The sequence below is a fragment of the Actinokineospora sp. NBRC 105648 genome (genome assembly GCF_030269645.1).
GTDB lineage: Bacteria > Actinomycetota > Actinomycetes > Mycobacteriales > Pseudonocardiaceae > Actinokineospora.
In genome coordinates this window covers 57,672-114,113 of record NZ_BSTR01000002.1, presented here as the reverse complement: position 1 = coordinate 114,113, position 56,442 = coordinate 57,672, and the positions used below count along the sequence as shown (strand labels likewise).

At 71.0% G+C, this 56,442-nt stretch carries 53 protein-coding genes, 1 tRNA gene and 3 pseudogenes (2 of these 57 running past the window's edge); 37 read left to right on the top strand and 20 right to left on the bottom strand.

Translation table 11 applies throughout. The annotated features are described in order from the left end of the window. The 5 genes from QSK30_RS01745 to QSK30_RS01725 form a co-directional block, all read right to left on the bottom strand. A protein-coding gene (locus tag QSK30_RS01745; protein WP_285498954.1) for an ABC transporter ATP-binding protein crosses the window boundary here: on the bottom strand, window positions 1-500 show its 5' portion. It extends 214 nt beyond the left edge of the window; only the first 500 of its 714 coding nucleotides appear in the window; its start codon is at window positions 498-500; the stop codon falls past the left edge of the window. Further along, on the bottom strand, window positions 497-1,387 hold the full coding sequence (locus tag QSK30_RS01740) for an ABC transporter ATP-binding protein (protein ID WP_285498953.1): 891 nt from the start codon (window positions 1,385-1,387) through the stop codon (window positions 497-499). Before QSK30_RS01740 ends, QSK30_RS01745 begins: the two co-directional genes overlap by 4 nt. Beyond that, window positions 1,384-3,123: a branched-chain amino acid ABC transporter permease gene (locus tag QSK30_RS01735; protein WP_285498952.1), complete on the bottom strand. Its 1,740-nt coding sequence runs from the start codon at window positions 3,121-3,123 to the stop codon at window positions 1,384-1,386. The genes QSK30_RS01740 and QSK30_RS01735 overlap by 4 nt, the downstream gene beginning before the upstream one ends. Continuing rightward, window positions 3,120-4,049, bottom strand: a complete 930-nt coding sequence (locus tag QSK30_RS01730) for a branched-chain amino acid ABC transporter permease (RefSeq protein ID WP_285498951.1) — start codon at window positions 4,047-4,049, stop codon at window positions 3,120-3,122. Before QSK30_RS01730 ends, QSK30_RS01735 begins: the two co-directional genes overlap by 4 nt. A 77-nt stretch (window positions 4,050-4,126) precedes the next feature. Next, window positions 4,127-5,359 carry a branched-chain amino acid ABC transporter substrate-binding protein gene (locus QSK30_RS01725; protein ID WP_285498950.1) on the bottom strand — a complete coding sequence of 411 codons (1,233 nt, stop codon included), beginning with the start codon at window positions 5,357-5,359 and terminating at the stop codon, window positions 4,127-4,129. A gap of 263 nt (window positions 5,360-5,622) precedes the next feature. Between QSK30_RS01725 and QSK30_RS01720 the strand changes: the two genes are divergently transcribed. Further along, entirely contained in the window at window positions 5,623-7,401 is a 1,779-nt protein-coding gene (locus QSK30_RS01720; RefSeq protein WP_285498949.1) for an amino acid adenylation domain-containing protein, read from the top strand. 723 nt (window positions 7,402-8,124) lie between these two features. Here the strand turns inward: QSK30_RS01720 and QSK30_RS01715 are convergent. Further along, window positions 8,125-8,724, bottom strand: coding sequence for an ANTAR domain-containing response regulator (locus tag QSK30_RS01715; protein ID WP_285498948.1), 600 nt, complete (start codon window positions 8,722-8,724; stop codon window positions 8,125-8,127). 162 nt (window positions 8,725-8,886) lie between these two features. Here QSK30_RS01715 and QSK30_RS01710 point away from each other — a divergent pair. Further along, a tRNA-Leu gene (locus QSK30_RS01710) sits at window positions 8,887-8,960 on the top strand. A 101-nt stretch (window positions 8,961-9,061) separates the two neighbouring features. Here QSK30_RS01710 and QSK30_RS01705 read toward each other — a convergent pair. Together QSK30_RS01705 and QSK30_RS01700 are read right to left on the bottom strand one after the other, a co-directional pair. Then, window positions 9,062-9,679, bottom strand: coding sequence for a hypothetical protein (locus tag QSK30_RS01705; protein ID WP_285498947.1), 618 nt, complete (start codon window positions 9,677-9,679; stop codon window positions 9,062-9,064). 515 nt (window positions 9,680-10,194) lie between these two features. After that, entirely contained in the window at window positions 10,195-10,509 is a 315-nt protein-coding gene (locus tag QSK30_RS01700; protein WP_285498946.1) for a hypothetical protein, read from the bottom strand. Window positions 10,510-10,860: 351 nt separating this feature from the next. Here QSK30_RS01700 and QSK30_RS01695 point away from each other — a divergent pair, with 351 nt between their 5' ends. Both QSK30_RS01695 and QSK30_RS01690 read left to right on the top strand, forming a co-directional pair. Next, on the top strand, window positions 10,861-11,367 hold the full coding sequence (locus tag QSK30_RS01695) for an RICIN domain-containing protein (RefSeq protein WP_285498945.1): 507 nt from the start codon (window positions 10,861-10,863) through the stop codon (window positions 11,365-11,367). Between the two features lie 899 nt (window positions 11,368-12,266). Further along, window positions 12,267-12,506, top strand: a complete 240-nt coding sequence (locus QSK30_RS01690) for a hypothetical protein (RefSeq protein ID WP_285498944.1) — start codon at window positions 12,267-12,269, stop codon at window positions 12,504-12,506. 1,068 nt (window positions 12,507-13,574) lie between these two features. Here QSK30_RS01690 and QSK30_RS01685 read toward each other — a convergent pair. Further along, entirely contained in the window at window positions 13,575-13,865 is a 291-nt protein-coding gene (locus QSK30_RS01685) for a hypothetical protein (protein WP_285498943.1), read from the bottom strand. A gap of 479 nt (window positions 13,866-14,344) precedes the next feature. Here QSK30_RS01685 and QSK30_RS01680 point away from each other — a divergent pair, with 479 nt between their 5' ends. Then, window positions 14,345-14,548 (top strand): aromatic acid exporter family protein, encoded by a 204-nt coding sequence (locus QSK30_RS01680; RefSeq protein WP_285498942.1) that lies wholly within the window; start codon window positions 14,345-14,347, stop codon window positions 14,546-14,548. A 39-nt stretch (window positions 14,549-14,587) separates the two neighbouring features. Here the strand turns inward: QSK30_RS01680 and QSK30_RS01675 are convergent, their stop codons facing one another. The 3 genes from QSK30_RS01675 to QSK30_RS01665 all read right to left on the bottom strand — a co-directional run bounded on the left by QSK30_RS01675 (window position 14,588) and on the right by QSK30_RS01665 (window position 17,619). Next, the gene (locus QSK30_RS01675; protein WP_285498941.1) at window positions 14,588-14,986 is read right to left on the bottom strand and encodes an ATP-binding protein; all 399 of its coding nucleotides are present in this window, start codon (window positions 14,984-14,986) and stop codon (window positions 14,588-14,590) included. Window positions 14,987-15,457: 471 nt separating this feature from the next. Beyond that, entirely contained in the window at window positions 15,458-15,673 is a 216-nt protein-coding gene (locus tag QSK30_RS01670) for a hypothetical protein (RefSeq protein WP_285498940.1), read from the bottom strand. A gap of 386 nt (window positions 15,674-16,059) precedes the next feature. After that, window positions 16,060-17,619, bottom strand: coding sequence for an RICIN domain-containing protein (locus QSK30_RS01665; protein WP_285498939.1), 1,560 nt, complete (start codon window positions 17,617-17,619; stop codon window positions 16,060-16,062). A gap of 849 nt (window positions 17,620-18,468) precedes the next feature. Here QSK30_RS01665 and QSK30_RS01660 point away from each other — a divergent pair. Continuing rightward, window positions 18,469-19,035 carry a hypothetical protein gene (locus tag QSK30_RS01660; RefSeq protein WP_285498938.1) on the top strand — a complete coding sequence of 189 codons (567 nt, stop codon included), beginning with the start codon at window positions 18,469-18,471 and terminating at the stop codon, window positions 19,033-19,035. A gap of 381 nt (window positions 19,036-19,416) precedes the next feature. Here QSK30_RS01660 and QSK30_RS37115 read toward each other — a convergent pair. Further along, window positions 19,417-20,378 (bottom strand): annotated as a pseudogene (locus tag QSK30_RS37115) (IS30 family transposase); the annotation flags it as partial. 48 nt (window positions 20,379-20,426) lie between these two features. Beyond that, window positions 20,427-21,317 (bottom strand): helix-turn-helix domain-containing GNAT family N-acetyltransferase, encoded by an 891-nt coding sequence (locus QSK30_RS01650; protein WP_502871777.1) that lies wholly within the window; start codon window positions 21,315-21,317, stop codon window positions 20,427-20,429. A 62-nt stretch (window positions 21,318-21,379) separates the two neighbouring features. Here QSK30_RS01650 and QSK30_RS01645 point away from each other — a divergent pair, with 62 nt between their 5' ends. Continuing rightward, window positions 21,380-22,747, top strand: coding sequence for an NAD(P)-binding domain-containing protein (locus QSK30_RS01645; protein WP_285498936.1), 1,368 nt, complete (start codon window positions 21,380-21,382; stop codon window positions 22,745-22,747). Here the strand turns inward: QSK30_RS01645 and QSK30_RS01640 are convergent. Then, window positions 22,735-22,941, bottom strand: a pseudogene (locus QSK30_RS01640) (integrase core domain-containing protein); the annotation flags it as partial. The gene QSK30_RS01645 and the pseudogene QSK30_RS01640 sit on opposite strands and share 13 nt — an antisense overlap. Here QSK30_RS01640 and QSK30_RS01635 point away from each other — a divergent pair. From QSK30_RS01635 to QSK30_RS01550, 18 genes and pseudogenes are all read left to right on the top strand, one after another. Beyond that, window positions 22,928-23,316, top strand: a pseudogene (locus QSK30_RS01635) (MFS transporter); the annotation flags it as partial. The pseudogenes QSK30_RS01640 and QSK30_RS01635 sit on opposite strands and share 14 nt — an antisense overlap. 350 nt (window positions 23,317-23,666) lie before the next feature. Then, window positions 23,667-24,866 carry a glycosyltransferase gene (locus tag QSK30_RS01630; protein ID WP_285498935.1) on the top strand — a complete coding sequence of 400 codons (1,200 nt, stop codon included), beginning with the start codon at window positions 23,667-23,669 and terminating at the stop codon, window positions 24,864-24,866. After that, window positions 24,863-26,152 carry an oligosaccharide flippase family protein gene (locus QSK30_RS01625; RefSeq protein ID WP_285498934.1) on the top strand — a complete coding sequence of 430 codons (1,290 nt, stop codon included), beginning with the start codon at window positions 24,863-24,865 and terminating at the stop codon, window positions 26,150-26,152. The genes QSK30_RS01630 and QSK30_RS01625 overlap by 4 nt, the downstream gene beginning before the upstream one ends. Continuing rightward, complete coding sequence (locus QSK30_RS01620) at window positions 26,149-26,955, top strand: dolichyl-phosphate beta-glucosyltransferase (protein WP_285498933.1); 807 nt, start codon at window positions 26,149-26,151, stop codon at window positions 26,953-26,955. The genes QSK30_RS01625 and QSK30_RS01620 overlap by 4 nt, the downstream gene beginning before the upstream one ends. A 36-nt stretch (window positions 26,956-26,991) precedes the next feature. Continuing rightward, window positions 26,992-27,315, top strand: coding sequence for an STAS domain-containing protein (locus QSK30_RS01615; protein ID WP_285498932.1), 324 nt, complete (start codon window positions 26,992-26,994; stop codon window positions 27,313-27,315). Beyond that, a complete protein-coding gene (locus QSK30_RS01610; protein ID WP_285498931.1) occupies window positions 27,312-28,709 on the top strand; it encodes a PP2C family protein-serine/threonine phosphatase in 1,398 nt (465 codons plus the stop codon). Before QSK30_RS01615 ends, QSK30_RS01610 begins: the two co-directional genes overlap by 4 nt. Further along, complete coding sequence (locus QSK30_RS01605; protein WP_285498930.1) at window positions 28,706-29,137, top strand: ATP-binding protein; 432 nt, start codon at window positions 28,706-28,708, stop codon at window positions 29,135-29,137. Before QSK30_RS01610 ends, QSK30_RS01605 begins: the two co-directional genes overlap by 4 nt. Beyond that, on the top strand, window positions 29,124-29,498 hold the full coding sequence (locus QSK30_RS01600; protein ID WP_285498929.1) for an STAS domain-containing protein: 375 nt from the start codon (window positions 29,124-29,126) through the stop codon (window positions 29,496-29,498). Before QSK30_RS01605 ends, QSK30_RS01600 begins: the two co-directional genes overlap by 14 nt. Next, window positions 29,498-29,869, top strand: coding sequence for a response regulator (locus tag QSK30_RS01595; RefSeq protein ID WP_285498928.1), 372 nt, complete (start codon window positions 29,498-29,500; stop codon window positions 29,867-29,869). Before QSK30_RS01600 ends, QSK30_RS01595 begins: the two co-directional genes overlap by 1 nt. Before the next feature lie 59 nt (window positions 29,870-29,928). Next, window positions 29,929-32,430: a hybrid sensor histidine kinase/response regulator gene (locus QSK30_RS01590; RefSeq protein WP_285499346.1), complete on the top strand. Its 2,502-nt coding sequence runs from the start codon at window positions 29,929-29,931 to the stop codon at window positions 32,428-32,430. Next, window positions 32,411-35,752, top strand: coding sequence for a hypothetical protein (locus QSK30_RS01585; protein WP_285498927.1), 3,342 nt, complete (start codon window positions 32,411-32,413; stop codon window positions 35,750-35,752). Before QSK30_RS01590 ends, QSK30_RS01585 begins: the two co-directional genes overlap by 20 nt. After that, window positions 35,749-36,972, top strand: coding sequence for a polysaccharide pyruvyl transferase family protein (locus tag QSK30_RS01580; RefSeq protein ID WP_285498926.1), 1,224 nt, complete (start codon window positions 35,749-35,751; stop codon window positions 36,970-36,972). The genes QSK30_RS01585 and QSK30_RS01580 overlap by 4 nt, the downstream gene beginning before the upstream one ends. A 211-nt stretch (window positions 36,973-37,183) precedes the next feature. Next, window positions 37,184-37,753, top strand: a complete 570-nt coding sequence (locus tag QSK30_RS01575) for a DUF2231 domain-containing protein (protein WP_285498925.1) — start codon at window positions 37,184-37,186, stop codon at window positions 37,751-37,753. Between the two features lie 79 nt (window positions 37,754-37,832). After that, window positions 37,833-38,522: a response regulator transcription factor gene (locus QSK30_RS01570; RefSeq protein ID WP_285498924.1), complete on the top strand. Its 690-nt coding sequence runs from the start codon at window positions 37,833-37,835 to the stop codon at window positions 38,520-38,522. Beyond that, window positions 38,519-39,874, top strand: a complete 1,356-nt coding sequence (locus tag QSK30_RS01565) for a HAMP domain-containing sensor histidine kinase (protein ID WP_285498923.1) — start codon at window positions 38,519-38,521, stop codon at window positions 39,872-39,874. The genes QSK30_RS01570 and QSK30_RS01565 overlap by 4 nt, the downstream gene beginning before the upstream one ends. Before the next feature lie 64 nt (window positions 39,875-39,938). Next, window positions 39,939-41,330, top strand: coding sequence for a ferredoxin reductase family protein (locus QSK30_RS01560; protein ID WP_285498922.1), 1,392 nt, complete (start codon window positions 39,939-39,941; stop codon window positions 41,328-41,330). Between the two features lie 14 nt (window positions 41,331-41,344). Next, window positions 41,345-41,824: an FMN-binding protein gene (locus QSK30_RS01555; protein ID WP_285498921.1), complete on the top strand. Its 480-nt coding sequence runs from the start codon at window positions 41,345-41,347 to the stop codon at window positions 41,822-41,824. Continuing rightward, on the top strand, window positions 41,821-42,534 hold the full coding sequence (locus QSK30_RS01550) for an FAD:protein FMN transferase (RefSeq protein WP_285498920.1): 714 nt from the start codon (window positions 41,821-41,823) through the stop codon (window positions 42,532-42,534). The genes QSK30_RS01555 and QSK30_RS01550 overlap by 4 nt, the downstream gene beginning before the upstream one ends. A 9-nt stretch (window positions 42,535-42,543) precedes the next feature. Here the strand turns inward: QSK30_RS01550 and QSK30_RS37110 are convergent, their stop codons facing one another. Further along, window positions 42,544-42,813: an ATP-binding cassette domain-containing protein gene (locus QSK30_RS37110; RefSeq protein WP_502871776.1), complete on the bottom strand. Its 270-nt coding sequence runs from the start codon at window positions 42,811-42,813 to the stop codon at window positions 42,544-42,546. 72 nt (window positions 42,814-42,885) lie between these two features. Next, a complete protein-coding gene (locus tag QSK30_RS01540; RefSeq protein ID WP_285498919.1) occupies window positions 42,886-43,392 on the bottom strand; it encodes a flavodoxin domain-containing protein in 507 nt (168 codons plus the stop codon). Window positions 43,393-43,522: 130 nt separating this feature from the next. Between QSK30_RS01540 and QSK30_RS01535 the strand changes: the two genes are divergently transcribed. From QSK30_RS01535 to QSK30_RS01510, 6 genes are all read left to right on the top strand, one after another. After that, a complete protein-coding gene (locus QSK30_RS01535) occupies window positions 43,523-44,266 on the top strand; it encodes an SDR family NAD(P)-dependent oxidoreductase (RefSeq protein WP_285498918.1) in 744 nt (247 codons plus the stop codon). 385 nt (window positions 44,267-44,651) lie between these two features. Continuing rightward, window positions 44,652-46,988 (top strand): phosphoketolase family protein, encoded by a 2,337-nt coding sequence (locus tag QSK30_RS01530; RefSeq protein ID WP_285498917.1) that lies wholly within the window; start codon window positions 44,652-44,654, stop codon window positions 46,986-46,988. Then, complete coding sequence (locus QSK30_RS01525; RefSeq protein ID WP_285498916.1) at window positions 46,976-48,082, top strand: acetate/propionate family kinase; 1,107 nt, start codon at window positions 46,976-46,978, stop codon at window positions 48,080-48,082. The genes QSK30_RS01530 and QSK30_RS01525 overlap by 13 nt, the downstream gene beginning before the upstream one ends. After that, the gene (locus tag QSK30_RS01520; protein ID WP_285498915.1) at window positions 48,079-48,504 is read left to right on the top strand and encodes a universal stress protein; all 426 of its coding nucleotides are present in this window, start codon (window positions 48,079-48,081) and stop codon (window positions 48,502-48,504) included. The genes QSK30_RS01525 and QSK30_RS01520 overlap by 4 nt, the downstream gene beginning before the upstream one ends. Then, window positions 48,501-48,710 carry a hypothetical protein gene (locus tag QSK30_RS01515; protein WP_285498914.1) on the top strand — a complete coding sequence of 70 codons (210 nt, stop codon included), beginning with the start codon at window positions 48,501-48,503 and terminating at the stop codon, window positions 48,708-48,710. The genes QSK30_RS01520 and QSK30_RS01515 overlap by 4 nt, the downstream gene beginning before the upstream one ends. Beyond that, the gene (locus tag QSK30_RS01510) at window positions 48,707-49,081 is read left to right on the top strand and encodes a CBS domain-containing protein (RefSeq protein WP_285498913.1); all 375 of its coding nucleotides are present in this window, start codon (window positions 48,707-48,709) and stop codon (window positions 49,079-49,081) included. Before QSK30_RS01515 ends, QSK30_RS01510 begins: the two co-directional genes overlap by 4 nt. Before the next feature lie 75 nt (window positions 49,082-49,156). Here QSK30_RS01510 and QSK30_RS01505 read toward each other — a convergent pair whose 3' ends face one another. Both QSK30_RS01505 and QSK30_RS36730 read right to left on the bottom strand, forming a co-directional pair. Further along, window positions 49,157-49,600, bottom strand: coding sequence for a universal stress protein (locus tag QSK30_RS01505; RefSeq protein ID WP_285498912.1), 444 nt, complete (start codon window positions 49,598-49,600; stop codon window positions 49,157-49,159). Window positions 49,601-49,816: 216 nt separating this feature from the next. Continuing rightward, complete coding sequence (locus QSK30_RS36730) at window positions 49,817-50,194, bottom strand: hypothetical protein (RefSeq protein WP_352231537.1); 378 nt, start codon at window positions 50,192-50,194, stop codon at window positions 49,817-49,819. A gap of 311 nt (window positions 50,195-50,505) precedes the next feature. Here QSK30_RS36730 and QSK30_RS01495 point away from each other — a divergent pair, with 311 nt between their 5' ends. Genes QSK30_RS01495 through QSK30_RS01485 form a run of 3 tightly spaced genes read left to right on the top strand, consistent with a single transcriptional unit; the run spans window position 50,506 to window position 53,377 of the window. After that, window positions 50,506-51,498, top strand: coding sequence for an Acg family FMN-binding oxidoreductase (locus QSK30_RS01495; RefSeq protein WP_285498911.1), 993 nt, complete (start codon window positions 50,506-50,508; stop codon window positions 51,496-51,498). Further along, window positions 51,495-52,487 (top strand): Acg family FMN-binding oxidoreductase, encoded by a 993-nt coding sequence (locus QSK30_RS01490; protein WP_285498910.1) that lies wholly within the window; start codon window positions 51,495-51,497, stop codon window positions 52,485-52,487. The genes QSK30_RS01495 and QSK30_RS01490 overlap by 4 nt, the downstream gene beginning before the upstream one ends. Beyond that, window positions 52,484-53,377, top strand: coding sequence for a universal stress protein (locus QSK30_RS01485; RefSeq protein ID WP_285498909.1), 894 nt, complete (start codon window positions 52,484-52,486; stop codon window positions 53,375-53,377). Before QSK30_RS01490 ends, QSK30_RS01485 begins: the two co-directional genes overlap by 4 nt. A 69-nt stretch (window positions 53,378-53,446) precedes the next feature. On the opposite strand, the gene QSK30_RS01480 is transcribed toward QSK30_RS01485, so the two are convergent. Beyond that, window positions 53,447-54,148: a CBS domain-containing protein gene (locus QSK30_RS01480; protein ID WP_285498908.1), complete on the bottom strand. Its 702-nt coding sequence runs from the start codon at window positions 54,146-54,148 to the stop codon at window positions 53,447-53,449. 175 nt (window positions 54,149-54,323) lie between these two features. Between QSK30_RS01480 and QSK30_RS01475 the strand changes: the two genes are divergently transcribed. The 3 genes in view from QSK30_RS01475 to QSK30_RS01465 are tightly spaced (each overlapping or abutting the next) and all read left to right on the top strand, a layout consistent with a single transcriptional unit that may run on beyond the window. Next, window positions 54,324-54,935, top strand: a complete 612-nt coding sequence (locus QSK30_RS01475) for a CBS domain-containing protein (RefSeq protein WP_285498907.1) — start codon at window positions 54,324-54,326, stop codon at window positions 54,933-54,935. Then, window positions 54,932-55,801, top strand: a complete 870-nt coding sequence (locus tag QSK30_RS01470; RefSeq protein ID WP_285498906.1) for a universal stress protein — start codon at window positions 54,932-54,934, stop codon at window positions 55,799-55,801. The genes QSK30_RS01475 and QSK30_RS01470 overlap by 4 nt, the downstream gene beginning before the upstream one ends. Further along, a protein-coding gene (locus tag QSK30_RS01465; RefSeq protein WP_285498905.1) for a bifunctional acetate--CoA ligase family protein/GNAT family N-acetyltransferase crosses the window boundary here: on the top strand, window positions 55,791-56,442 show its beginning. The gene runs 1,961 nt beyond the window's last position; only the first 652 of its 2,613 coding nucleotides appear in the window; it begins with the start codon at window positions 55,791-55,793; its stop codon lies off the right edge, out of view. The genes QSK30_RS01470 and QSK30_RS01465 overlap by 11 nt, the downstream gene beginning before the upstream one ends.

Sequence of the window (56,442 nt, the reverse complement as noted above, 5' to 3'; positions counted from 1 at the left end):
AGGCCCATCGAGGGCTCGTCGAGCATGAGCAGCCGCGGCTTGGACATCATCGCCCGGCCGATGGCCAGCATCTGCTGCTCACCGCCGGAGAACAGGCCCGCCTTCTGCTGCTTGCGCTGGCCCAGCACCGGGAACAGCTCGTAGACCCGCTCCATGTCCTTGGCCACCCCCTCGTCCTTGCGGACGTAGGCGCCCAGCTGCAGGTTCTCCTCGACCGTCATCCGGCCGAAGAGCCTGCGGCCCTCGGGGCAGTGCGCGACCCCGCGCTCGAGGATGCTGTGCGCGGCCAGGTCGCCGATCGGCTTGCCCTCGAACAGGATCCGGCCGGACTTGGGCCGGATCAGGCCCGAGATGGTGCGCAGCGTGGTGGTCTTGCCCGCGCCGTTGCTGCCGATCAGGCTGACGATCTGGCCCTGCTCCACGGCGAAGGACACATCGCGCACCGCCTCGATCGCGCCGTAGGCCACGCTGAGGTTCTGCACCTCCAGCAGTGCGGTCACCGGTTGCCTCCCTCACTGCCGCCGTCGCGCTCGCGGACCGGCGGGATCACCATCGTCGACTCCGCCGCCGAGGGCCTGCCCGCCTCCTCGGCATACTGCCGGACCTCGGCCTCGACCTCGTCCGGCGGCTTGCCCAGGTAGGCCTCGATGACCCGCGGGTCGCCGCGGACCACCTCGGGGGCGCCCTCGACCAGCAGCTGGCCCTGCACCAGGACCGAGACGTGGTCGCACAGCGAGAAGATGAACTTCGTGTCGTGCTCGATGACCACCACGGCCACGCCGGTCTCGCGGATCGCGAAGATCAGCTGCCGGGCCGCCTCGGTCTCCTGCGGGTTCATCCCCGCGGTCGGCTCGTCGAGCAGCAGCACCGCCGGGTCGGTCGCCAGCGCGCGGGCGATCTCCAGGCGGCGCTGGTCGCCGTAGGGCAGGTTGCGGGCCAACTCGTCGTCCAGACCGGTCAGGCCGACGAAGTCCAGCAGCTCCAGGCTGCGCGCGCGCGCGTCCGCCTCGCCCTTGCGGTAGGCGGGCCCGTGGAACAGCGAGGCCAGCGGCCCCTGCTTCATCCGCGAGTGCCGTCCCACCATGACGTTCTCCAGCGCGGTCATGCTGGGGAACAGGCGGATGTTCTGGAACGTGCGGGCGATCCCGGCGACGGTGACCGCCGCCGGGTCGCTGGGCAGCGTGCGCCCGCGCAGGGTGACCGTGCCCCTGGTCGGGGTGTAGAGCCCGGTGAGGCAGTTGAAGAACGTGGTCTTGCCCGCGCCGTTGGGCCCGATCAGCCCGAGGATCTGGCCCTCGTGCAGCTGGAGGCTGACCTCGGAGAGCGCGGTCAGGCCACCGAAGACCATCGAGACGTTGCTGGCGGAGAGCACCGGGGTGGCGGTCATCGGGCCACCGCCGTGCTGCCGCCGGGGGTGTCGTGCACGTTGAGCTCCTCGATCGGCACGCCTTCCGCGCCCTCGTCGGCCAACTCGGCCCGGCGGTGCCGGTCGGGCACCAGGCCCTGCGGCCGGAACCGCATGATCAGGATCAGCGCCAGGCCGAACAGCATCAGCCGGTAGTCGGAGAACTCGCGCAGCTTCTCCGGCAGCACCAGCAGCAGCGCCGCGCCCAGGACCGCGCCCGGGATCGACCCCATGCCACCGAGGATGACCGCGGCGAGCAGGGTCACCGACTCGATGAACTGAAAGCTGTCGTAGGCCACGGTGGAGGTCTTGTGCGCGAACACCGCGCCCGCCAGGCCCGCCAGCGTCGCGCCGATCAGGAAGGCGAGGATCTTGGCCTGCCCGGTCTTGATGCCCATCGCCCGCGCGGCGTCCTCGTCCTCGCGGATGGCGATCCAGGCCCGGCCGATGCGCGCGTTCTTCAGGTTCGCGAACACCACCATCACCAGGGCCACCAGGACGATGATGAGGACGTAGTAGAGCACCCCCGAGGGCAGCTCGAGGCTGCCGATGGTGAGCGACTTGTCGAACGACTGGCCGAACCAGTTGATCGGCGGCACGTTCGGGATGGCGTTGGCGCCGCCGGTCAGACCGCCGATGTTGTTCTGCGCGGCCTTCTTGAAGATCTCACCGAAGGCGAGGGTGACGATCGCCAGGTAGTCACCGCGCACGCGCAGCGTCGGCGAGCCGACGATGGCGCCGAAGATGCCCGCCACCACCGCGGCGATGATCGCCGCGAGCACGAAGGGCAGCTCGACGCCGAAGGCGGCGGCCGCGGCACCGGAGAAGTTCGCCGCGACGAACGCGCCGATGCCCAGGAAGGCCACGTACCCGAGGTCGAGCAGGCCCGCCAGGCCCACCACGATGTTCAGGCCGATCGCGGTCGCGGCGTAGATGCCGATGTTGGCCGCGGTGGTCATCCAGTAGTCGGTGCCCGCCTCGGTGAACGGCAGGGCCAGCGCGCAGAGCACGAGCACCGCGACGCTGAACACCTTGTGCTGGTCGGAGAGCTTGGAGATCCAGCCGGTGAGGCCGACCCCGTGCAGCGCGCCGAGCGCACCGGCCAGGAAACCCAGCAGGGACAGGAAGATCGGGCCCGCGTACGGGTTGCCGACACCGCCCTGGCCGCCCGCGTTGAGCATCATCGCCACGAGCAGCAGCAGCACCACGAAGGAGACCAGCAGCACCAGGTAGGCCACCGGGGTGGCCACCTTGGCGCGCCAGACGTGCACGTGCTCGATGCCACCGGCGATCCCGGCCAGGATGGCCAGCACACCGGCGACGACGCAGGCGAAACCGCCGAAGGCGATCGCGCCGTCGGCGGCGGTGACCGCGCCGAGCCCGCCACCCTCGACCGCGGCGAAGACCGTGTTGATGACGCCGACGGCGACCAGGCCCCAGCCCAGGGCCCGCAGGACGCGGTGCCGGGCCGGGACGGGCGCCAGGGCCACCACGACGACGACCACGCCCAGGATCAGCGTGTGCAGGCGGTAGCCCTCCAGCTGGAACGGCGCGTCGAAGAACTGCAGCGACGCCGCTGCCGGGTAGTTGTCACCGCCGTACTGCGCGAACTTGTAGGTCACCCAGGGCAGCAGCGCGGCGATGACGGCGAGCACGCCGCCGCCGACCGCCAGCGGCCGGGCCAGCCCGGGCTTGAGGACGTCCTTCAGCTGGCTCATGCGCGCACCCTTTCCGGCTCGCCGAACAGACCCTGCGGCCGGAAGACCAGCACCACGATCAGCAGGATGAAGATCCACACCAGGTCGTAGGACGTGCCACCGGGCAGGTACTGGCCCGCCAGCGACTTGATCAGGCCGATCGCGAAGCCGCCGATGACCGCGCCCTTGATCGAGCCGACGCCGCCGAGCACGGCCGCGGTGAAGGCGAAGATGCCGTAGAGGAAGCCGACCTCGGTGTCCACATTGGTGTAGTGGATGCCGTAGAGCACGCCCGCGATGCCCGCGAGCGCGGCACCGATGGCGAAGGTCAGCACGATCGTGCGGTTGGGGTTGACCCCCATCAGCCGGGCGGTGTCCGGGTCCTGCGCGGTGGCGCGCATGGCCCGGCCCATCCGGGAGCGGGAGATGTAGGTCTGCAGGACCACCGCGCCGATCAGCGACACGGCGATCATGAGCAGCGCGGTGGAGCCGATGGTGATCCGACCACCGAACGCCTCGACGCTGAACTGCTTGTCGACGAACGCGCGCGGGTAGGGCACCGGGGCGGTGGCCCCTGGGTACCAAAGGCGCACGGCCTCCTTGAGCACGACCGACACACCGAGCGCGGTGATCAGCGGGGCCAGCCTCGGCGCGTTGCGCAGCGGGCGGTAGGCGAACCGCTCCATGATCACCGCCAGCACCACGGCGACCAGGGCCCCACCGACCGCCATCAGCGGCAGTGCGAGGTACCAGTCGCTCTTCCAGCTGTCCGGCAGGACGTAGGAATAGGTGGCGAGCGAGGCGAAGCCGCCCACCATGAAGACCTCGCCGTGGGCGAAGTTGATCAGCTGGATGATGCCGTACACCATCGTGTAGCCCAGCGCGATGAGGGCGATCGCTGCGCCCAGCACAAGACCGTTAATCAGCTGCTGTAGCAGCGTGGCCACGTCTACCTCCAAGAGTGGCGGGGGCAGGCTGGTGCGCCTACCCCCGCCACGTCCGTCCTATGGACCGAAGTACTCGGTCAGCCGCTGTAGGTGCCGGTCTCGTCGGCGACCCACTTGCCACCGGAGACCTTGTAGACGGTCAGCAGCTTGTTGGTGCTGTCGCCGTACTCGTCGAACTTGATCTCACCGGTCGCGCCCTGGCCGGAGTAGGCCTGGACGTTCTTGATGAGGTCGGCCCGCTTCGAGTCGCTCCAGTCGCCGCCCTCGACGGTCTTGGCCAGCGCGCCGATGATGGAGTTCGCGGCGTCGTAGGAGAAGGCGCCGTACGCGCTGAAGTCGTCCTTGAATGCCTTGGCCTTGTAGGCGTCGACGAACGCCTTGGCGGTGTCCAGGGTCTCGGTCGGGGCACCCACCGAGGTGGCGAGGTCACCCTCCTTGCCACCCAGCTCGATGAACTTCGGGTCGTAGATGCCGTCGCCGCCCATGACCGGGATGTTGAGCCCGGCGTCCTTCATCTGCTTGGACAGCGGACCCGCCTGCGGGTACTCGCCGCCGTAGTACACCGCGTCCGGCTGCGAGCCGGTGATGGTGCCGATGACGGTGGAGAAGTCGGTGTCGCGCTCGCCGACCTTGGCGGTGGCGGCGATCTTCGCGCCGTCCTTCTCGGCCTGCTTCTTGAACTCCGCCGCGAGGCCCTCACCGTAGGTCTTGCCGTCGGTGATGATCGCGATGTTCTTCTTGCCCGCCTTGCCGACCAGGTACTTGGCCGCGTAGGGGCCCTGGTTGTCGTCGGTGGCGCAGACGCGGAAGTAGTTGTCGAACTGCCGCTTGGGGGCGGTGCCGTAGTCGGCGCCGCGGGTCAGCGACGGGTTCGTGTTCGCAGGCGAGACCTGAACGATGCTCTTGTTCTTCAGGATCGGCTGCACGCTCTGCGCGACCGACGAGTTGAGCGTGCCCACCACGCCGACCACGTTGGCGTTGGAGGACAGGCGGGTCGCCGCCTGGGCGCCGACCTGCGCGGTGGCCTGGTCGTCCTCGGTCTGGACCGCGAGCTTGTAGCCCTTGACGGCGCACTTCTCGTTCGCCTGGTCGGCCGCGAGCTGAGCGGAGTTCTTGATGCCCAGGCCCAACGCGGACAGACCGCCCGACTGCGGCGCGATGACGCCGATGATCAGGGTGCCCTTGCTCTGGTCGCAGGATCCGCCGTTCCCCGAGGTGGCACCACCCGATTCGGTCTTGTTGGTGCCACATGCTGCGAGCAACAACGCACCGGCGACCAGGACCGCGGCCTTCACCGTCTGGTTTCGCACGTGATGTCCCTTCTCCGCTTACGTCCGGACGATGCGTGTAAGCACGCCGAACCTCGCCCTCATACCTGTTGGAGGGTTGCGCCGGAACGTAGTGACCGAATGCGATGGAGTCACGCACCTGGGGCCCTCGTGACCAGACTGCAACGAAAGTGAGCGGGTGTGTTCGCACTCCGGACATCGGGTGCGGAATCGGAAGGCGCGCGGGGTCTCGACTTCACAACGAGTTGTCACCTTGAGTCACGGGTGCGCCTAGGGTTTCGTGAGTGCGCCACCACAAAAGAGTGCTGGCCTGGGTGTTGGGCGCCGTCCTGCTGGGACTGGCGGTCGCGGTGCTGCGGGTGTCAGATGACGCACCGCAGTCGGCGGAGCCGTTACCTCCCCCGGTTTCCCGCCCGGAACGGGTGATCCGCTACGCCGCGCCCGACGTCGTGGCACCGCGGCCGGGCGCCGCGCCCAGTACTCCGCGTGACATCGCCGCAGCGGGCTCGCCGGGGCGGGCGAGGGTGTCGTGGGCGGCGGTGGACCGGGCGGCGGGCTACGAGGTCCGCTGGGACGGCGGCCGCAGGCTGGTGGCAACGGCGGACACCGAGATCAGCGGCCTGACCGACGGGCGCGCCTACCGGGTGGAGGTCCGCGCGGTCGACGCCTACGGGCGGACGTCCGAACCGGTAGCGGTGTCGGTGGTCCCGGGCCCGGGCGACACGTCGTGGCGGGCAGGCCTGACCGGTTTGCTCGACGACTTCCCGAACAACACGATCGAGTCGTCCTGGCACCTCTCCGGCTACCGGGGGTGCGTGGACCTCGGCGCGCGGTCACCCGGTGAGGTGGGACTGCCGATCGACCTGGGGTGTGGGTCCGACGAGGCCGTACTCCGCGCCCGCCAACCGATGCGACTGCCGGAGGACTCCACACAGGACGGTCGGGTCGCGGTGTCGACCGACGCGGCGGGACCGGGCGGGCGGCTGACGCTGGAACTGGTCCCGGGCCCGGCCGACCGGCTGAGCCCCACTCCCCCGCCGGGCGCGGTGCGAGCGGTGCTGGACGACGCGGGGGCACGGATCACCGGGGACAGGACCGTGACAGCACCCGCCCCCATTCGCGGCGCGGGTTCGTTGCACCTGGTGGAACTGAGGGTGACCCGCGATGGGGTGACCCTGCTGCAGGACGGTCGGGTGGTGGTGTCGGCACCGGGCGGGCCGAGGTGGCGGGAAGCGTCGGTGCTGATCGGGATGCGCGGACCGGAGGGGCGACGTTCCCGCGTGCACCTGGCGGCGGCGGGCTTCAGCGGACCACGCACCGCGGCGCCGCGAGTCGTGGAGTCCCCCGTCAACCTGGCGACCCGACAGGTGCTGGAGCCGTCGGCCGTGGCCCCCTCGGCAGGGATCGTGCGACGCCCCCTGACAGGCGCCACAGCGGCTCGGGTGGTGATCACGATGGCCACCTCCCCCGGCATGGACCTCGAGGCGGTGCGGGTGCAGTTGGGGACGGACCTCCTCGTGGCCCGACAGGCGGTACCCGGCGCGGTGGGAGTCGTGACGGTGCTGGCTGACATACCAGCCGGGCTGTTGGGGCCATCGGGGCCCGAGTCGCTGACCCCGTTCGTGGTGCGGGCACCGGGAGCGGGCGCGGGGGCGCTCGTGCAGGAGAGCTACCTGGAGATCACGTCTGGGGGCGCGGTCGACGTGCGGCCGTCGGGGGCGGCACGAACGCGGCCGGAGGCGGACGCACTACCGGTGGCGACAACGTCTCTTAGCGACTCAAGTGGAGCGCCCCGACTTACGGCGGGCGCGCGGTTAGTACTAACGGTGACGTTGAACGGCACGGCGGCGCAGTGGGATACGGGCGGATTGGAGGGGGTGCAGGGATTCCAAGTGTGGCTGGACGGCAGGTTGGCGGCGGGCCTACCGACAGCAGGGGCGGCAGGCGGGCGATACACCTTCGGACTCGGCGCGCTGCCGATGGGACCGCACGCGGCGGAGACACGGGTGTTCGGGGTGGCGGGCAGCCAGTCATCGACCCTGACCCCGTTCACAATCGAGTAGGGATCCCACGGGCCGGTCGTTCGCGTCACGCACGCGGTTGTCGGCGCGCAGGAGCTGTCAACGCGGTGCGTCGCACAGGTGTTGCCATCTGCGCGTTGTCGTCCGCACAGGTCGACACGCACGTGCAGTCGCGCAAGAGTGTTGCGGTCTGCCCATTCTTGCCCGCGCGGGTCGCCACGCAGGTGCGATACATGCGTGGCGACCCGCAAGTACCGTCGGCGCACTCGTCGAGCAAAGGGTCGCCACTCCCGCACTGATGTCCGCACAAGACGACGCGCACGCCCTCACCACTACGCGTCCCCCGAACGAGCCGCGACCCGCACGTCTCGTCCACGCGAGTCGACACGAAAGTGCCCTCCGCGCAGGACGTCACGCAGATGCCGTCCTGGCGTGAAGACCGCGAGTACCGTCGGCGCTTCTTGTCGAGCAAGGGCCGCTACGCCGTGCTGCTGTCCGCACAGGGCGACGCGTACACGCTCTCAGCGCGCGTCGAAGTAACGTGCCGCGATCTGTACGTCTTGTCCAACCGAGTGCACTCGGCGCGGCTCGTCACACGGATGCCGTCCTCGCGGGACGACCCGCGAGCGCGACTCGGTACGCAACTGTTCGCAAGTCGGAGTCGCCGTGTGCGGCCACAGATCAGTCAGACCTGCCCCACCGGCGCCATCCTCGGGGCTCAGGGGCCAGCAGGTCGCCCGCCGGTGGCGCTCGACGGTCCCCGAGTCAGGTGATGTTGTCCACGACCGCCTCGGCGACGGCCTTCATCGTGGTGCGCCGGTCCATGGCGGTCCGCTGGATCCACCGGAACGCCTCCGGTTCGCTGAGGCCCTGCTTGGCCATCAGCAGGCCCTTGGCCCGCTCGATCACCTTGCGGGTCTCCAGGCGGTCGGTGAGTCCGGCGACCTCGTTCTCCAGGGCCTGCAGCTCGGCGAAGCGGCTGACCGCCAACTCGATGGCGGGCACCAGGTCGTGCTTGGCGAACGGCTTGACCAGGTAGGCCATCGCCCCCGCATCCCGGGCCCGCTCCACCAGGTCCCGCTGGCTGAACGCGGTCAACATCACCACCGGCGCGATCCGCTCCCCCGCGATACTCGTGGCGGCGTCGATGCCGTCCATCTTGGGCATCTTGACGTCGAGGATCACCAGGTCGGGTCGCAACTCCCCGGCGAGCCGCACGGCCTCCTCGCCGTCGCCCGCCTCGCCCGCGACCTCGTAGCCCTCTTCGCGCAGCATCTCGACCAGGTCCAGCCGGATCAACGCCTCGTCCTCAGCCACCAGCACACGGCGCGGGGTGGGCTGGGCCTCGGCAGCCAGTTCGGTCACCGGGGTCCTCCTGTCGGTAGCGGCGGCAAAGCGGAGCCTGCAGACTACCGCCGCACCGCGGGCGACCACGGACCACCACAACGTGATCGCGCTGACATCACCCAACAGCCTGACACCTTCCGAACACCCCCCAAACCTGATCGCGTAGAGTCTCCGGCCGACGCCCCCGTAGCCCAACCGGCAGAGGCAACGGACTCAAAACCCGTCCAGTGTGCGTTCGAATCGCACCGGGGGCACGTACAGGACGCACACTCGTCCTGGCCTGCTGACTCCTGACACTCGCCCGCGTGGCTGACCTATGCGGTGTCCGCGCTGTGTGCGAGTTCGGAGATGGCGCTCAGGTCGTCGGCTGGCAGGGTGATCTTGAGGGTGGCTTCGTTGGTGGCGTGGTGGCCCCGGACCGTGAGGTGGTCAGATCGAACAATCGGTCGAGCAGCTCCTCTGGTGCGCCGGTCAGGGTGCTCGCCAGATGGGGCAGCGCGTCGAGCAAGGTCACTTGGTTGACACCGGGTCGGGCGGGCTCTTGTCGCTCGCGCGCGTCAAGTTGGACGATGCTGCCGCGTAGGGCTTGGCGTTCGGTGTCCAGGTCGTTGTAGCGCTGCCGCAGACCTTGGGTGAACGGGTCTCGGGGGTCTGCGTCCTCGGCTTGGCGCAGGGAGTTGTCCTGCTTGCGGGTGATGTCGGCAAGTTTGCTGCGCAGCAGCTGATCGTGCCGATCACGCTGGGCGCTGTCGTCGATCTGCGGGAGGTGGCGCAGGAACCCTTGGCGTCGCTGCTGTCCGAACACCCGCTCCGCGACGAAACTGTGCACAGCGTTGATGATCAGGTCCTCGCGCATGTAGACCGTGGCCGGGTGCCCTTCGTACTTGTCCGGCCTGCCCCTGTTGTTGTTCCCGGATGACAGCGGTAGTAGGTGACCCCGTTGCGCGGGTTGCCGGTCATGCTGCGACCGCACTCGCAGACCACCCGCCCGCGGAACCGATTGGTACGCGTGGCACGCGGGTCCTGCCCTAACACGCAGGCGGCGCGAGCCAGCACGGCAGCGCATGGCCGCTGTGCAGGCGACGGAGAGGGAACCAGCGCTGTTGTGCCACGTCCCAGCCAACTCGGGGGACGAGCGCCGACCTGCGGGGTCGACCACGCGGTTGGTCTCGGCGGCGGGATGGCGCCAGAGTCCGGCGCTGCCTGGCATTTGCAGGGTGGGTCATCTCGCGCAGCTCGGACCGGCCAGCGGTGCAGGTTGCTGCCGGCGCATGAGGTCGGTGTCCGGACAGGCCCGACAAGCTGGCTCCGCGGCAGCGGGAAGGTATCGCCCACTGTGCGCCGACGACCGGCGCGGCATCTGCTCGATGATCACCGAGCACGGGCGGGAGCGCAGGCGCTCGGCCGAGCCTGCCTACGCGCGCCTCACCACTGCGCTGGACCAGGCCGTCGAGGACCGGCCGTGGCCCAACTGGTCGCCCTGCTGCACTAGGAGACGACGAACTCCGCGCGGACGACCCAGCGCCAGCAGTCGTAGGTCACCGCGTAGCGGCCCGGTGTCGCGGTAGCGGGACCGGTGCCGGTCCTGCGGAAGGCTCGGCCACCGGTGCTACCGTCGCCCGCCTCACGCAGCGTGATCGAAGTGGCGAAGCCGGGCGAGGTGGCGGTGGGCGCGAGCGGAGGCGCCTCTGCGGGGCGCAAGCAGTAGATGTCCACCGTCACCGCCGCGTGTGTGGCGACCGGGTCGGGCGTGACGGCGATCTGCGACGGCCTGGTCGCCCCGGCCTGACTGGTGCCGACCAAGGTCAGGACGGCGGGAGGATCACCGCGGTGTGCGTGCGGTTCGCCTTCTCCCCGAGGGTGTCGACGAACCCCCAGGGAACACCACGCGAGCCCGATCGGTGGTCGTCTTGGCGCGTGATCCCCTGTCTGCCGCACCCCGACGCCGAAAATCAGCGCTCTCTCGCCCGTTACGCGCTGGTTGCGGGCGAATTTCCAAACCCCGCCCGTTCGCCTGACCGGTAGCGCCTGATTACCCCACCCAGGTTGTCCCACTACGAAATTCGAGTGACCTTCCAGGATCATCCTACCGATTTTTCCGAGCGGCCTGATATTCCTTGTCGGGTACCCGCTGAAAACCCACGAAGGAGCTCCATGCGCTCGCTCGTCAAAAGGCTGTTCGCCACCGCCGCCGCGGCCGCGGTGATCCCCGCGGCGATGGTCGTCTCGGCGTCCACCGCGTCGGCCGACACGCCGTACCGCTCGATCAGCACCCCCGCGGGCGCCATGTGCCTCGACATCCCCCGGGGGACCACCGACAACCACGTCGCGGTCCAGATCTACTACTGCAACGGCGGCACCAACCAGCAGTGGATCTACCGCCCGAGCTCCGTCCCCGGCTACGGCCAGCTGGTCAACGTGGCGAGCGGCAGCTGCGCGGACGTGCCGCGCAACGACCTCAACGACTTCGCCCCGGTCGAGCAGTACGTGTGCGGGCCGTCCTCGGCCAACCAGATGTGGAGCTTCGACCCCGCCTCCGGCCAGCTGCGCGCCCTGCACAGCGGCAAGTGCCTGACCATCAGCAGCTACGCCTACAAGAGCAAGACCTTCCAGTACACCTGCGGTATCGCCTACTCCCAGCGGTGGCAGCTCAACGTCTGATCCGTCGCGGGCCCGCCATGTCGATGGCGGGCCCGCGCGCCCCATTCGCCGATTCCCACGCGACCTTGACCCCCGTTCGGGGGTCTTTGTATTTCTGATGACCCCCGAACGGGGGTCACAATTCTAATGACCCCCGTTCGGGGGTCATGGTTCGCCGATGACCCCCGTTCGGGGGTCTTGTCTCCGGTCTGCGATATGTGACGAAGAGAGAAAACCGGGAATGGATGACTCTCTTTGCCCTGGCGCAAATGATCGGCCGATCAGCCGGCGAGCACGCGGCAACCGCCGTGGCGCGTCCCCAGCACCCACAGCGCCCGCAGGCACCGCCGGCAGGCGCGGGTGATCCACCTGGCCGAGCCGCCCGAGCAGGGGCGCGCCGGTGACCGGGGTCCGCCCAGGACGGCGGCCAGGCCGGGCTGGAGCGACGATCATGACCAGACCGAGGCCGGCGCGGTTGAAGCGTGACGGTGACTGACCGTGATCACCACACAGGGCCACTGACGTTGGGACGAGGACGGCAAGCCCGGCGCACCCGATAGCCAGACGTCGCCGCTCGGCACTGGGCTTGTCATCCATCACCCGGTTCGCTGACCAGGGACCGGGCTGGACGGGATGACGGGCCAGGTGACTCCGCCGACCGGGGTGGACCGGTCGCACAGCGGGGACACAGGCCTGGAAGGCGCTCAGGTCCGGGGCGGATCGTTCCGCACTGGAACCCCTGACCCGAGAGCACACCCTGCGCGAGACGAGAACACGACCACGGACGGACGCAACAGCCACCGAGCAGCTGCCCGCCTCCGCCGCGGTCGAACCCCGGCCCGCGACCGCCGATCCCCCCACCGCCGCCGCCAGTCCCGCCGAAGGCTCCGGTCCAGCCCGCCCGGCGGGGTGGGCGCGAGGTGAATCGCGCGGTCCTCGCCGGAGTGGCGGCCAGGCTTGGGATGGCCCTGCCGAGGACGTCCAACGCCGCGAGCGCCGGTGTCACGAGCGCGTTCGCCACGCACTGGACCGTCAGCCTGATCACCGGCTCGCCCGCGCTGCCGGACAACCGCGTGGTCACCCTGAACCTGGTCACCCTGGCGACCGAGTTCCTGCCGGGCCCCGACACCTCGCTCCCCCATTGCCCTACCTGTCGGTGAGCAGCGCGCCGTCCGGGCGTGCAACTCTTGTGCGCGCGGGTCGCCTGCCGCGTCGAGCAGGGTGATCGCCTCCTCCAGCAGGGCTCGGGCCCGGACGAGGTGCCCACCAGGGAGCGTGCCACGGTGTCCAGGGCGTCGGCCAGGTACCGATCGGTGACCGGGGTCCGCCGGTACAGCTCGATCGACCGTTCACCGTGGTCGATGGCACTTTCGTTGCCTCCCAGCCCTTGGCACGCGACGGCGAGGTTGTGCAGGGCGTACGCGATGCCCGCGCTCTCGCCGCTTCCGTGCGAAGCGCCAACTCCCGCTCGGCGTGGCGGGAGGCGGCCTCGTGGTCACCGAGCTCGGCGTCGATCCGGCTCAGGTTCGACTCCACCACGGCCTCCACGTAGCCGGACCCGCGGACCATCGGCAAGGCGCGCTCGCACTGGACCCGAGCCACTGCGAAGCGTTGCGGCACAGCATCTGAGCGGTGTCCGCCCGCCTCCGCAACAGGACAACCTCAGCGGTCCGGTCCCCGATGGCCCGGGCGGCGGCCAGACCGGCGGTCTCGACGCGCAACCGCTGCGGCCAGAACGACCGCGGTCGCAGGACCAGCGATCTCGACGCGGTGGCGAACGCGACGACCAGGTGGTGCCTGCCGTCGGCTACCGCGAGGTCCAGCGCCGCGAGGACGGAGTGATCGACGTAGCACCACGACCACGCCGGCACCCGGTCTGCAAAGGCTGCGGGACACTCGACTGCCCCAAGTGGACATCAAGCCAGGACCTGGAAGTCCACTCAGCCACAAGGACTTGGCTAGCCGCAATGGGCTACAAGCCGCACATCTAGCCCCGGCCGCCGACGGACCCGACGACCAGTATCGCTTCGACGGAGCATGGTGCAACTGGTCTGCGGTCCGCCAGGTGGATCCGGACGGTTCGTTGTGTGGTTGTCCGGATCCACTTGGCGGAATCGGGGTCACTGGAGGTCTGAAGAGGTGTGACAGCTGCTCGTTGCCGATGGCCGAGCAGACCTCTCACCGCCCGCTTCCGTTCGTCCCTGCTCCGGGGGCGGACGGAAGCGGACTCAGTTGCAGCCGGTGTACTGCAGCGCGGCGTCGGCCATGTTCCTTGTGTAGCCGTTCCAGAACACCCTGGTGTTCCCACCTGAGGTGCCCCCGGTGGGCCCATCGATGGTGTTGCCGTAGTGGAGCGCGGCCACCGGGTTGCCGTAGTCGTCGTAGATGCCTGCTTCGCTCCAGACGACCGTGAAGTGGCTCACGGAGCACGGGATGGCTACCGCCTGAGCCGTTCCGGCGCCGACGACCCCGGTCAGAGCGAACGCGCACGCGGCGACGATCGCAGCGATCTTTCGCATGGATCCCCCTTCTCGGTCGCGCAGCACCCGCAGCGATGTTGCGCATTTACTCGATCAGTCAACATGTTGACAATCCTTGGCTGACTTCAAGTTACGTACGTCGTACCGAGTGGGGTATCCCCCGTCCGGGTGCTCTCCCCAGGAGCGCGAGCGCGCCTCACGGCGGCCTCGACAACCACCTACCTCCAAACACCGACGGACACCGGCGACTTCGGTCGGACGAGACAATTCGGGAGAAGTGGACGAGTGAGCCGACGTGCTGTCGCTCTTGCCGCAGCCGTTCCTGGCCCCGGACGCGGCGGTGTTGATGGTCGAGTCGACGGTGTACCGGTCGATCAGGGGATCCGCCAGTGTTCCTGGCGTCCTGGCTGTTCCCCGAACCAGCGATGGGGTCGGAGGATCCGTCCTGGCTGGGCTGCTGGTCGGGACGTGGTCGGTGTTCGGGGAAAGCGGCAAGTGGATCGGCGTCACAGCGGTCCTTGGTCCTGACCATCAGCGGGGCCAGCCGGGACGTGATGCTGCTGGACCGGCTCATCGAGACCGCGCCGGGCGCGGTGCTGGGCACGCTGATCAACACCCTGGTACTGCCGCCGACCTATGAACGCCGGGCCCGCGAGGCGACCGCGGAACTGCACGCGGTGCTGCTGCCCGTCCGGCTGGCGCTCGACGCCCTCACCCGCTAGTCGCCCACCCGGCTGCTCTCGGTGTCCACCTTCGCTGGTTCACCGGGCAGAGACGGCGACCAGGGTGCTCACGTCGGTGTCGGGGTCGGTGGTCAGGCTCATTCGGTCGGTGATCTCGCGCATCACCCGCAGCCCGTCGACCGAGCCGGGAACGCGCCCGTCGTCGGTCCAGGCGAGGTGGTCCCTCGCGGTCAGCACGAGGACCTCGGAGTCCACGTGCAGCGTCACCGTCGCCTCCGCGGACCCACCACCCCGGCGAGCGCGCAGGTGGTCGACGGCACTGCTCAACGCCTCACTCGCGGCCCACACCACGTCATGGCGGGCGTGGTGGCCGATCTTGCAGTCGGCCCACCCGCGCACCCGGGCACGGATCATGGCCAACTGCTCGACCCGCACCGGAACCGTCGCGGTGAACACCGCCCACTCGACCATGGTCATACCCGCCTGAATGCCCCACCTCCGCCCTTTCACGCCCCACTGTCGCGAACCGGACGGAACACACCCGGCGACGAATCTGTCGCGGGGCCCTCGATGGCGCGATTGGGTCGAGGCGTGAGGGAGCGCCAACTCCCGCCCACCAGGACACCCACACCGAGAACGGCGTGGTCGTCGTGTCTGCGTGCGGCGAAATCGACTCGGGCACGGTGGCCGACCTGGTCGAGCAGTCGACCCAGACGATCGAGCAGGCCGCGCAGACTGGAGCGGACCTAGTGCTGGTGGACCTGTCCGGCACCACCTTCCCGGGATCGGCGGCGGAGCCAGCTGCCCTGATGGAGGCCACCTCTTCCGCACGGGATGCGGGCGTGGAGCTACGGGTGATCATCGGGAGCGCACACGCCGCGCTTCGCGCTGGGACGCGGCGAGTCCTGACCCGCCCAGAGACACCGGATGCCCAGGATCACCGAAACCTCACCGTTTCATGGTCCTGCTTGTCCTGGTGTCATCGTCGTTCGGTGCGGTGGCACAGTTGTCTCCGTAGCACAATCCCACGATGGTGTTGATTGTGTGCAGGTCGAGGGAATTAGAGACAGAGACAAGGTCGGGGTCCGGGTCGGCAGACGCGCCCGGCGCACCGACGAAGAGGGCGAGAACCACGGTGGAGGTGACGCCGAGCAGCTTGATCACACGGGACATGGGATGCCACTTTCGGAAGAACCCGTTGGGACTCCAGAGGTCTACCGAACCCCGCCGCCCGGTTCCACCTGTGCGACCCGTTAGGCAACAGATTCATCCGTTCAGGTCGCGAGCGCACCCGCGCCCTCCGTCTGACACGGAGCCCCGGGTTCCTTCGCGGGAGCCACGTTCGCCGCGTTTGACCAATAGGTTGCCTGCGGGTAGTCCTGTTCCCTCTGGCCAGTGGCACGATCGGCAACTCCTGGGGTCAAGCGGTCGCAGGTTCGCGAAGGCCGGCCCGAGTGGTGTTCGGGCCGGCCTTCGAGCCGGGTCGGCTGCCGGGTTTCCGACCCCGGATCTACGGATCGGGGAAGGTCGTGGGGTTCGGCGGGCCGGTGTCAGGAGATGGTGAAGACCGATGCCCATTTCTGGCTGGTCGAGGTGGCGGAGGCGGTGTTGGCGGTGACGGCCTGGCCCGCGGTCGCGTTGCCGTCCAGGGAGAATCCGGTGGCGGGGTTGGTGAGGGTGTAGGTGCCGACGCTGTTGCGTGTGACCTGCCAGCGCTGGTTGGCGGCACCGAGGTTGACGGCCTGCAGGAGGACCTGGCCGCCCGCGGTGGTCGGTGCGGTCAGGTAGAGCGGGACCAGGCAGCTGTCGTAGATCCGCACGGTGCCGTCGCCGTTGGCGGTGAACTTCCAGCGCTGCGAGGCGCGGGAGGTGTCCAGCGCGGCGAACTCGGCCACCGACTGGAGGACGACGTTGCAGGTCCCGCCGTGCTGCAGGGCGACGCCGCCGCCGTTGCTGAGCGCGTGGTAGGCGTTGTCGTCGACCACGGTGGGGCCGTAGTTGACGGCGTGCGAGTCCAGTGCGGTCAGTGCGGCGCCGGTGGTGGACAGCGGTGGTGTGGCGGTGGGGCGGACGTTGGTGAACCAGTCGGCGAAGGTCGCGGGGGTGTTCGCGGCCAGGGTCTTGATGGTGCGGTCCCAGCTGCCGTCGACCTGGTTCCACAGTTGGAGCAGCGAGCCGGCCACGTTGCCCTGCACGTGGTCGCCGGTGTGCCACCCCGCGGCGGCGGTGAGCGGGTAGGAGAAGCCGTTCGGGAACACGTAGCGGTTGTCGCCCAGCAGGTAGGCCGCCACGGCGTCGCCGAAGCCCTCGGTCCAGGCGCAGGTGGCTGAGGACGCTTTCTCGATGTAGTGCGGGTTGCAGTCGGTGACAGTCGGGAACGTGCTGTTGTACAACCGGTTCTGGAAGAAGTGGCCCGTCTCGTGCAGCACGGTGTGCTCGGAGTCAGGGTCGGCATCGGCCAGGTGCACGGTGTTGGCCAAGTCGTAGTACGGGCCGTCGGCGGACCCGGTCTGCCACCGCACCGTCAGCGTGGTGCAGGTCGCGGCGGTGGTCTCGGCAGTCGTCCAGCACGGGGTGGTCGAGTTCGCGCGGCGCGTCCAGAGCAGGTTGACGGTGTCGAAGGCATGCCAGGCGCGGGCCGCGGCGGTCGGTTTGACCACGCCGAGCGCGACGCTCGCCGACACGTTCGTCTGCGTCGGCGTGGTGTGGGTGTAGACCGTGCCTGCGGAGTCGGCGACGCGCCACACCTGGTTGTTACGGGTGGCGAAGCGCACGAACAAGTGGTCCATCGTGGTGGTGGTGACCGGGGTGTGGCAGAGGGTGAACGAGCCGTCGGCCGCACCGGTCAACTGGGTGTCGGCGTTGAGCTTGTGGTCGGTGTCGGTCGACTTCTCCCGGCCCCAGAGCTCGACCGAGGCGTTGCGAGCGGCCCTGGTCAGGGTCGGCTTGGCCGTGCCCGCCTCGGCGGACTGGTAATCGAACTGGAGGTTGCCGCTCAGACAGATCGGCGTCGCGGCGGAGGCGACACCCGCCGAGAGCGGCACGATGACGCCCGCGGCGAGCACCACCGGTGCCAGCAGGCGGAGCAGGAAGGTAGGCCGGATTGACATGATCGTCCTTCCGAAAATGTCGTGGTCGGTCGACGCTTCGGATATGACCTGTCCGCTGGGAACGTCGACGTCTGCGCAGCGTGCACGCAATCATGATCACGTCACAAGCCCCACCCGAAGGAAGTCACCCGAAGAGGCGCGCCACACGCACTGTCGGTATGCGTCGCCCACAACCAGGACCGCACTATTCGAGAAACACCAGAGTCCTCATACCCTGTGCCATCGAATGCGGTCCGCCCCCGATCGCGGGCATGTGACGCGCCGACCGCCCCTTCGGGCGCTTGGTCCGGCAACGGCGGCACCGCGCCCAGTGCAGACCCGGGGACGCCCGCAGGTGGATGCTCGCCCGTGGTCGAGAGGTTCCCTCCGGGGAAGACCGCCGGGCCGTCGCGGGGAGCCCGACCGGGGTCAGTGCGGATCGGTGCGGCCCGGTAGCTGATGCGGACGTACTCGGCCTCGACCGGGAATTCGTAGGTGCCGTACGGGTTGACGTGTTCCATCAGCGCCGGGCAAATGCGCGAGTAGGTGGTCAATCCGGCCGCGCGGCGGCTTGGCCATCCGCTTGTGGCCGTCCTGACCACTCCCCTCGGGCCGGCCCGAAGTTTCCAGTTCGGCAGGAAGGTGAGGTGAACTCGGCGCCTGGATCGATCCTCAGAGGTAGTCGGGCATCCGACGGCGTGCCTCGAACGTTGTCGATTTCGGGGTTCAATGAAAGATCACTCCATCGTGGACGTTTGATCCTCCATCATCCCCGTTCGAGGGATATCCGCTACGGCGCAGACCCTGAAAGCTTGCCGACTGGCGCCAGTCCGCGCCCCAGTCGATGCGTTGCCTGCAGAAGAGGAACCCATGAAGGTCCTTGTGAAGCCCACCCGTGCACGGGTCGGTGTCCGCGCGTTCGGTCCCCACCGCGCACTTCCCGTCGCGGTGGCGGTGGTGCTGGCCGTGTTCGTCCCCGCGTTGCCCGCGTCGGCCAGTCCCAGCAACTGCACCGTGAACGGCGCCACGCAGAGCGGGACCGTCATCAACGGCACCCCCGGCGACGACACCATCGTCTGCGCCAACGGGATCAACAGCGGAACCACCGTCAACGGCTTGGACGGCAACGACACCGTCACCACCAACAACAACATCGGCGTCGTCAACGGCGGAGCCGGCCACGACACGCTCACCCTCACCAGCCTCAACTACGGCACCGCCAACGGCGGCGACGGGGACGACAAGATCTCCACCCCGGACAACGCCAAGACGCCGTACGTGACCGGCATCATCCACGGCGACCTCGGCAACGACACCCTCACCGTCACCGCGAACAGCGGCATCAACAGCAGCACCATCTACGGCGACGCCGGGGACGACACCATCAAGGTCCGCACCAACTACATCAAGACCGGACAAATCCTCGGCGGCACCTGAGTCGACACGATCACCGTCGACAACAACGAGGGCTCCGTCCACGGCAACGAGGACAACGACGTCCTCACGGTCACCCAGACCACCAACACCAGCACCCCCAAACCCACCACCTTCGGTGACGCCGGGAACGACACCATCAAGATCTCCCGCGACCTCGGCACCGTCAACGGCGGCGCCGACGGCGACACCATCACCGTCGACGAGTTCCACCGCTACGGCACCGTCGACGGCGGCCCCGACACCGACAACTGCCTCGTCAAACACATCTCCGACCCCTCCGGCGCCAAGATCCTCAACTGCAACCCCTAGTCCGGTCGAACACCGCGGTCCGCCGGCAGACCGCCGGCTCGGCAAGGCCCAGCAGACGGCAGGCTCAGGCGGTGAAAGCATTGCTTCGAGGAGTTGGGTGAATACCTCGCTGGGCTTCTTCCAGCCATGGGTCTTACGGGGTCGGTCGTTGATCTCCGCTGCGATCGCGGCCAGGTAGGTCGGGTCGTTGGTGATCTCGACGCCCTTGGGTAGGTGCTCGCGGACGATGCGGTTGAGGTTCTCGTTGCTGCCACGTTCCCACGGCGAGTGCGGGTGGGCGAAGTACACCGGCAGCCCGGTGGCGGTGACTTCCTTGTGCAGGGCCATTTCCGTACCGCGGTCCCACGTCAACGACCGCTTGACCGTCGCCGGGAGCCCACCGACTGCGGAGATGACGGCCTGGGTGCGGCGTCAGCGAGTCCCGACCGGTGAGCGGGACCAGGATGAGGAACCGGCTGGTGCGCTCCACCACGGTCGCGACCGCCGACGTGCCGTCCTTGCCGATCACGAGGTCCCTATTCCCAGTGACCGCGCACTGCCCGGCCTTCGACGTCGTCGGGGCGCTCGTCGAGGTAACGGGGCTCACGGATCCGCGGCGCCGGCGTCGGTCGTGGACCGGTGCGTCGGGTCCGTCCGGTGCGTAACGTGACCAGCTCCCGGCGCAGGGTCGCGACCGGTTGGGCGTAGACCCACTGGTGGATGGCCTCGTGACTCACCCGGCAAGGGTCCCCGACCCGATGGTCGTATGCCAACCGGCCCGCGATCGAGGCCGGTGACCAGCCCAGAGGCAACAACGACCACACCCGTGTCGGTGTCCGAGCCGACCGGTCGCCCGCCATCACCTTTGGCCGGGACCGATCCACCGCCGCGGCGGCCTCAGCCGACACCGCCCAGTAGGCGTCCCGGCCACCGTGACGGGCCACCTCACGTGAGACAACCGACGGATCACGACCGATCCGCACTGCGATGTCCTTATATTCCAACAGCTCCACCAGGCCGCGGGAGATCTCCTCCCGATCAGCCAAGGTCAACATCCTGCGCACGACAGGGAATCCTTCCCCACCGAACACCAAGATCAGCTGCTACCACCGCCTGGATTCGCCCACGGCTTGGGTGCGGCGTTCGAGGAGGACGGTGTCGCGCCAGGTGTTGTGGTGTTGGGCGATGCGTTCGCGGACGCCGACGGTGCGGAAGCCCGCGGAGTGGTGCAGCGCGATGCTGGTGCGGTTCTCGGGGAAGATCGAGGTTTGCAGGGTCCACAGGCCACTGGTGTCGGCGGCGGTGACTTGCCTGTGCAGCAAGCTTTTGCCCACGCCTCGGCCGCGGCGGTTCTCGCTGACGTAGACGGAGGTTTCGGCGACTCCGGCGTAGCAGTCACGGGTGGAGACGGGGGTGGCCGCGGCCCAGCCCGCCATCCGGCCGTCGATCTCCGCGATCCAGCGGTGATCGGGAAGCCATCTGGTGTCGAGGGTGCGGCGGCTGGGCGTCTCGGTCTCGAAGGTCGCGTTGCCGGTGGCGATGCCTTCGCTGTGGATGCGGCGGACGTCGGCCCAGTCCGCGTCGGTCATCGCGCGGACGGTGACGTCGGTCGGGAGGTCGGTGGGGCAGCAAGGGCGGGTGGTGACGGTGCCCATGACGGCGTCGGCGGCGTGCGGGAGGCCGGTGCAGCACGTGGGGTTGATCGACACCAGCGTGGCGGTGCCCTCCTTGCGCAGGCGGACGAAGCCCACGTCGGCGAGTTTGCGCAGGTGGTGTGAGCAGGTGGGTTGGCTGACGCCGATGGCCTCGGCGAGGGCGCCGACAGCGATCTCACCGGGGGCGGTGGCGACGGTGTGCAGAAGCTTGACGCGGGTGGGGTCGGCCAGGCAGGCGAACCACCTGGCGTAGGTGTCGGCGTCCTGGTCGTGCAGCCCGGCGGCGGTCGTCAACGTCACGAACAGAGTGTATAGACCCACGTCGATGGTTGCATCCATAGAGACACGTCGATACAGTCCCGGGCATATTGATAGACATTGTTCGATGAAAGGGGTTCGTGGTGGATGGGTTGCCGGTAGTCGTGGTCGGTGCTGGACCCACGGGATTGGCCGCGGCGGCGCGGCTGGTGGAGCGTGGGCTGTCGACCGTGGTGCTGGAGGCAGGCGGACAGGCGGGCGCCGCTGTCGCCCAGTGGTATCACGTGCGGTTGTTCTCGCGGTGGTCGGAGCTGGTGGACCCAGCGGCCCGTGCTCTCCTGGAAAGCGAGGGCTGGACCGCGCCCGAGGGCAACCGGTATCCGACTGGAGCGCAGTGGGCGGCGGAGTACCTGGTGCCGCTGGCCGCCGCGCTCGGGGATCGGGTGCGGCTGGGTGCCCGGGTGGTCGGGGTGGCCCGGCGGGGCCGCGATCGGGTCGTGGACGCGGGCCGGGACAGTGAGCCGTTGACGGTGCACGTGCGCACCGCGGGCGGCGAGGAGCGGATCGCGGCTCGTGCGGTGATCGATGCCTCCGGAACCTGGACGACACCGAACCCGCTGGGCGGTGACGGACTTCCGGCACTCGGTGAGCAGGCCGCGGTCGACCGGATCGGCTACCGGGTGCCGGACCTGGCGTCAGAGGCTGGGCGGTACGTGGGCAAGCGGATCGCGGTCGCGGGCAGCGGGCACTCCGCGTTGACCGCCCTGGTCGCGCTCGCCGAGCTGGCTGAGCGGCACCCGGGCACGCACGTCACCTGGCTGCTGCGTCGTGGCCAGGTCGGGGCGGTCTTCGGCGGTGGCGAGGCCGACCAACTCCCCGCCCGCGGCGCCCTGGGTCTCAAGGCGCAGGAAGCGGCCCGAGCCGGGCACGTCGAGGTCGTCACCGGGTTCCGAACGGAGTCGGTCGAGCGCGACGGCGACCGGGTGGTGCTGGTCTCGCAGGACGGGCACCGGCTCGAGCCGGTGGACGAGGTGGTCGTGCTAACCGGGTTCCGGCCGGATCTGACCTGGCTGTCGGAGGTCCGCCTTGACCTGGACCCGGTTCTGCAGGCGCCCAAGGAGCTGGCGCCGCTGATCGACCCGAACGTCCACTCCTGCGGCACCGTCTACCCGCACGGCGCCGCCGACCTGCGCCACCCCGAACCGGGCGTCTACCTGGTCGGGATGAAGAGCTACGGCCGGGCGCCGACGTTCCTGGCGTTGACCGGCTACGAACAGGTCCGCAGCGTCGTCGCCGAGATCGCCGGAGACCACGAAGCCGCTGGGAAGGTCGAGCTGACGCTGCCCGAGACCGGTGTGTGCGGTGGTTCGGGTGTGTTCGACGCACCCGCCGAGCAGGTCGGCGGCTGCTGCGGCGCTCCTGCCGGTGCGCGGGAGTTGACGCTGACCACGCGGCCGGGACTGCCCCGGGTTCGGTTGACACTCGGGGTTGATGGTTCTCAAGCCGCCTGAGCGGCCTTGTAGATGGTCTCAAACTCGACTGGGGTGAGTCGCCCGAGGCTCCGTTGTCGGCGTCGTCGGTGGTATTTGGTCTCGATCCAGGTGACGATCGCCAACCGGAGTTCGTCGCGGGTGTCCCAGCGTCGGCGGTCGAGCACGTTCTTCTGCAGCAGGGCGAAGAAGGATTCCATCGCGGCGTTCTCGGCCGCGCGACTGGTCGGTGGCGTGGTTGGTATCCCGGTCGGGCGGTGGATCGACCGACGCGGACCGCACGGGGTGACAACGGCGGGGTCGGTGCTGGCGGTGGCTGTCGCGTTCGCCACCGCACCTGACCCGGTGTGGTTCGTGGTGGTGTGGCTGGGGGTCGGGGTGGCGATGGGCGGGGTGCTCCACCCTGCCCGCCTTCGCCGCGTTGACCCGGTGGCACGCCCCCGACCACGTCCGGGTGCTCACCGCTCACGCTGGCCGGGGGACTGGCCAGCACGACGTTCGCCCCGTTGACAGCCTGGCTGGTGAGTCACCTGGACCGGCGTGGCACCTACCTGGTCCTGGCCGGGATCGTCGCGGTGGTGACCGTCCCGGCGCCCTCCCGCTCGTTTGTGTTGATCATCGAGTCGGAGGTGAAAAGATCAGAGCCAAAAGCGTGAGCGAGGCGCTCGTGGGCCGAAAAACTCGCGAATCACCGATCAATTTCGGAAATATTCACCCACACGAGTGGGATAAACTCAACACTATTGGGTGACGTAGCTATGCCATACGTTGCTATTCGATACCGATGGGCCAGACATTCCGCGCGACCCGTACACCAGTCATTTTCGCGCCTTCTCCACCCTCGCATCCGGGTGGAACATGCCCTACGCTCTGAACACGATCGCGAGAGCGCGAATATCATGGTGGGAGGGGAATGGCGATTTCGCAGTCGGCCCCAGCGATGAGCGGGGCCGTTCACCGCGCCCTCCGAATCGGTGTCGTCACGGCCTTCCCTCCCGGCCGCAACAGCCTCAACGAGTTCGGCCTGCACCTGGTGCGGCACCTCTCACGACTGCCCGAGGTCGGTGAGGTGGTTGTCTACTCCGACCGCACGGACGCGGGCGCGCCGGAACCCATGCCGAAGGTCTCGTTCCGTCCCTGCTGGCGGTTCAACGACCCGGCGAACGTGCTTCGGGTACCCCGGGAGATCTCGAGGAGCGGACCGGACGCCGTCCTGCTGAATCTCCAGTTCGCCTCCTTCGGCGACAAGCGGGTCCCGGGGGCACTGGGTCTGCTGATCCCCGCGTTGCTTCGCGCTCGGTCCGTACCGACGCTGCTCGTGCTGCACAACCTGGCCGACAACGTCGACATGAAGGATGCGGGTTTCGCCGGATCCGCGATCACCGCGCGGTTCCTGACGTTCGCCGGTCGCGTGCTCACGCGCTGTCTGCTCCGGGCGGATCTGGTCGCGCTCACCATTCCCCGCTACGTGGAGTTCCTCCGTTCGAGCTATGGCGCCGAAAACGCCATCCTCGCTCCGCACGGGAGCTTCGAGGACGTCGCCACGCCTTCCTTCACCGTCCCGCCCGGGCGCCGGACGATCACCGCGTTCGGCAAGTGGGGCACCTACAAGACAGTCGACATGCTCGTCGCCGCGTACCAGGAGCTGCTCCGGCGCGGCTACGACGATCTGCGGCTCGTGCTCGCCGGAACGGACAGTCCCAACTCCGGCGGGTACATGTCCGCGGCCGCCGCCAGGTACGCCGACGTCCCGCACGTCGAGTTCCCCGGCTACATCGCCGAGGACCAGGTTGCCGGGATGTTCCTCGCGGCCTCCGTCGTCGCGTTCCCCTACACGTCGACGACGGGCAGCTCGGGCGTCCTGCACCAAGCCGGTGAGTACGGGCGCGCGGTCGTGCTGCCGCAGATCGGCGACCTGGTCGACGTCATCGAGGAGGAGGGGTTTCGCGGCGTCTACTTCGCACCGGGCGACCCGATCAGCCTCGCGGACGCTCTCGCCGAGGTGCTCGACGACCACGTCAAGCGGACGGCGCTGGGTCGCCGCAACTTCGCCGCGGCGACCGGCATCCCGATGTCCGAGGTCGTGCAGTGGCACCTCGCCCACATCGAACGACTGCTTGAACGTCGGGCGCGCCGATGAGACCGGACGGGGAGCGCACGACGAGCACGGGCCGCGGGTTGGCGACCGGCGGGTCGATGCTGGCGGCGGCCATGCTGGTCGCCAACGCGGGCAACTACCTGCTGAGCCTCTTCCTCGGTCGGGTCCTGACCCCGGCCGAGTTCTCGGACGCCAACCTGATGGTGACGACGCTGTTCGGTCTCACCTCGGTCGCGCTGTGCCTGCAGCTCGTGGCGGTGCGGTTCATCGCGCGGTCGGACGAACTGGGCTTCCCCGGCGACTCGGACCTCCTGGCTCGACGACTCCGCCGCGTCGCGCTGGTCTCCGGCGCCGTCGCGGGCCTCGCGCTCGGGCTCGGCGCGCCGTGGTGGTCGGCGACGTTCCAGACCGCCTCGCCGTGGCCGTTCGTGATCCTCGCCGCGGGGATCCCGTTCTGGCTGGTCCAGGCCGTGGAGCGCGGTGTGCTGCAAGCACGGCTCCGGTTCGCGCCCCTCGCGCTGTCCTTCGTCGTGGAGATGGTCACCCGCGTCGGGATCGGCGTGCTGATCGTGTCGCTGGGGGGCGGTGTGCCCGGCGCGACCGTCGCCCTGTCGGCGTCGTTCGTGGCCACCTACGCCGTCGTGCGGGTCGCGAACAGCTCGCGCAGCGACCGGACCGGCGACGGGATCAGCCTCGCCGAGGTCCGGGCCTACGCGGGGCTCGTGTCGGTGCTGCTGATCGGCCAGATCATCGTGAACAACAGCGACATCTTCGTCGCGAAGGCATTCCTCACCCCGACCGAGGCGGGCGTCTACGCCGCCGTGGCACTGGTCGGCCGGGCCGTCTTCTTCCTGGCCTGGTCGGTGGCGACGGTCGTCTTCCCCGTCGTCGCGCGGCGGCACGCGGCCGGGCGTGAGTCGCCGGAGGTGGTGCGGACCGGCATCGCGGCGGTGGTCGGCATCGGTGTGGTGTGCACCGCGGGAGCGCTCTGGATCGGCGGACCCGTGCTCGCGGCGGTACTCGGGCCCGCGTACGGGGGCCTGTCGGTCCCCATGGCCGCGTACGCGGGCACGACGACGCTGTTCGCGGTGGGCAACCTCGTCGCCAGCTACCGGCTCTCGCAGTCCCGGGCGACCGAGTCGTGGCTGCTCCTGTGCGCCTCGCTCGTCCAGCTCGTGCTCCTGCTCGTCTGGCACCGGGACATGGCCGCGCTGATCGCCGTCCAGTCGATCACCATGGCCGTGCTGGTCACCGTGCTCGGGGCACGGGCGCTCGCCGGTCGGGGGACGACGACGCCCGCCCGCGCTCCCCAGGAGGCCGTGTCATGACCGAGGTGCTGTCCCCCTACCGCGCCTATCGCGCCTGGGTCACCGAGCCGCTCCCCTGTCCGCCGGTCGTGTCCGTGGTGATCCCGGCGTACAACGAGGAGTGGCGGATCCTGCCGACGATCGGCGCGATCGCGACCCACATGAGCACGCGCGGGCAACCCTGGGAACTGATCATCGCGGACGACGGCTCGACCGACTCGACGATCTCCCTCGTGCGCGATCTCAGGTTCGCCAACCTGCGCCTGCTGGTCGCCGAGCGGAACAGGGGCAAGGGAAGCGCTGTGCGACGCGGTGTGCTCGCCGCCCGGGGCGAGCTGGTGCTGTTCGCCGACGCGGACCAGTCGACCCCGATCGAGCAGTTCGATCGACTCGCCGCGCTCGTGGGCGAGGGGTTCGACATCGTCGCGGGCTCGCGCGGGGCCGACGGCGCGGCGGTGAGCGGCAAGAGCCTGACCCGCCGAGTCCTCAGCCGCGGCCTGCGGGCGGTGGTGTCCCGGGGGTTCGGGATCACCGTGAGCGACACGCAGTGCGGGTTCAAGCTCTTCACGCAGGACGCCGCCCGGGCGCTGTTCTCGACGCAGCTCGTCGACGGGTTCTCCTTCGACCTGGAGGTGCTGTACCTCGCGCACCACCTCGGCTACCGGGTGGCCGAGGTACCGGTCGAGTGGATCGACGCGCCGGGGTCGACCGTCGACGCCGCCAAGGTGAGCGCGCAGTTCCTGCGCGACCTGCTGGTGATCCGCCTCAACGACATCCGAGGCAGGTACCCGCACACCCGGCCCGCCGAGGGGCGCGACGCCTAGGCCACACCATCCACCGATTTCGACAGGGGCCCACCCGTGATAATCCGCACCGAACTCGAACCGTCGCGTCGCATCGTGCACCTCGTCGGCCGTTTCGACGCCCACGAGGCGAAGGCGTTCCGCGGCGTCGTCCACCCGCTCGTCACCGCCGAGGCGAATGTGCTGCACGTCGACCTCGCACAGGTCGCCTTCGTCGACTCGACCGCGCTGTCCGAACTGGTGCGGCTGCAGAAGGCGGCGCGGGCGGTGGACGGCGAGGTGGTCCTCGTCGACCTGTCCGACCCGGTGCGGGTGATCCTCGAGATCACCGAACTCGCTCCGCTGTTCACCATCGAGCACACCTCGACGGAGGCGCTGTGACCTCCAGCCGGCAGGCATCACAGGTCAACCACCCCGAGCGCACCGACGCGGCGCGTCCGCTCTCCGCCGATGCCGCCATCGAGCTGCTGCTCACCGCCGCGTCGTGCGACCGGCTCTCACCACCCCGGTCCACCGTCGCGGCCCACCGCGCGGCGGCGGTGGTGCGCGGAGCCATCCGCGACCTCGAGTCGCTCCAGGCAGCGCTCACCGAAGCGCTTGTCGCGAGCCAGGACCGCCTGCTCGCCATGAAGACGATCGCGAAGGTGGACTTCCAAGGCGTCGCCAGTGACGAGGCGATCGGTCTGCTGCTCGGCAGGGCGCTCGCGCTCACGGACGCGTCCGCGGTGCTGCTCCTGCAGGCGGACACGGTGGTCGACGCCGCAGGCGACGCCTCTGCGGTCGAGGTGTGCGCGGAGGTGGCACGCCAGGCCATCGCCCAAGGGCCCGGCGAGCTGCTGCGGACCGTCGCGGGCGACAGCGCGATCGTCGGCAGCCTCGACGTCGACATCACGACCGGTTGGCACGTGGCCTACTTCCGCCCGACTGATCGCCCGTTCGTGACGACCGACATCCCGCTCGTCGAGGCGATCAACTCGGCACTCGGGGTGCTGCTCGCCTTCAACGAGACGCACCGCCGGGAACAGGTGGCCGCCACCGTCGCACGCGAACACGAGCTGGCATCCGTGCTCGCCCAGTCCGTCATCACGGACGCTCCCCCGACGTCCGCGACCCTCGACATCTTCGCGAGAACCGAGCCCGCGTCGCTCGCCGGGGGTGACTTCTACGTGTTCGGGCAGACGAACGAAGCGATCTGGTTCGCGGTGGGCGACGTCGCAGGCAAGGGCTTGCCCGCCGCGATCCTCATGACGCGGGCGGTCACGACCTGTCGGGCCACTTTCCTCTCGCACCGCGGGAGATCGGTCATCGACGCCTACGCCCAGCTGGAGGACGAACTCTTCGACCACCTCGACGACGCCGGGCTCTTCGTCACCCTGGTGATGGGATTCGTCTGCGAGGGCAGCGGCACCGTGTCGCTGGTGAACGCGGGCCACTCGCCGGTGGTCCACGTGCACGACGGGATCGCAAGTGCCGTTCCCGCGTCCCTGCCGCCGACGGGCATCGTCCGCCACCGGGTTCCCGCGCTCTCGACCTTCACCCTCCGCGGCGACGACTGCCTGGTCATGGGCTCCGACGGGCTCGTCGAGCAGGCGGACCCGGCGGAGGCGATGTTCGGGTACGACCGGTTCGACGCGCTCTGCCAGCGCACCCACGCGTTGCCCGCGTCGCGGATCGGCGACAGCGTCTTCGACGCGGTGGCCGAGTTCGCGGCAGGCACGCCCGCCTCGGACGACTCGACACTCGTCGTCGTGAAGCACCGGGGCACCGCGTCATGACGAGCGTGACGACCGCGACGCTCCGGCTCGCGCCGGACGTCCTCTCCACCCGCGAGATCGGACCATGGCTGCGAACCGCGATGCGGCACGTCGACGCGGAGACCGCGGACGCGCTGCTGTCCCGGATGGAACTCGCGGTGCACGAGGTGTGCATGAACGTCGTCGACCACGCCCACCTCCCGGCGGACAGCGTGATCGAGCTGAGCCTCGTCCTCAGCTCCACCGACCTGACGGTCTGGGTCCGGGATCGCGGCGCGGAGTTCGACCTCGCCGCGATCCCCGACCCCGCCGAGGGAGTACTGCAGGAGCGCGGCTACGGCATCAAGATCGCACGCGCCCTCGTGAGCGAGCTCAGTTACCGCCGCACCAGGTCAGGCAACGAGCTGGCGCTGCGCATCGACCGAGGGGGCAGGGATGGCGGACTCTGACGACGGCACCGACGCGGGCCCGCCACGGCTGCGGCTGCGTGTCACGCGCTCGGCCGCGGACCGCACGGTCATCGCCCTCGCCGGGCGGTTCGACGCGGTGGAGGCCCTGGCGGTGCGCGAACGCCTGGCGCGGGCCGACATCACCGGCGCGGGGCACCTGGTGTTCGACCTCGCGGACGTCACCTTCCTCGACAGCGCGGGGTTGGCGGTACTCGTGCGCACGCGGCAGGACCGCATGCGCACGGGCGGCTCGGTCTCGCTGATCCGACCTGTCTCCGAGGATTCCATGCGCGTTCTCCGCCTGACGCAGTTCGACCAGATCTTCACGATGGTGGACGGCCGAGCGCGTGGGACCACCTGATGCCGCGCCGAGCACTCGTGGTGGATGACGACGCCGTGTCGCGCCTGGTCCTGTGCCACATGCTCCGCGGTCTCGAATGGGCAGTCGAGCAGTCCGCGGACTCGCCGGAGGCCGCCGCCCGGCTGAACGCCGCGGACTTCGACCTGGTGATCTCCGACTTCCGACTCCCCTCGGGTACCGGTATCGATGTTCTCCGGGTGGTGGAGCGGTCTCCCCACCCGGCAGCGTTCGTCCTGCTCACCGGCATCATCGAGTACTCGTCGCTACCGGCCGAGACGACGGCGCGGCTGGCGGGCCAGCTCACGAAACCGGTCAGCTCGGAGACGCTGCGCGGCATGGTGCGACAACTGTTCCCCCCGAACGGCGGCTGACGCCGCGTTCGCCGCCGCGACCAGTGGAGGAATGAGGTGCGGCAGCAGTCGTGACGAGAATGGTGCACTACTTCGAGTCCCGGTCCCAGTGCCTACGCGGGTCGTTCGCCGCGTTGTCCGCGCTGACGGCGGTCTACGGGATCTCCTTGTGGACGTTGCCGTCGTCCGCCTCGGCGCAGTGGTGGAACGCCGGGTGCAGGCTAGGCATCGGGTTCGCGTGCGCCGCGCTGCTGGGTGCGCGGGCGGTCGTCATCGCGCGGGAGCGGACGGGCTGGGCACTGATGGGGCTGGCCGTGGCCGCCCTGGTGGCGAGCGACGCGGCCGACACCGGTCTCCTCGGCACCGGCGGGTTCAGCTCGCGATCGACGGCGTCGCTGGTCCGCTACCTGGTCTTCTCGGTCAGCCTCGTGCTCGCCATGGTGCTGATCACCCGTGCCCGGGTCTCGCGGCGGTCGCCGACGGTGTGGCTCGACGGTGCGCTGGCGACGCTGAGCCTGATGGCCGCGGTCTTCTACCTCACCCTGGCCCCGGGCGAACAGCTCGGCGGGAGCGAGCTGGCCAAACTGCTCTACCCGTCCGCGCCCCTGGCCTTCATCGCGCTGCTGGTGGCGAAGGTGGCCGCGATCGACCGCAGGCTCACCCGTTCCTGGTGGCTGCAGATGGCGGCCGCGCTGCTCCTGGTGGTGTGGAGCATCGCGCGGGGCTCGGCGCTCGCGGGCGGCGGCTACCCTGACAGCTCCCCACTAGACGTGCTCGTCCCCCTCGTGTCCGTGCTGATCGCGCTGTCGTCGTGGTGCGCCCCGACTCCCCCGATGCGCAGAACCGGGGAGTTCTCCTACATCGTCTTCGCTCCCACCGCGTTCTCCAGCGTCGCCCTGGCGGTGCTGGTCCTGAACGAGTTGACCAGCCAGATCCTGCTGCTCGAGTTCATCGCGTACGGGGCGCTGGCGGCGAGCATCGCGCGGCTGCTGCTCTCCGTCGTCGCCGCCGAACGACTACGGCGGCGCGAGGTGGAGCTGAACCTGAACCTGCAACAAGCCCGCGACCAGGCGGTCGCGGCCGCATCGGCGAAGAGCACCTTCCTCGCGACGATGAGCCACGAGATCCGGACTCCGCTCAACGCCGTTCTCGGGATGAACGAACTGCTGCTCGACACCGACCTCGACCAGACCCAGCGGGACTACGTGGAGAAGGCCGCGCTGAGCGGAACGCTCCTGCTGGAGATCATCTCCAACATCCTCGACTTCTCGAAGATCGAAGCAGGCGCGATCGAACTCGAGCGGCGGCGACTCGATCTCGACAGGCTGGTCACCGCGAGCGTGACCGTCATCTCCCACGCCGCGGAGAGCAAGCAGCTCCCCGTCGTGGCGGACTTCGCCCCGGACTGTCCCCACCTGGTCATCGGGGACGCCGCGCGGCTGCGCCAGGTCCTGGTGAACCTGCTGGGCAACGCCGTGAAGTTCACCTCGAGCGGTGAGGTGCGCCTGCGCGTGTCCCGCGGACACGACCCCGGCGCGATCCGCTTCGAGGTCGTGGACACCGGGATCGGGATCAGCGCGGATCAGCTGGGGCGGCTGTTCGAGCCGTTCACCCAAGCCAACGACGCCATCACCCGGGTGCACGGCGGCACGGGCCTCGGGTTGTCGATCTGCCACTCGCTGATCGGGCTGATGGGCGGGCGGCTGCGCGTCGAGAGCACGCCGGGTGTGGGGTCGAGGTTCTGGTTCGAGATCCCGATGGAGGAACTGCCGGTGCGGGCGGCGGACTCGAACACCACACCGCGGGCTCCGCGGCCGCTCGCGGTCGACAGCGCGCGGCCGGCGCGGCGCAAGTTGCGAGTGCTGGTAGCCGAGGACAACGAGTTGATCCTGTACCTGTCCACTCGACTCGCCGAGAAGCTCGGCCACGCGGTCACGACCGCGCCGAACGGCGTGGTCGCCGTCGAGGCGGTGGCATCGGGTGACTACGACGTCGTGCTGATGGACGTGCACATGCCGGTGATGGACGGGATCGAGGCGACGCGACGCATCCGCGCGGCGGGCGGGGGCGTCAAGCAGCCGCACATCATCGCACTCACCGCGGGGGCGACCACCCACGACCGCGACGACTGCCTCACCGCGGGCATGGACGACTACATCGCCAAACCCTTCACCTCGCACGACCTGGAACTGGCTTTCCTCGGCGTCGAGGTCCGGTCGCCCGCGGAGGACGGACCGGGTCCGGCCGACCTCGGCGTGCCGTTCAGCGCACTGGACGAGGTCGGCCCGGAGGCGAAGGCGGAGGTGCTGCGCGCCTTCGTGGTGCGCGGCGCGGACGACCTGCGGCTCCTCGAACGCGCGGTGGCCGAGGGCGAGGCGGGCGACCTGCGCTTCCTCGCCCACCGCCTGCGCGGGTCGAGCCTGGCCATCGGGGCCACCGAGCTCGCCGCGGCCTGTCTGGCCATCGAGACGGCATCCGACGAGCAGGTCGACGACCCCTCGCGGTTCGCCGCGCTGCGCGACGCGCTCGAAGCCGTGACGCACCAGGTCGAAGCGGAGACGCGTGCGCGGCCGTCGTCGTAGCGGGCACGCACGGCCCCCGGAGGTCGCGGCCGACCCGCGCGAGTCCGCGGCGGCACCTCCGACGCGGCCGGGCGGCGCCATCGGGCTCAGTCCGCGGACCATCGCCCTGCTGGCGGGCCTGGCCTACTACGTCGCCGCGCTGGTGATCTTCCGCGACGTGTTCTGGGCCATCCCGTCGGTGATCCGGGGCGACGCGGTCGTCGCGGGCGACGAGCTGGTGCCGTTCTTCAACTGGCACAGCCAACTCCTGGAGCAAGCCGCCGGCCAGTTCAACGACCTGGTCAACGGCTACGAGTTCCGGGTGCGCTACGCGTTCCTGACGACGTGGCTGCGCTACTACCCGGTTCTGCCCTTCGCGATCCTCATCGTGATCCCGTCGCTGTTCTGGGCCGCGTACCTCACCGTCGCCCGGTTCGCGGACCGCGTGTTCACGTCGCTGTCGTCGCAGGCGGTCTACCTGGCGACGTTCTTCCCGGTGTCGCTGATCTACCTGATCATGGTCTACTCGAAGATCACGCACTTCTACACGCTGATCCTGGGTCTGGTGCTCATGACCGTCTCGGCGTTGTGGATGCTCTACGCCCTGCTGTTCGCGGGACGGGCGTGGAAGCGGTACATGGTGATCGCGAGCGTCGCCACGCTGCTGAACCCCGCGATCCACTACCTCATCCTCTTCAGCCTCTTCCTCGGGCTGACGGTCCTCACCCTGTTGCTGGGCGAGATCGGCCACTGGCTCCGCCGGGGCGGCCCGGCACGCCTGGTCCTGCTGCCCCGCCGCGTGTGGACACTGACCGTCGGGTCCGGGCGGGGGCGACGCCTGCGCGCGTGGCAGCGCCGCTTCAGCACCACCACGATGGGCCGGGTGTCGATCGCGCTGGCGATATACGCGACGATCACCCTCATCCCCTACGCGCTGTTCGTCAAGTACGTGGCGTTGGCAGGGGTGTCGAACCTGACCGACACGGTTCCCGGTGACTACTACTTCATCCGGGACGCTTCGGTGTCGTGGCTGCACGAGCTGTCCTGGGACCTGGCGGGCATCACGGACAAGATCCTCTACGGCGACTACCTGGTGAAGGTCCCCCGGTACCCGGACGCCGTCTACACACTGCTGCTGTTCGTGCCCCTCGCCGTGCCGGTGGTGCGACGGCGGCTCTTCCGCACGCGGGCCCACCGGCAGCTGCTCGGCGTGATCTACGTGGCCGTCGCCTTCGCGCTGTGGGCGACGATCGGGTATGGCGAGCCCCTGTGGTTCCCGACCTTCCACCGAACGCTGGCCGCGCTCGCGATCACCGCGAACGACAGCCATTCCGCGATCGGGGACCTCCTCGTCACGGCGGCGGGCACCGTCGTCCAGGTCCTGCGGTTCCCGCACCGGTTCCAGCTGATCCTCTTCATGCTGGCACCGCTCGTCATGTCGTTGACCCTCGCCTACCTGATCGATGTGGTGAGCGGCAGCCGGCCGCGTGCGGGCCTGCCACGCGCGACGCGTCCGCGCACGCGGAAACGGCCTTCGGCACACCGGTCGCTGACCGCCGCGCTCGCGCGTTTCGCCAGTGGCGAACTGGCCCTCAAGCTGGTGGCCACCGCGTGCATCGGCGCGGTGTTCTTCTCGCCCTTCTGGTCCAACGACGCGTACCGCAGCGTCTTCGCCTCGGGCGACATGGCGGGCTTCCTCGCGCCGATCCCGCTCGACGACCTCAAGCACCTGAAGCAGGCGCTCAACCAGCTGCCCAAGGGGAAGACGGTCGTGCTCCCGCCGACCGAGACCGCGAAGCTCGTGACCGACGCCAACGGTGTCGACCACAAGTTCATCGACAAGTTCTTCATCTACTACCTCGACAAGCCGAGCTACTACTACGGGCTCACCGGCGACGTGAAGAACAAGTTCGAGTTCTTCCTCATCCTGCGCGGCCTGTACTACCAGCAGGACTGGTGGATCAACGTGGCACGCGACATCGAGGTGCGGTACGTCGTGGTCAACCGCCGCATCCACTCGAACCGCGGCGTGGGCGCCGAGTACCTGCCGAAGGTCGAGGGCTACGTCGAGCCCGCTCTGGCCCGGCTGCCCGACGACGTCGCGCTGCGCTTCGAGAACAGCAGCTACGCGCTCTACGAGATCACCGATCAGCCCAAGGCCGATCGGCCGACGCTGCTGGTGGACTCCAGTTGGCAGAGCTACCTCGACCTGGTGTTCAGCAGGCGCGACCTGAGCCGGTGCTACACCTTCGAGTTCACGCCGTACGCCGACCCGGAGCGGGTCCTCGACGGGGAGCGGACCATGCTGCTCACCGACGACCGGCACACCTCCGCGCTCGACCTGTACCTGCTCCGGCACCCGGAGGCATTCTCCGGGCCGGACGCGCGCATGTTCGCCTTCAACGCGGACGTGGTGGCGTCGAGCTACTACCTCTCACCGATGTTCCGGTCGTTCCTGCTCTTCTCGAACACCAAGTGGAACCGCACCGGAATGATCACTCCCGGGGTGTTCGGCACGCTGCGCGGCTCCTTCATCGGGCTGCCGCGGGCGACGCAGGTCAGCGTTCCGGTGAAGCTCGCCGAGCCGGGGAGGTACCGCGTGCTCATGCGCACGGCCAACACCGCGAACACCCTGCACGTCACCTCGGCGTCGCTCTCCTACGACCGGACCCTGGAACTGCGCTCTCCGGCGGCGGAGGTGAAGCTGTTCCCGGCCGCCGACGTGTACGACAAGGACAGGGTCGCCGTCGACATGTCCGGGATGTCCGTCGAGCGGTTGGAGGCCGCGATCCCGGGCGAGTTCGTGCCGGTCAACTCCGGCTACGGCTTCCAGGACCTCGGCGTCGTCGACGCGAGCGCCGGAACGCACACCTTCGCCATCGACAAGACCGACACCAACCCCATGCTCTTCGAGGGGATGGTGCTCGTCCCGGAAGACGTCTACCAGTCCCTGGGTCTGCCCGCGAACGTCACGCCCATCACGGACCCGAACACACTGGAGTGCTCGGAACACACCACGAGCACCGGCGCCAACGACGGTTACGTCGACCCCGCCGCCAATCCCGCCCACGCCGATCTCACCCAGGACGAACTGCTCGCCCTGGCAGCGGCTGATGTGCAGGACCTCGTGCCGCCCGAGGGGGGCGTCGTGGGCTCGAAGTGGACGGGCATCGGACTGACCCTCCTCCTGCTGGTCCTCAGCGGTCTGCTCGTGCGCCGGCGCGCACGACTCCAGCCCGACGATCCCGACGATCCCGAGGACGTCGAGGGTGAAGCGCCACCGCACGATGACCACCACGACCGAAGTGGACGGTCGCCTCGACCGAAGGAGCCACCGTCATGACCACGCGGCAGCGACGCATCGTCTTCCTCGGAACGCACGGACAGCACAACATCGGCGACGAGCTGCTGCTCGAGACGTTCCTCACCCGGCTCGGCACCGAGCACCACTACGTCGTCAACAGCTACGACCCCGCCTTCACCCGAACCCAGTTGGCAGGCCGTTTCGACGTGACTGTCATCGACACCGCGGCCGACCGCACGCGGTTGCTGCGCGCCCTGGTCGGCTGCGACGCCCTGTGCTTCGGCGGTGGCTCCATCATCAAGGAGCTGAACGCCGGCACTGGGCGAAACCGGTACTCGACACTGCTCATGATCCTCGCGATCGTCACGTTCACCCGGCGCGTCGCGCGAAAGCCCATCGCGATGCTCAACGTGGGCGTCGGTCCCGTGCGCACGCCGCGCGGGCTGCGTCTCTCCCGGATGATCCTGTCCCAGGTGGACGAACTGACGGTGCGCGACGAGCGGTCGCTCGCGCTCTGCCGCTCGATCGGCGTCGAACCGCGGCCTGCCACCGACGCGGTGTTCTCGGTCGATGCCAAGTCTCTGCTCGGCGACGGGCAGGACTCCTCGCGCACCGAGCAGGCCGCGTCCCACGGCTCGCCCGCGCCGGTGCGGGTGGCGCTGAACCTCAACTTCGACGTCGAGAACCCGGCGAACTGGGAGCTTTTCCTGTCCCGGCTCGCACAAGCCCTCGAATCCCTCGACGCACGACATCCGATCGAGCTTCACGCGCTGCCCATGCAGACCGGTTTCAAACAGCACGACGACGCCGAGGTCCTCGCGGGGTTCGCCGCCCGAGTCCCCTCGATCGCCTTCGTTCAGCACGAGCTCTCGACGCCCCGGGATGCCGCGCGGGTGATCCAGAAGTGCGACATCGTCGTCAGCGAGCGCTTGCACGCGATCGTGATGGCGTCGATCCTCGGAGTTCCGCCGTTCGCTCTCGTGTACGACGTGAAGGTGGGGGAACTGGCCGCGATGCTGCGGTTGGCGCACTGGAGCGTCGACATCAACGAGCCCTTCGACGCGGCGGAGTTGACCGAGAAGCTCGCGCACCTCATCCGGGAGCGGGCGAGTGTCGCAAAGCAGGTGGCCGAGACGAGCGCGAACCTGCGGCGCGAGGCGTGCGACAACTTCGACCGGGCGCGGCGGTGGATCGCGGGCCTGGGTGAACCGCGACCGAGGCGAAGGGCGCCCGCTGAGCGGTCCGGCGGGCAGCGGTGATCAGGGCCGCGCCGCCGGAGCCGGGACTCACGCACCGACAACCCCGGTCGGAGTGGGGAACACGCCAGGTCCGCAGCGTCGTCGGGACGCACCTGTTCCGCCCCGTCCCGACGGGCACGTCTTACCCGATTCTCACCGCGGTCACATCGAGCGCTCACCCGATTGCGCAACGGTGATCAGCGACGTCAAGACCCTGCCGCGAAGGAAGTCCATGAGCACTCTCAACGGCCTGCCTGCCCACATCCTGCTCGTGCACGCGATCGTCGTGCTGCTGCCGTTGAGCGCGCTGCTGCTGGTCCTCTGCGTTGCCTGGGGGAAAGCGCGGCGCGCGCTCGCCGGGCCCAACGCGCTCTTGGCGGCGTTCGCACTGATCCTGGTCCCGATCACCACCGACGCGGGCGAATGGCTCGAACGGCGCGTCACCCGCTCATCGCTGCTCCAGGCCCACACCGAACTCGGCGACACGGCTCTGTACGTCGCCATCCCGGTGGCGGTCCTCGCTCTGGTCGTCTGGTGGCGCCAGCGCGAGAGCACCGCCGCGGCACGACCCGCCGCGTCCGATGCGGACGATTCGCCGAAGGTCGCCCCCGCGGCGAAGTCCGTGGGCCGCCGAGCGTTCCTGGCACCCGCCTCCCGGCCGGTCACCACGGTGATCGCGGTCCTCGCCGTGCTCGCCGCCGGTGGAGCCTGCTACCAGGTCTACCGCATCGGTGACTCGGGTGCGCGCGCCACGTGGCAGGACCAGTTCAGCACCGAGCCCGCACCCCCGGGCGGGCGCTAGGCGGGGTGGCCGGAACCCGGAGTGGACGTGCGAGCGGTCCAGCCCGGCCGGGAGGTCAGCTTGACGGCATCATGGTGCGATGCCGTGCAGAGTGCTGGTCGCCGACGACGACCGGGCGATCCGGGAGTCGCTGCTCCGAGCGCTGGAGCTGGAGGGCTACCAGGTCGTCGAGGTGGGTGACGGGATCGACGCGCTGGCCACAGCCCGGCAGGAGCGGTTCGACGTGCTGATCCTGGACGTGATGATGCCCGGCGTGGACGGCTTGGCCGTGTGCCGGGTGCTGCGTGCCGACGGGGACGGCACGCCGATCCTGATGCTCACCGCGCGGGTGGAGACCTCCGATCGGGTGGCCGGGCTCGACGCGGGGGCGGACGACTACCTGCCCAAGCCGTTCGAGCTGGACGAACTGCTGGCCCGGTTGCGCGCGCTGCTGCGCCGCGCCGCGCCCGACGCCGCAGGCGGTCCGGCCCAGCGGCTGCGCCTGGACCGGCTGACGGTCGACCCCGGGGCCCGGCGGGTCTGGTGGCTCGACACGGAGATCACCCTGTCCAAGACCGAGTTCGACCTGCTGGAGCTGCTCGTCCGCAACACCGGGATCGTGCTGGACCGGGCAACGATCTACCAGCGGATCTGGGGCTACGAGTTCGGCGCGGAGTCGAAGAACCTCGCCGTCTACATCGGCTACCTGCGCCGCAAGCTCGACCGGGCGGGAGCCGTCGAGCTGATCCACACCGTGCGCGGCGTCGGCTACTCGGCGCGGTCGAGGTGAACCTGGCGGCACGGCTCGCACTGGCGTTCGCGGCTGTCGGCGCCGTGGTCGCGGTGCTGGTCGGCGTGCTCAGCTACCGGACCGCGGCCGACCGGGTGCACGACGAACTCGACCGAACGCTGCTCACCACGGCGGCGGAGATCACAGCGGGGGCGACCGCGGTGCTCGCGCCCAACACCGCGATCGCCGGATCGGACGACGACCACGACGAGGCGCAGCCGATGGTCGCCCAGATGATCGGCCCCGACGGGAGCGTCCGGCGGGTCGGGGGACGCCTGGTCACCCTGTCGACCACCCCGGACGAACTCGCCCTCGCCAGGCGCGGCGGGCTCGGCGACCACCTCTTCCACGACGTCACTGCGGGCCGCGACGACTACCGGGTGGTCACCGTCGCGCAGCACCCGCACGGGGGTGCCCTCCAGCTGGCCGTCGACGTCGACGAGACGCGGCACGTGTTGTCCTCCCTGGCCACCCGGATCACGCTGGTCAGCGCGCTCGTGCTGGTGGTGGCCGCGGCGGCGGGCTGGTTCATCGCCCGCCGCGTCACGCGCAGGCTGGTGCGGTTGACCGGGCTGGCCGAACAGGTCAGCGCCAGCGGCAGTCTCGACGTCGAGGTGCCCATCCACGGCCGCGACGAGGTGGGCAGGCTCGCCATGTCGTTCGACGCGATGCTCAGCAGGCTCGCCACCTCTCGGGAGGACCAGGAACGGCTGGTCCAGGACGCGGCACACGAGTTGCGGACACCGCTGACCAGCCTGCGCACCAACGCCCGGGTCCTGCGCCGCTTCGGCGAACTCACCCCCGGCGCGCGGGAGCGGCTGCTCGCCGACGTCGACGGCGAGACCCGCGAGTTGTCGCACCTGGTGGACGAACTCGTGGAGCTGGCGACTCGCCGCAACGAGGCGGAACCGGTGGCGCCGGTGGACCTGGCCGCGGTCGTGGCGCGTGCCGCGCGAGGGGTTCGGCGCCGGTCCGGGCGGGAGATCGAGGTCGACGCCGAAGCGGTGTCCGTGCTCGGGTCGGCCCGCTCGCTCGAACGGGCGGTGACGAACCTGCTGGAGAACGCGGTCAAATTCGCCCCCACCGGACCCATCGACGCCGTGTTGCGCGGTGCCCGCGTCGAGGTGCGCGACCGGGGGCCCGGGATCACCGAGGCGGACCGGGCGCACGTGTTCGACCGCTTCTACCGCGCCGAGACCGCACGCGCCCTGCCCGGGTCGGGGCTGGGGCTGGCGATCGTGCGGCAGGTCGCGCTGACCCATGGCGGCGACGTCGTCGTGGCGGCCCGGCCCGGCGGTGGCGCCGTGGTGGGCTTCACGGTGGCAGACGACCGGCTCTCACCGGACTCTTAACCACACCACGCCCGCCTCTCACCCGGCGAGCGCAGTGTTGCGGCAACCGACCCAGGAGCCGCTGTTGACCGCCACCCTCCGCGCTTCCCCCTCGCTCGAGCCGAGACACCCGGCTCCGGCCCGGGGGTGGTGGCGCGACGCCTGCGGCCTGGTGGTCTGGCTGAGCGTGCTGTCCGTGGTGGCGCTGTGGGTGTCCGGCCGGGGCGTGCAGGACCTCTCGACCGACCCGCTGACCTCCCTGGGCAGGCTGACCGGTCTGGTGTCGGCGGACCTGCTGCTGCTCCAGGTGCTGCTGATGGCCCGCATCCCGTGGGCGGAACGCGCTTACGGACAGGACGAACTCGCCCGCCGCCACCGGCTGGTGGGGTCCGGCTCGGTGACGCTGGTGCTCGCGCACATCACCCTGATCAGCCTCGGCTACGCGGCCACCGACCACAGTGGTCTCCTGCGCGAGGGGTGGGAGCTGCTCACCACCTATCCCGGGATGCTGCTGGCCGGGGCCGGGACGGTGGCCCTCCTCGTCGTGGCGGTGACCTCGGTGCGGGCCGCCCGCCGGAAGCTGCGGTACGAGTCCTGGCACCTGCTGCACCTCTACGCCTACCTCGGTGTCGGACTGGCGCTGCCGCACCAGCTGTGGACCGGCGCGGACTTCACCGCCTCACCCGTCGCGACCGCGTTCTGGTGGACGGCTTACGCGCTGGCCGCCGGGGCGCTGCTGCTGTGGCGGGTCGTTGTGCCCGTGGGTCGGAACCTGCGGCACCGGCTGGTCGTCGACCGCGTGGTCGGTGAGGGCGCGGGCGTGGTGTCGGTGTACCTGCGCGGGCGGGACCTCGGGCGGCTCCCGGTGGCGGCGGGCCAGTTCTTCGTGTGGCGGTTCCTCGACGGCCCCGGGGCCAGCCGCGGGCACCCCTTCTCGCTCTCAGTCGCGCCGGACGGCACCGGGCTGCGGATCACGGCGAAGGACCTGGGCGACGGCAGCGCTCGGCTCGCCCGGCTGCGTCCTGGCACCCGAGCGCTCGTCGAAGGCCCGTACGGCAGGCTCGGCTCGGTACGCGCCGGTCCGAAGATCACGCTGATCGCGGCCGGGGTCGGCATCACACCGCTGCGGGCGCTGCTGGAGGCGATGCCCTACCGGCACGGCGAGGCGGTGCTCCTCTACCGCGCCGGCTCGGCCGCCGACGCCGTGTTCAGCCGCGAACTCGACGCGATCGCGGCACGGCGCGGCGTCCGCCTGGCCTACCTGCACGGCCCGCGGCCCCGTGACCGGGTGTCCTGGCTGCCGGACCGGTACGGAGGCGCCCCGGACGCGCACGTCATGCGGCACCTGGTCCCCGACATCGCCGAACACGACGTCTACGTGTGCGGCCCCGCGGCGTGGACCGCCGCCGTGATCGCCGCCGCGCGGGCCGCAGGTGTCGCCCGCGGCAGGCTCCACACCGAGAGTTTCGCCTGGTAGGGGAGGAACGACTAATGCGCAGGATCGCCCTGGTCTTCGCGGCCACTGTCTCGGCCGTCGTGCTGTTGTTCAGCTACCGCACCAGCACCCGGCCGGACGCGCTCGCCGCCGCCGGGACGCGGCAGCGGGTGCCCGTCGGCACGGCGGTGCCGAACCCCGCGCCGGGCGCGGCGTCCCCGGGCACCACCGCTCCCCCCGGGACGCCGGGTGCCGGTGTGAGCGGCACGTACGACGGTGGCGCGGTCGACACCCGCTACGGTCCGGTGCAGGTCCGGATCACGCTGTCCGGTGGGCGGATCACCAGTGCCCAGGCGCTGCGGGTGCCCAGCGAGAGCCGCCGTGACGTCCAGATCAACAACGCCGCCGTGCCCGTGCTGGTGCGCGAGACCCTGCAGGCGCAGAGCGCCGGGATAGACACCGTCAGCGGCGCCACCTACACCTCCGAGGGCTACATCGGGTCGTTGCAGTCCGCGATCGACGCGGCCCACCGGTGACCGGGCGTCGCGCCTGGGTGGAGCAGGTCATGGGCATGCCGGTCAGCCTGCACCTGCGCGGCCCCGGTGTCCGCGAGGACCCGGGCCTGGCCGCCGCGGCCGAGGGCGTGTTCGCCGTCCTGCGCGACGTGGACCGCCTGTTCAGCACCTACCGCGATGACAGCGAGGTCAGCGCGATCCGCCGGGGCGAACCCTCTCGTCACCCGCTGGTCCGGGACGTGCTCGGGCTGTGCCGGGAGGCCCGGGACCGTACGGATGGGCTGTTCGACCCCTGGCTGCTCCCCGGTGGTTTCGACCCGTCCGGTCTGGTGAAGGGCTGGGCGGTCGAGCGCGCCGCGGCCACGCTGCACGCCCTGGGCGACGTCGACCACTGCCTCAACGCCGGGGGCGACATCGCCCTGCACGTCGCCGCGCCGTCGCGACCCGCGTGGCGGGTGGGCATCGAGGACCCCCGAGACCGCGGCGCCCAGCTCGGCGTTCGGACGGTCCGGACCGGCGCGGTCGCGACGTCGGGCACCGCCGCCCGCGGCGCGCACATCGTCGACCCGCGCAGTGGTGCGCCCGCCACCGGCCTGCTGTCGGTGACCGTGTCCGGCCCGTCACCGCTGTGGGCCGACGTCTACGCCACCGCGGCCTTCGCCCACGGCCCCGGTGCCGAGGCCTGGCTCCGGCGACGGGCACCGGAGTACGAGATCACCGTGGCCGTGTGAGCGGCGGCGTCAGGTGTCCGGATCGCGGCGGCGGAGGGCTGTGGTGGCGGCGGTGGTCCCCGGGGCGATCACCGCGAGCAGGGCAGCCGTGCCGAGGACCGGTAAGGCGTTGGTCAGCGCGTCGCCGGGGGCCGTGAACGCGAGGGGCGAATGGGCGAGGTCGCGGCCCAGCACCCGAAAGCGGCCCGCCGTCGGGCGGATGAGGTCGACGAGCATCCGCAGGATCGTGGTCTTCCCCGCGCCGTTGGGCCCCAGGAGTCCGAACACCTCCGCGCGCACGCGCGGTCCACTCGGCGCACGGCCCGTCGACGACCGTGGTCCTTGCCCAGTCCGGGGGTCTCGATGACCGGGTCAGTCCCCGTGTGAGTCCGCCGACCGGTGTGCCGCGACCGCGATCCGCTGCGCCCAGGAACGGATCCGGTCCCAGTCGCGGGCGTCGCCCGGCATGCGCCTGGCGAGTGCGCGGTCGAGGAAACCCTTGGCCAGGGCCGGGTCCAGCCTGCCGCCGAACACGGTCGGCACCGCCGCGCCGATCTTCGCCGCGCGGGCGCGGCCACCGCGGGTGGCGGTGACAGCCACCGGTCGCTTGCCCACCCAGCCGCTCTCGAAGAGCCAGACTTCGCGCCGTTCGAGCTCGTCCGCGTGGGCGTGGACGAACCGGCCGGCCGGGCGCAGCCACCGGCCCGCGTAGACCGCCGAGCCCAGCACGACCGCGTCGTAGTCGCGCAGGCTCCGCACCGCGCCGACGGCCACGACATCGACGGTCAACTCCCGGGCCACCAGTTCCGCACCGATCACGTCGGCGATCTCCTTGGTGGCGCCCATCTTGCTCGCGTAGGTGACCAGCACTCGAGTCATGTGAGGACTGTGCGCCCTCCGACCCGGCACCGGCAGTGCCGTTGCTCCCGCCGAGCACGGACCTTGGGCACTGCCCGGGCGACTCGGCGGTGCACAGGCTGGTGGCACACCGACGAAGTGGAGGAACGTCATGGACAGGTTCGAGGGCAAGGTCGCACTCGTCACCGGCGGCGCACGCGGGATCGGCGCGGCGGTGGCCGCGGCGCTGGTCGCCGAGGGGGCGTGGGTGATGATCACCGACGTGCTCGACGAGGAGGGGCGGGCGGTGGCCGGCTCGCTCGGGTCCCACATCGGCTACACCCACCTCGACGTCGCGTCCGAGGAGGACTGGCGGAACGCGGTCGCCGCCGTGGAGGCGGCGATGGGGCACATCGGGCTGTTGGTCAACAACGCGGGCGTGCTGGAGATGGGTCCGATGGAGGCCCAGCAGCCCAAGGCGTTCCAGCACGTCCTGGACGTCAACTTGATGGGACCGTGGCTGGGCATGCGAGCGGCGGCGCCGTCGCTGCGGGCCGCGGGTGGCGGGGCGATCGTCAACATCTCCTCGACCGCCGGGCTCACCGGCTACCCGGGCCTGGGTGCCTACGTGGCGAGCAAGTGGGGCCTGCGCGGCCTGACCAAGACCGCCGCGCTGGAGTTGGCCGGGGACGGGATCAGGGTCAGCTCGGTGCACCCGGGCCCGATCCGCACGCCGATGACCGACGGCTTCGCCGACTCCGCCGTCCAGGGGCAGCCGATCGCCCGGTTCGGCAGGCCCGAGGAGGTGGCGGAGATAGTGCTGTCCGCCGCGGCGGCCACCTACTCGACCGGCGGGGAATTCCTGGTGGACGGCGGGGCGCTGGCCGGTGTCGGCGCGCGGTCGGTCGACCGGTGATCGACGGGCGGCGGAGGCGGCGGCTCGCCCGCTGACCGGGACGCCGTCGACCAGGCGTCGGCCAGGGGTCGACCAGGCGTCGACCAGGCGAGGTGGCAGGCCGTCGACAGCGGATCGCGTCGGCCGTCCGGCCGGCCCGCGATCTGGCGGTGCGCCTGCTGTCCACGGGTGGCCCCAGGGCGCGCACCGGTCGAGTGACGCGCGCCCACCACGGTGGGGTGCGGGCGTTCCGGTTTCCGGGTGGACCCGCCCCGCCCGGTCGCCGTCCCTCCGGCGGACCCGGGCCGCACGGGTCGAAGGTCCCGCCCGGGACGGGCCGGCGGCCGCTGCCCGCGGCGGCGCCGTGTCGAGAGGATCGAGTCATGCCCCGATCCGAGGAGTCCCGATGACCGCCAGTCCGCTCCGACTCGACGTAGCCAGTCGCGGTGGTGCGCTCGACCGCCTTGACGCCTGGTGGCGGGCGGCGAACTACCTGGCCGCGGGCCAGATCTACCTCATGGACAACCCGTTGCTCACCGAGCCGCTGCGACCCGAGCACGTCAAGCCGAGACTGCTGGGGCACTGGGGGACGGTGCCCGGCCTCACCCTCACCTACGCCCACCTGAACCGGGTGATCACGCGCGAGCGGATGCCCGCGCTGTTCGTCGCGGGCCCCGGGCACGGCGCCGCCGCGCTCAACGCCGCGGCGTGGTTGGAGGGCACCTACTCCGAACTGCACCCCGGGGTCGGCCAAGACCTCGACGGGATGTGGCGGCTGTTCCGCCAGTTCTCCTTCCCCGGCGGCGTGCCCAGCCACGCGTCGGCGCACCTGCCCGGGTCCATCCACGAGGGCGGCGAGCTCGGCTACTCCCTGGCCCACGCGACCGGCGCCGCCCTCGACAACCCCGGTCTCCTCGTGGCGTGCGTCGTCGGTGACGGCGAAGCCGAGACCGGACCGCTGGCCACCAGCTGGCACGCGCCCCGGTTCCTGCACCCGCGCCGCGACGGCGCGGTGCTGCCGATCCTGCACCTCAACGGCTACAAGATCGCCAACCCCGCGCTGTGGTCCCGGGTGCCCGCCGCGGACCTGCACGCGATGCTGGCCTCCTTCGGGTGGCAGCCGGTCGAGGTCGCGGGCAGCCACCCCGTGGAGGTGCACGAGGCCTACGCCGCGGCGCTGGACGACTGCGTCTTGCGGATCGCCGACGGCGGCAGGCCGGTGGTCGTGCTGCGCACCCCCAAGGGCTGGACCGGACCGGCCACTGTGGACGGTCTGCCGGTCGAGGGGACCTGGCGTTCGCACCAGGTCCCGCTCACCGACGTGCGCACCGACCCGCACCGGCTGGCCGCGCTGGAGACCTGGCTGCGCGGCTACCGCCCCGAGGAGCTGTTCGAGTCCGACGGCTCCCCCACCCGGCTCGTGGGCTGTCTGCACCCGGGCGGTGACCTGCGGATGAGCGCCAACCCGATCGCGCACGGCCAGGTCCAGCGCGAGCTGCGCCTGCCCGAGGTCGGCGCGCACACCGTCGAGGTGCCCGCTCCCGGCGCCGTCCGGGCCGAGGCGACGCGGGTGCTCGGCGGGTACCTGCGCGACGCCATGGCGCTCAACGCCGAGGCGCGGAACCTGCTGTTCTTCTCCCCGGACGAGCACGCCTCCAACCGGCTCGACGCCGTCTTCGCGGTGACGGGCCGCCGCTGGGGCCTGCCGACCGAACCGGGCGACGACCACCTGGCCGCCGATGGCCGGGTCTTCGAGGTGCTCTCCGAGCACCTGTGCCAGGGCTGGCTGGAGGGCTACCTGCTCACCGGCAGGCACGGCCTGTTCTCCACCTACGAGGCGTTCGCGCACGTGGTGGACTCGATGGTCGCCCAGCACGCGAAGTGGCTGCACACCGCCGCCTCGATACCGTGGCGGCGGCCGATCCCCAGCCTGAACTACCTGCTCACCTCGCACGTGTGGCGCCAGGACCACAACGGGGCGTCGCACCAGGATCCCGGGTTCGTCGACCACGTGCTGTCCAAGCGCCCGGAGGTGAGCCGGGTCTACCTGCCGCCGGACGCGAACTGCCTGCTGCACGTGGCCGACCACTGCCTGCGCGGGCACGGCCTGGTCAACGTGATCGTCTCCGGCAAGCAGCCCGTCGCCCAGTACCTCACCGGCGACGAGGCGGCGGCGCACTGCGCCCAGGGGCTCGGCGTGTGGGACTGGGCGAGCACCGACCAGGACGGCGGCACCGACGTCGTGCTGGCGTGCGCGGGCGACGTGCCGACCCAGGAGACACTGGCCGCCGTCGGCGTGCTCCGCGAGCTGGTGCCCGACCTGCGGGTGCGGGTGGTCAACGTCGTCGACCTCGCCCGGCTGTTCAGCCCGGAGCGCCACCCGCACGGGACCACCGACCGCACGTTCGCGGAGATCTTCACCGACAAGCCGGTCATCTTCGCCTTCCACGGCTACCCGTGGCTCATCCACCAGCTGACCTACGACCGGCCCGGGCACGACGACCTGCACGTGCACGGCTTCCAGGAGAACGGCACCACCACGACGCCGTTCGACATGTGCGTGCTCAACGAGATCGACCGCTTCCACCTCGCGCTCGCCGCGCTCGAACGCGTACCCCGCCTCGCCGACCGGATCGGGCACCTGCGCCAAGACCTGCTGGGTCGACTCGCCCGGCACTCCGCCCACATCCGCCGCACCGGTGACGACCTGCCCGAGATCCGGGACTGGACGTGGTCGCGGTGACCCGGGTCCTCACCGTCAACCCCGGTTCGTCCAGCCTCAAGCTTGCCGTCGTCGACGGCGATGAGGTGACCGAGCGGCGCACCGTCGACAGGTGGGACGGCAGCGTCGACCCGCTGGCGGAGTTCACCAAGCGGGTAGGGATCGATGTGGCGGCAGTGCGGATCGTGCACGGCGGCGACCGTCGCGGACCCACCAGGCTGACGGGGGCCGAACTCGCGGCGCTGGCGGTGTTCTCCGATCTCGCGCCGTTGCACCAGCCCGCGGGACTCCGGCTGGCGACCGCCGCGGCCGGGCTGTTGCCGGACGTGCCGCTGTTCGGCTGCTACGACACTTCGTTCCACAGTGGGCTTCCCGAGCGGGCGCGGGCGGTCCCGGTGCCCGCCGCGCTGGCACGGGAGCTGGGAATCCGCCGACACGGGTTCCACGGCTTGTCGGTCGCGTACGCGGTTCGCCGTGCCGCTCGACTGCTCGGGCGCGCGGTGGACGAACTCCGGTTGGTCGTGGCGCACATCGGCTCCGGGGTCTCGATCACCGCCGTCGACCGCGGTCGCAGCGCGGACACCTCCATGGGGTACAGCCCGCTCGAGGGCGTCCCCGGCAACACGCGCAGCGGATCGCTCGACCCGGAGGTCGTGCTGGCGCTGCTGCGCGCCGGCCGAGGTCCGACCGAGGTGGACGACCTGCTCACCCGCCGGTCCGGGCTGGCCGGACTGTCCGGATCGGACGGTGATGTGCACACGCTGCTCGCGGCCCGCGCCCGCGGCGACGCACCCGCCCGCACCGCGCTCGCGGTCTACACCCACCGGATCGCCCGGGAGATCGCCGCGGCCAGGGTATCGCTGGACGGCCTCGACGCTCTCGTGTTCACCGGCGGGGTGGCCGAGCACAACCCGGGGCTGCGCGCGGAGGTCCTGGCGGCATTGCACCACCTCGGCCTCGCTGACGGCGACGCCGAGTTCGCCGCGGACGACGAGGTCGTCACCGCGCCCCCCGCCGCCGCGGTACTCACCATCCGCGCCAGGGAAGAACTCGAAATGGCTCGCCAAGTCCACGACCCGGCGATGGCATCGGCCGGGGACAGGAGGACGTCATGACCGAACACATCACCGTCGGCTTCGACGGCTCACCGGTGGCCCAAGCGGCGCTCGACTGGGCGGTGGGGGAGGCGCGCAGGCGCGAGCTGCGCGTCCAGGTGGTCACCGTGCACCAAGCCGACGACCCGGAACTGCGATCGCTGCGTGCGCAGATCCACGTCGTGGCCGAAGCCAACCCTGACGTCCTCTTGTGGCACCGCGACATCACGGGTGCCCCCGGCGTCGAATTGGTGCGCTTGGCGGGCAACTCGGAACTGCTCGTCGTGGGCAGCCACGGCATAGGCCGGGTCACCTCGGCCCTGCTGGGCTCGGTGAGCGCCTACTGCGTCCGGCACTCGCCGTGCCCGGTCGTGGTGGTACCCGCCGCGATGGCCGAGCAGGAGACGCACGATCAGTTCCTCACCCCGGGCCCACTGCTGTGACCGCCGAGCACGACCGGGCGGTCCGCGTCGTCGCCGCGGCCGCCCACGACGCCACCGATCTGCGCGACCTGCTGGACATGCTCGGCCTGAACGCGAGCGACGAGCCAGAACCGCCCACCGGAGCCGATCGCGCGGCGGGGAACCGCCGGCTCGCTGTCCGACTCCTCGCCGACGTCGGGGCCCACCTGCCCGGTCGGTCGGCGTGACCGCGCCCGGTGTGCGGGCGGTCATGCGGGACCAGGTGACCGGGATCGTGCCCGCGGCCTCGTCGGAGGTCGCACTGCGGCTCATGGCGGGGATGGCCGTGCGGCACCTCCCGGTCATCGTCGACGGCTCGTGCGTCGGTGTGGTCCACGAGTCCGACCTGCTGTGGCACGCCTGGGCGACCGGGAGTGGCAGCACCCTGGTCGAGACCCTGATGCGGCCCCTGGCACCCGCCGTGCCGCTGTCCGCGGGGATGCGGGAGGCCGCCGCGGCGATGGTCGCGGCGGGCAGCGACGTCGTGCTGGTGCTCGACGGGAGCCGCATCGAGGGCATCCTGACCGCCACCGACCTGGTGCGCTTCCTGGCCACCTGACCGGCACCGATGCAGGTTGCCCCGCGGACAACGCTCCTCGGGGCAACCTGCCGTCACGCTGTCGTGGGCCGCCGGTCACCAGTCCGGGACGATCACGACCGGGCAGCGGGCGTGCCGCAGGCAGTCGGCGGCGAACGCGCCGACACCGGAGGCGAGGTAGGCGGGCGAGTGGTGCGCCCCGATCGCGATCAGGTCCGCGCCCGCCGCCGCCTCGGCCAGGACCCGGCCGGTGCGGCCCTCGACCTGGGCGATCGCGGGCGCGGGGCAGCCGAGGGAGTCCGCGAGCTCAGCGACCTCGTGGGCCAGGTCGTCGACATGGTCCGGCCGGGTCCGGGGCGGGCCGCCGTACGGTTGCGGGGCCATCGGGGCCGCGGGGACGAAGGCCACCCGCGGTGCCAGCACGCGCACGATCGATACCTCCGCACCTGTGGCCTCGGCCTCGACGAGAGCCCACCGCAGGGCGCTCCGGCTCCGCGGTGAGTCGTCGAACCCGACGACGATGTGCCGTGGAGTGATCATGTCCGTTCCTCTCCGTGCGAGGTCTCGACTCGGGTGGTCCGAGCCGGTGCCGCCGACCGCGCCGAGGCGCGGCGGACGGCGCTGATGACGATGGCCGGGCCGCCCGCCATCGCCGGGCGCCCGCGACCAGCAGGCCGGTGGCGATCCAGGGCACCGCGGGCAGGGTGGCCCCGACCGGCGCGCGGACTCCGACGGCCTGACCCGCGTCGGCGTTCATCACGAGCACCGTCCACTCGCCCCCGGCGGTGACCAGGTGATCCACTGCTCGCCGGAGCCGGTGGCCCAGTCGGTCCAGAAGCGCTCGTCACCCGGGGGCCGGATGGCGCGGTCCCGACCACGTCGGCCGTGCCCCTCGTCCGGCCGAGCACCCCGGCGACGGCCGTCCAGTCCACATCGGACCGCAGCGCGAGGCGGTCGGTGGTGACCGCGTACCCCGTGCTGGAGACCGCCGGTGAACAGCCGGACCACCCCGGCGACCAGGACGAGCAGGCCGACGAGACCGCCCGCCGCCCAGTGGAAGCCGTGCGAGTCGTCCCGGCCCGCCGTCCACGCGCCGCCGCCGACGAGCAGGCCGACGACCAGGTAGTGCGGCACCCAGCAGCGGCCACTTGACCAGCCACAGTCCGCGGTCGGGCTTCTCCAGCACACCGGTGACCCGCACCGGGTAGGGGCGATCGGGCATCGCACGGCTCCTTGTGGTCGCGTGCCGATTCCCACCATCGCGCCGCCGGGGGCGTTCCGACACCGACCGAAGACCCTGTCGCACCGGGACGAACTGAACGATCCACAGTGGACGCTCGGGGACCCCTCGTGCGGGACCTTGGTCCCTGCGCACTGGGGCCGCGAGCCGGTGCCCGCCCGCACCGCCACCGGGCAGGCTCGGTGGGGAACGGAAAGGACCCGCCATGACCACCACACCGACCTCCACCCGGGTCGACCCCGTGCTCCGGCGGGCGCTGCTGGCCGCGACCCGGGCGCCCTCGCCGCACAACACCCAGCCGTGGCGCTTCGAGGTGCGCCCCGACCGGGTCGACGTCCGGCTCGACCGCACCCGCGTGCTGCCGGTCGCCGACCCCGACGCCCACGAGGCGCGGCTGTCCTGCGGGGCGGCGCTGTTCAACCTCCGGCTCGCCCTGGGGGCGGCGGGCCGCCGGACCACGGTCGCGGTACTACCCGACCGCGCGGACCAGGACCTGCTCGCCACGGTGACCACCACCGCGCGGCACCGCCCGACGGTCGACGAGCGCACCCTCGCACCCGCCATCGAGCGCAGGCACACCAACCGCAGGCCCTTCCTCGACCAGCCGGTGCCCGCCTCGACGCGGGCCGCGCTGGTCCGCGCGGCCGCCGAGGAGGGAACCCGCCTGCACCTCGTCGACCGCCCCGAACTGCTCGGCCCGGTGGCGGACCTCATCCGCCGGGCCGACCACGTCCAGAGCCAGGACAGCGCCTTCCGGGCCGAGGTGGGCTCCTGGCTGGCCGGAGAAGGTCGCCCGGACGGACTGCCCGCCTCGGCGCTGGGCCGGGCACCGTCCCCCGACGGACTGATCGCCCTGCGGGACTTCGACCCGGGTGGGCGGCACGTGGCGTTCGAGCGGCAGCCGCTGATCGCGGTGCTGACCACCGTCGGCGACACCGTCGGCGACCACGTCGCGGCGGGCCAGGCCATGCAGCGCGTGCTGCTGGTGGCCGGCGCCGCCGGGCTCGCGGTGTCGTTCCTGTCCCAGCCGGTCGAGGTCCCCGCGGTGCGCCGCGTCCTGAGCGCCGTCATGGGCGGCGCCGTGCACGTCGTGCTGCGCATCGGGTTCGGCTATCCCGGAGCCCCGACACCGCGGCGTCCACTCGAGGACGTCACCACCGTGCTCGCCGACACCGGGTGGGCGGGGGCGGGGCGGTGACCGACGCGCGACGGTGGACCCAGGCCGAGGTCGCGGTACTCGCCGCGGCGATGAGCCGGGCACCGTCGGTGCACAACAGCCAACCGTGGCTGTTGGAGCTGCACGGCCGCTCGGCTTCGGTGCTCGAACGCGCCGACATCGCACTGCCCCGGCACGACCCGCTTGGCCGGGACCGGCTGCTGTCCTGCGGTGCGGCGGTGACCAATCTCCGGCTGGCCGTGCGCCGGCTGGGCTGGACGGCGCCGTGGAGCCGGTTCCCCGACCCGGTGCGGCCCAACGAGGTCGCACGGGTACGGCCCGGCGAGCGGCTCGAACCGACCGACACCGAGCTCGCGGCGTACCGGGCGATCAAGTCCCGGCACAGCCACCGCGCCCAGTTCACCGCCGAGTCCCTGGCACCGGAGGTGGTGCGCGGTCTCGCGCACGGCGTCGACGTGCCGGGGGTGTCCGCCCGGGTCGTCGACGGCGCGGCCGCGGCGGAACTCGCGCACGTCCTGGTGCACAGCGCGTCCGTCCTCCGCCACGACCGCGCCTACCAGCGCGAGCTCGCCGCCTGGACCGCACCGGGCAGCGGCCCGGCCTCGGGTGACGGCCTGTCCCCGGTCGCCGAACACCGGTCGCTGCCGTGGGCCGGGCTGGTGGACCGGCACACCCCGATCCCCGACGACGAGGTCCTCACCCGCCGGGTGGCCGCCGAGACCTACCTCATCGTGACCACCGCGGGCGACGGGCGCGGCGACCACCTGCACGCCGGGATGGCCATGGAGCAGATCTGGCTCGCCGCCACCGCCGCCTGCCTGGCCGCCTCGGTGCTGACCCAGCCGCTGCACGTGGCCGAGTCCCGGGCAGGCCTGATCGAGCACCTCGAACTAGCCGGCTACCCCCAGGCCCTGCTGCGGCTGGGCCACCCCACCGAGACGACCACCCCGAGCGCGCGCCGACCGCTCGACGACCTCGTCCGAACCCGTGAACAGGAGACCACACCATGAGCACACCGAGCCCGGTCCGCCCGCCGGTCGTCGTCGCGGTCGACGGCTCCGACTCCGCCCTGGCGGCGGTGCGGTGGGCGGCGTGCGAGGCGTCCGCGCACAACCTGCCCCTGCGGCTGGTCCACGCCTGCGTCCCGCCGCCCATCCGCTTCCCCACCGAACCGCGGGTCCAGGCCGACTACCTCGACGCGTTGTCCGACCACGGCAGGCACTCGCTGCGCGAGGCCGAGGCGTTGGCCGGGCGCACCCGGCTGGGCCTGGACATCCAGCAGGACCTGCGCGTCGGCGAAGCGGTCGAGGTGCTCCTCGACGCCGCGCGCGGCGCGAAGCTGCTGGTCACCGGGAGCCGGGGCCTCGGCGGGTTCCGCAGCGTGCTGCTCGGATCGGTGTCCGCGGGGGTGACCGCGCACGCGCCGTGCCCGGTCGTGGTCGTCCGCGGCGACACCCCGGCCGAGGACTCCCCCGTCGTCGTGGGCGTGGACGGCTCACCGACCAGCGAGGCGGCCGTCGCCCTGGCCTTCGAGGAGGCCTCCCTGCACCGCGTCCCCCTCGTCGCCGTGCACACCTGGAGCGATGTCGCGTACGAGGGCCTGTGGACCGCCGTCCCGATGATCGTCGACTTCGAGGCGCTCGCCGCCGACGAACGCCGCGTGCTCGACGAGCGGATGGCGGGCTGGCAGGAGAAGTACCCCGACGTCGCGGTCACCAAGGTGGTCGAACGCGACCGACCGGTGCGCGCACTGCTCGCCCACGCCGCTCGAGCACGCCTGCTGGTGGTCGGCTCCCGGTCGCACCACCCGTTCGCGGGCATGGGACTGGGGTCCACCAGCCAGGCCCTGGTCCACCACGGGAACTGCCCGGTTGTGGTGGTACCCGCCGAAACCGAGTAGGCGCGACGGTTGGTGCGGGGTGCCGGAGTGCGACACACCGCACCAACCATTGGCGCGGCTTCCTCGTGCTCACATCCGGGGTTCGCGGGTGATGTCGACGGTCATCGCGTCCGGGGTGCGTACGGCGGTGTCGTCCCAGCCGTAGTCGAGTCCGTGGTGGACATCGACACCCTCCACCCGGCGGGTCAGGGCGTCCACCACCGGTAGCCAACTGCGCCGCTCCACCTGGCCGCTCAGGGCCACGACGCCGTGGGCGACCTGGATCTCCACCCCCACGGCGCTGATCCCGAGTACGCGGAAGAAGACCTCGGACGCGACCTCGCGGGCGATCTCGTCGTCGCCGCGCAGGAAGCCGCGCAGGATGTCGGACCGGCTCAGGACGCCGACCAGCTTCCCGTGCGTGTCGATGACGGGGAGCCGCTTGACCCGGTGGTCGGTCATCAGGCGGGCGGCGTGGGCGAAGGTGGCCTCGGGCAGGACCGTCACCGCGGGCGCGCTCATCAGCTCCCCCGCCTTGGTTCCGCGGGACCGCAGGCGCTCGGCGTGCCGGTGCAGCGGCGCCGCGGCGGTGTGCGGCCGCTCGTGGACGCTCTCCTCGGCCAGCAGGTCCGCCTCCGACACCACGCCCAGCAGGTGACCGTCGGCGTCGACCACGGGCAGCGCGCTGACCGCGCGCTCCGCCATCACGCGGACCAGTTCGGCGAAGCCCGTGTCCACCGCCGCGGTCGTGGGCTCGCGGGTCATCACCGTCTCGATCGTCTTGTGCCGCATCGTGTTCGTCCCGGTCGTGGCGCCCCGCCCGTAGCCACGCGCGGGCGGGCGCCGACGCTGCCGGAGTACCCGGTGCGCGCGGCCAAGGTCCCGGTCGACCCGGGACCTCGTGCGGCGGTGCTGAGCCCGCCCGGGTCCTAGCGTCGGTGGCGACAACCAGCGGGAGGAGACCCCGATGCGAGCGCGAGATGTCATGTCGGCGCCGGTGCTGACGGTGCGACCGGGCACACCGGTCAAACGGGCCGCGGAGCTGTTGGCGGGCAAGGGCTACACGGCGCTGCCGGTGGTGGACGAGGACGACCGGCTGGTCGGGGTCGTCACCGAGGCCGACGTCCTGCGCGACCGGTTCCCCACCGACCCGCGGTTCCGCACGGACGCCGATGACGCCGACCGGCCCCTGCCCGCCACGGTCGCGGAGGTCATGACCACACCGGCGGTCGCGATGAGCGCGGGCACCGACGCCGCCGTGCTCGCCCGGGTCATGATCGCCGACCGGCGCCGCTGCGTGCCGATCGTGGACGGATCGCGCCTGGTGGGCGTGGTGACCCGGCGCGACCTCGTGCGGGTCCTGGCCCGCCCCGACAACGAGGTGGCCACCGACCTGCGCAGGCGGCTGGCCCTCATCGGCGGCCCGGGCCGGTGGACGGTGCGGGTAGCGGGCGGCACCGCCGAGATCACCGACCGGTACGACGAGGCGGCCGACCGGCACGTCGCCAAGGTGCTGGCCGAGGCCGTCCCCGGCGTGGTGCACGCGAACGTCCACAGTGAACCGGAGAACGCGGTATGAGCACCCCGGTCCTGGTGGCCGTCGACGGCTCCGAGTCGGCCCGCGAGGCAGTGGTCTGGGCCGCGGCCGAGGCCCGGCGCCGGAGCACCTGGCTGCACGTCGTCACGGTCTACCCGTGGCCGGTCACCGGCTACCCCGACACCATCGCCACCGGCTCGCAGTTGTTGGCGGCCCTGCGGGGACAGGCCGAGGCGACGCTGCGCGAGACGGTGGAGACGACCGGGGAATCAGCGCCGGACCTGCTGGTGCGGACCACCGCGCTGGAGGGCGACGTCGTGGCGAACCTGCGCACCGCGAGCCAGGACGCGGCGGTGCTGGTGCTCGGTTCGCGTGGCCTGGGCGGGTTCGCCGGGATGCTGCTCGGCTCGACCGCGGTGGCCTTGGCCGCGCACGGCTCCTGCCCGGTCGTGGTGGTGCGCGGCGAAGCCACGGGATCGCGCGTCGTGGTCGGTGTCGACGGCGGCACGACCGACGACCCCGCGCTCGCCTTCGCCTTCGAGCACGCCGCCGCCACAGGCGGCGCCGTCGTCGCCGCGCACGCCTGGACTGACACGGTCCTCGACGCCGCCTACACGGCCGGGTACGCCGCACTGGACTGGGGACTGCTGGCGAAGAACGCCGACGCCCTGCTGACGGCCCGAGTCGCGCCCTGGCGGGTCAAGTTCCCCGAGGTCCCGGTCCACTTGGTCGTGGCCCGCGCCCGTCCGACCCGGTTGCTGCTGGAGCAGGCCGCCGACGCCGCGCTGGTCGTCGTCGGCTCGCGCGGCCGGGGCGGCTTCACCGGACTGGTGCTCGGTTCCACGAGCCAGGCGCTGATCCGGCACTCGCCGTGCCCCGTCGCGGTGGTGCGCGCCGATGCGGACTGACGCCGTGCGCACCGCTCAGTGGTCGCTGGACGACGACGGTGCCACCGTGCGCATCCGCGACCTGGTGCCGGGCGATCACGACCAGCTCGAGCGGTTGCACGAGAGCCTGCCCCCGAGGGACCAGTACCTGAGGTTCTTCACCCCCGGCCGGGTCAACGCCGAGCGCTACGCCGACAGCGTCCTGGACGGTGCGAACACCGCCCACCCGGTGCTGGGGGCGTTCAGGGGCGACCTGCTGATCGGTACCGCGGGCTACGCGGCGTCCGAGCGACCCGCGACCGCGGAGCTCGCGGTGGCTGTCGCGCACGACGCACAGGCCCACGGCGTCGGCACCCTGCTCATCGAGGCGCTCGTGTCCAGGGCGCGTTCGGCGGGGATCGCGGTGCTGACCGCGGACGTGCTCGCCGAGAACGGCCGGATGCTGCGCGTGCTCACCGACCTGGGCCTGCCGGTCCGCTGCGAACGCGACGACGAGGTGGTGCACGTGACGATCGCCCTCGACCCGGGCGAGCGCTACCGCGCCGCCGTCGACGCCCGGGAGCGCTCGGCCGACCTGGCGAGCCTCACCCCCGTCCTGCGCCCGCGCTCGGTCGCGGTGATCGGCGCGGGCCGCACGGCCGGCTCGGTGGGACACGCCGTCC

Bases quoted from the DNA above. Each gene is read 5' to 3' on its own strand.
- QSK30_RS01620 (WP_285498933.1), top strand. From the start codon at position 26,149: ATGACCGAGGTGCTGTCCCCCTACCGCGCCTATCGCGCCTGGGTCACC.
- QSK30_RS01590 (WP_285499346.1), top strand. From the start codon at position 29,929: ATGGTGCACTACTTCGAGTCCCGGTCCCAGTGCCTACGCGGGTCGTTC.
- QSK30_RS01580 (WP_285498926.1), top strand. From the start codon at position 35,749: ATGACCACGCGGCAGCGACGCATCGTCTTCCTCGGAACGCACGGACAG.
- QSK30_RS01475 (WP_285498907.1), top strand. From the start codon at position 54,324: ATGCGAGCGCGAGATGTCATGTCGGCGCCGGTGCTGACGGTGCGACCG.
- QSK30_RS01495 (WP_285498911.1), top strand. From the start codon at position 50,506: ATGACCACCACACCGACCTCCACCCGGGTCGACCCCGTGCTCCGGCGG.
- QSK30_RS01665 (WP_285498939.1), bottom strand. From the start codon at position 17,619: ATGTCAATCCGGCCTACCTTCCTGCTCCGCCTGCTGGCACCGGTGGTG.
- QSK30_RS01650 (WP_502871777.1), bottom strand. From the start codon at position 21,317: ATGGATGCAACCATCGACGTGGGTCTATACACTCTGTTCGTGACGTTG.
- QSK30_RS01685 (WP_285498943.1), bottom strand. From the start codon at position 13,865: ATGCGAAAGATCGCTGCGATCGTCGCCGCGTGCGCGTTCGCTCTGACC.
- QSK30_RS01540 (WP_285498919.1), bottom strand. From the start codon at position 43,392: ATGACTCGAGTGCTGGTCACCTACGCGAGCAAGATGGGCGCCACCAAG.
- QSK30_RS01520 (WP_285498915.1), top strand. From the start codon at position 48,079: ATGACCGAACACATCACCGTCGGCTTCGACGGCTCACCGGTGGCCCAA.
- QSK30_RS01605 (WP_285498930.1), top strand. From the start codon at position 28,706: ATGACGAGCGTGACGACCGCGACGCTCCGGCTCGCGCCGGACGTCCTC.
- QSK30_RS01695 (WP_285498945.1), top strand. From the start codon at position 10,861: ATGCGCTCGCTCGTCAAAAGGCTGTTCGCCACCGCCGCCGCGGCCGCG.
- QSK30_RS01630 (WP_285498935.1), top strand. From the start codon at position 23,667: ATGAGCGGGGCCGTTCACCGCGCCCTCCGAATCGGTGTCGTCACGGCC.
- QSK30_RS01470 (WP_285498906.1), top strand. From the start codon at position 54,932: ATGAGCACCCCGGTCCTGGTGGCCGTCGACGGCTCCGAGTCGGCCCGC.
- QSK30_RS01530 (WP_285498917.1), top strand. From the start codon at position 44,652: ATGACCGCCAGTCCGCTCCGACTCGACGTAGCCAGTCGCGGTGGTGCG.
- QSK30_RS01535 (WP_285498918.1), top strand. From the start codon at position 43,523: ATGGACAGGTTCGAGGGCAAGGTCGCACTCGTCACCGGCGGCGCACGC.
- QSK30_RS01480 (WP_285498908.1), bottom strand. From the start codon at position 54,148: ATGCGGCACAAGACGATCGAGACGGTGATGACCCGCGAGCCCACGACC.
- QSK30_RS01740 (WP_285498953.1), bottom strand. From the start codon at position 1,387: ATGACCGCCACCCCGGTGCTCTCCGCCAGCAACGTCTCGATGGTCTTC.
- QSK30_RS01555 (WP_285498921.1), top strand. From the start codon at position 41,345: ATGCGCAGGATCGCCCTGGTCTTCGCGGCCACTGTCTCGGCCGTCGTG.
- QSK30_RS01575 (WP_285498925.1), top strand. From the start codon at position 37,184: ATGAGCACTCTCAACGGCCTGCCTGCCCACATCCTGCTCGTGCACGCG.
- QSK30_RS01735 (WP_285498952.1), bottom strand. From the start codon at position 3,123: ATGAGCCAGCTGAAGGACGTCCTCAAGCCCGGGCTGGCCCGGCCGCTG.
- QSK30_RS01675 (WP_285498941.1), bottom strand. From the start codon at position 14,986: ATGACCATGGTCGAGTGGGCGGTGTTCACCGCGACGGTTCCGGTGCGG.
- QSK30_RS01600 (WP_285498929.1), top strand. From the start codon at position 29,124: ATGGCGGACTCTGACGACGGCACCGACGCGGGCCCGCCACGGCTGCGG.
- QSK30_RS01485 (WP_285498909.1), top strand. From the start codon at position 52,484: ATGAGCACACCGAGCCCGGTCCGCCCGCCGGTCGTCGTCGCGGTCGAC.
- QSK30_RS01660 (WP_285498938.1), top strand. From the start codon at position 18,469: ATGAAGGTCCTTGTGAAGCCCACCCGTGCACGGGTCGGTGTCCGCGCG.
- QSK30_RS01625 (WP_285498934.1), top strand. From the start codon at position 24,863: ATGAGACCGGACGGGGAGCGCACGACGAGCACGGGCCGCGGGTTGGCG.
- QSK30_RS01505 (WP_285498912.1), bottom strand. From the start codon at position 49,600: ATGATCACTCCACGGCACATCGTCGTCGGGTTCGACGACTCACCGCGG.
- QSK30_RS01570 (WP_285498924.1), top strand. From the start codon at position 37,833: ATGCCGTGCAGAGTGCTGGTCGCCGACGACGACCGGGCGATCCGGGAG.
- QSK30_RS01595 (WP_285498928.1), top strand. From the start codon at position 29,498: ATGCCGCGCCGAGCACTCGTGGTGGATGACGACGCCGTGTCGCGCCTG.